This window comes from Aphanothece hegewaldii CCALA 016, from assembly GCF_003007785.1.
Classification (GTDB): Bacteria; Cyanobacteriota; Cyanobacteriia; order Cyanobacteriales; family Microcystaceae; genus Chroococcus; species Chroococcus hegewaldii.
Genome location: NZ_PXOH01000016.1, coordinates 1 through 57449 on the forward strand (window position 1 = coordinate 1; position 57449 = coordinate 57449).

A 57449-nucleotide genomic window follows, 5' to 3' on the forward strand; every position below is an offset into this window, starting at 1 on the left:
ATTCCTTTCATTTTCCACTTCTCTTTCAGACTCGACCGTTCAGTTTGATTGGGAGGTAAGTTAGTCTAAACTCCAGTTAAGCAGGAAAGAGAAATTTCTAGTCATTCAGCTTTCCCAGCCATCAAGTATCCTTTGGAGATCGACCCACCTCGACTGACTCCGCGAGAATTTTGCCGAAAGATGTATGGTTTGTCAGGACTGCCAGAGATTGAAATATTGCGAACTGAGATGGAACCTGGCTACCGTAAGCGATGTATCGGACTTTTGAGTAAAACTTTAGGCGTGAAGCGTCAATCTGTTCTTAACTGGGGGGCGGGTTTAGAGTTTCAAAAAATGCCACTCACTTACCAACGATTCTTAGGAATGTGCTGGGAACGTTATGAACTTTTATCGGAAGTTAAGCGGTTACGTCGTTTTACTGCCTAGCGGCTGTTGCTATCAAGATTTACAACAGACTACAGTTTCTAAAAATAGTTTGACAAATCTTGCACTTACAAAAACGCAGGAACTTCCTGAACTTTCTTTTACTACTTTTACTACACACCATTAGCGGTATGCTTTCGTAGATTTCCAAGAAGTTCCTATCGCTACACTAATAATTTATTGTTATTTCCAGACTATCAAAATCCAAGCGGCTTGTACAGACAAGCAAAAAGAGCGAGGATTTAAGTTGTAGTAAAGTATTCTAGATCGTTCAATAAGTTCCTCCAAAAAGCCAATTAATTAGGAGGAACAACGATGGTTCAGAGTAAAGTCGAACCAGAATCATTGCCCCTAGAGGATTTGCTGTATCCTCTTGTCATTCAAATTATCCCGCTCGATGTGCGAATCATGCCAGAGTTGTCTTGTCGGCTCATTCATCAAGAAAGTGGCTTGCAACTGCCTGGACATTTTACTCAAACAGAAGCGTACCTCATTCAAAAGGTAAGCCAGCACTGGGATTGGAGTATTGATAAAAACAACAAACCAGCTTGTGCGGCTCGACTCCTTCGGTATTTGGAGCAACTTTGCGCTCCCTCTTTGAAAAATAAGGAGGAAGCAGTATGAGTTGGAAACGATTTTATCGGGGTGATTGTCCAGTCTGTAACGGAACCCGAAAAGATTGTCGTCAAAATACAGTAACAGGACTGATTCACTGTCGAGATCTTGAAGCTACTCCCGTTGGCTATATTTTCCGAGGCTACGACAGTATTGGGTTTGGAATGTGGGCAGACCAAGCTGAAGTTTCGGCCTGGTCAGAAGAAAAACGGCAAGAATGGCAAGAAATGCGGAGACGAGTCCACAGAGAGCGAGAACAGACTCAACGAAGACTTCTTCTTTGCGATTCAGAGCGAGATACTACGATCCGTAACATTTTAGGTCAACTAAAACTGTCAGAGGAACACCGTTGCCAACTTCAGCAAAGGGGAATGAACGATGAGCAAATCGATTCAAGAATGTACCGCAGTGTTAAGCAATGGCAAAAACTTCAGTTTCGTGTTAGCGATCGCTTGGCAGGTGTTCAACAAGGTGGAAAATCTCTGTATGTTCCTGCATCGGGAGTTCTCTGTCCTATCACTAATCATTTAGGTCAGTTCGTGGCTTGGCAAATTCGCTTTGATAATCCTGGCGAGTTTCCTAAATATCTCTGGGCATCATCAGAAAGTAAACGCAGGTCTAATGGGCCATCGGCTCACTTAAAAAATGGTGAACTTCCTTTGGCTTTCTTTGAACCTTTGACAGGACGACATGAAGTCGTTAGCCAATGGTTTAAAGATACTGATATCATTCCTGTTGCGCTTACTGAAGGAATTGCTTTTAAGCCAGCGATCGCATCTCAGAGGCTCGGAATTTATACGATTGGGGCATCGGGCGGACATTTTGCCTCTAGCCCAAAAACCCTCAAAACAAACTTAGAACAGATTAAAGCCATTTATGAACGTCAAAGCCAAAAAGCGAGTGTCGTTCAACCAATTCTCTTTGCTGATGCTGGCTGCCTTGTCAATCAAAGCATTCTTCACGTTTACAACCATACCATTCGTCAACTTCAAGAATTAGGTTTTGAGCCTTATATTGCTTGGTGGGGTCAAGAGGAAAAAAGCGTTGGCGATATCGACGAAATCAATGAAACGGCTCTTTCTACCATTCGTTTGCTATCTTGCCAAGAATTCTCCTCGTTGGTTAAAAAAACGCAGCGAGATTCCCACGTCAAAGCCTTGCAGCATCAACTGCAAAGTCTTACGCTCAGACCCAATATCTGTTTAAACAGTCGTTATCTACCTGACATAGCCAACCAGATTCCAATGCAAGGAATTATTGCGCTTAAGTCATTTAAAGGCAGTGGTAAAAGCGTACAGATCAAAAAGATCATTGAGTCTGCTAGAAGTCGAGGGATGAAAGTCATTTCTTTGACTCCACGTCGAGCATTGGGTCGTGAACAAAGTCTTAAATGGAATATCGAATGGGGAGGTGATGCAGAAATTTCAGGCATCCATCCCCTAACTTTACTCGAAAACATCGAAACAGTGGGCATTTGTTGGGACAGTCTTTGGAAACTCAAAGAGCGAGACTGGAGCAACACTTTAGTAATTATTGATGAATCTGAACTGGCGTTAATTCATCTGCTTCTAAGTTCAACTTGTAAAGATAAGCGACCGCTAATTTTACAAACCTTAGAGGTTAAACTTCGTGAATGCCTAACTAACGGTGGAATGCTCCTCATTGCCGATGCCGACTTAACTGACCTATCTATAAATTATTTTCAAGCTCTCGTTCCTCAAATTCCCACTTTTATTGTTATTAATGAATACCAGTCAACAGAAACCCAATGGCAAGTCGATTTCTATACGGGAAAAAAAGATACGGCGATCGCTAAATTAATCGCTGACCTTGCTACGCCTATCACCAAACTAGGCAAAATCGAACGTCAGCAGCGTATTGTCATCCCGACTGATTCCCAAGATCTCGCAGAAGCCTTAGAGCGATATATTCGTGAACGTTTTCCTCAATTGCTAATTGTTCGCATCGACAGTACAACGACAGAAACCGATGAAGGACGAGAATTGGTCGAGCGTCCCAACGAAAAGCTTCAAGAAATCCAGCCTGATGTTCTGATTTATACGCCTTCGATGGGAGCAGGAGTATCAATTGACCTCACTTGGTTTGACCAAATGTATGCTTTTTTCTCAGGCGTGATTGAGCCGAGTCAATGCCGCCAAATGCTGGGGCGTGTCAGAGATCCCATACCTCGAACCATCTGGTGTCGGCGAAGTGGAAAAATCGAAGGGAACACTTCTTTTTTACCAACCCAAATCAAGTCTCACTTATTTACCTTTCACCGAGAGACGAATATTCTCATTGATGTTGCTAAGGCAATTGCTGGAGACGATTCTAGCGATGCTCAAATTCGCCAGGCTTATGACTCAATCTGGAATCCTGCCAAGCAAGCCTGGGATAATCCCCACGTCGATCTTTATTGCAACTTGATGGCGCGGAAAAACTATGGACTATATCACTTAGCCACTGAACTACGTCGTCAGTTAAAACAAGAAGGTCATCGGATTATCGAAGGTGAGAGTATCGAGAATACCGAAGATGGCTTAAGAGTTGCTCAGATCAAAAAACAACTTCCTTTTGAAGAAGCTCAAGCAATTGCTACAGCCGAAGACATTCCCCTCGATGTCGCCCTTTTACTGAAACAAAAATCTAGCACCAGCGAACAACAACGCCATCAGATTACCAAAGCCTTGCTCAAAGCCGAACTACCTGGGGTAGAACTAACTACAGAATTTGTTCATAAAGCGATTACTGCCAGCAAACGCAAATGGCTAAATGCTCACAAACTCTTTTGGTACTTGCAAAATCCAGAAAAGGTCAAAACGCTGGATCGACGCGAATGGCTCGATCATCTGTCAAAGTTTACCGAAGGTACCGTCTATCTCCCTGACATTCGTACCTACTCCTTCCAGGTCAAAGTTTTGCGGGATTTAGGCTTATTTGATGTGATTAACCTGAATTGTCCCGAACAAAATTACTGTACTGACGCTCCAGCTATCCGTCAACTGCTTGGTCGAGCGAGGAAACTTTACAAATCGATTAATACTGCTTTTCACCTGAAAGTGACCAAACAGACCAAACCCATTCAGTTTATCAATCATCTGCTAAGTCGCGTGGGTTTGCGCCTCAAATATCACAAACAGCTTAAAAGTGGGCGGAGGCTTTATCGGATCGATTTAGAGTCGCTTAACGATCCAGATCGCCTAGCCGTCTTGGAATCTCTAACTCAAAAATTGTCTCAAACTGTCTCTGAGTCAACAACTGGGGAATCACAACAGACTCCAATCAATATTAATAACACAGGCATCTGTTGTGATTCACCTTTGTTTGAAGAAATTCAAACCGTTATTACGCAACCAAAAATCACTCAGGGCAAGAATGAACATGGGGTTCAAAGATGTTATCTGGAAGATTTTTTCTGATAGCACTAAGCTCGGTTAGGGCTATCGCCCATTGAAAGCAGAGAAAAACTGCCTGTCATCACACAAGCAGTCGATTTCAACAAATTCAATATTTCCTATAACCATTATGAAACAACTTTTCCCGACAGACCTCACCTGTGAGTCCTGTACGTTCTTTAACGACTATGATGACGAACGCGGTCGAGGCTGGTGTCAAGCTTTTGACCGCCCTGCTCGACGATATCATCCTAAAACCTCAAGCTGTGAGCTAGTCACTCAGAATCAAACGGTTATGGTTGAACTTTATACCAAAGCCGTCGAGGATGACGGTGATGGCTATCCTGTCGTTGTAGATTCACGAGTGATTGAACTAACCGTATCTCAAATGACACGAGAAGAAGTAGAAGCCAAACTTCGACCTTTGTTTGACCTATCGGAATGGGTGATCCACCACTTCTGGAAACCTTGCGACGAATTAGAAATTTAAACGAAATATACTCATTTTTTTATCTCATCAGGAGAATTATTGACCATGAGACTGTATTGCAAGAGTTATCAAGAACTATGTCATTTTCGCTCACACTATCAGCAAATTCTCCCCGATGTAGCTCGTCAAGCGAAACCGCTTATCGTTTGGTACATCGACTGCTTAGAAGATGAAATTACACATCGACAGGGGGCTACCGCCCATTGGAGAAAAGCAGTAAGAGTAGCTGCCAATAGCTAAAGCACTGGTGGGGGTCGCGCATCCATCAACACGCGAAATTAATTAAACATTAATCAACGAAAAGGAAAGTAAAGTCATGAGTAATCTCTCACAATTTAAAGTTTTTGGCTCACGTCCTCAGCATTCAATTTTCTTACCCCAAGTTCCCTATAATCTCCGCAACGATTGTAAGGTCGGACGTTGGAAAGTCGGTGAAGAGGAATATTTAGGAAAAGAAATTGAGATATCGATTATTAAAGTTTCTCAATTCTTTGGCACCCTAGGCAAAACCGCCAATAGTTTCTGGCTACAATTATGGTTTGTGCCTGCTCCAAGATGTGCCGACTTACCCAAGAATACAGTCTGCTTAACTTATCTCAAAAAGCGCAGTATCGCTCAATTCTCCCAGAAAGTGACGGAATTGATGGAGTCGGGAGAACCCGCTTTGGGTCTGTTTAAAGGCTCATTTGTTAAACACAGTGGCGATAAAGGCGATTATTATTCGGTGGCGTGGGACTGGCGTGAACGGGAAACCGATGAAGAAATCTCTCAGCTTGAGCAAGTTGCTGATTTTATGGCAGCTACTCCTAAACTGGTCGATTTATCGGTTAATTTAATTCCAATTGATGGATTATCTCCCGATGAGATTGAACTCATTATGTCTTCCGCCAAAGCCCAAGAGTTAGAAAACTCGGCACTAATTTCAGGACGATAATTTAAATTCAGGGGTGGTCGGTCACTCACCTACTACTCCTGAGTTTTTAGAGGAGGGTAAAATGTTTAACTTTAATACCAATCTCGGTTCAATCTGCCAACGCGCCTTGGAAAATCAATTAATTTCTAGAAAGGTAGAAAAAAATTTCAGGGAAATAACCGCCAAACGACGGCACTGTTGTCGTAATTGTGCGTACTTCGATGACAATCCTTACCTACCTTGTGCCATTGAGCCGATTCAAGCAGCTTTGCCTGATGAGGTTAACACTTGTCGTTTTTTTGAACGCTCGTCAATTTAACAAGTGAGTGACAAAACAGCCTGACTCAAAGTAGGACAGCCTTCGCAACATGAAGACGGCTCGTATCGGACGTAGATTTAATAACAAAGCTTTCCTATTTTGAGTCTGGATTTTTCTTTAGGGACAAGTAATTATAATCCAGTGCCAGCTTAGTTCTAGATATGATAATAGTGATAGGCATAATGAAAGAAAGCATCATAGCAGGTATTTAAGGATGACTTCTTTGGATGAACCAACTCGCTCTCAAATAATTGCTCAGGTGTTAGAGGCCAGAGAAAAACGGTCTGAGTTTCTCGCATCTATGAAGCAACGTCAGCAAAAAGGTTGGGAAGTCGCCCGACAATGTACACAAATTCTTAAAGAGCAATTTGACGTGCAGCGCGTCGTCTTATTCGGTTCAATGCTAACTCCAGAGTACATGACTTGGCATTCGGATCTCGATCTCGCCGTTTGGGGATTGCTTGAAAAAGATTATTTTAGAGCCTGGGCGGCTATTGAGAGGGGACATGAGTTTGCTGTCGATCTCGTTGAAGCTCAAAAAGCTAAACCGCATATTCTAAAAGCAATCGAGAAAGGAATAGAACTTTGATTGACCGCCAATTAATAGAGAGAATCGAGCAAGAGTTACAAGAAATTAGAGAAATCATCACTCAAACTGAGCAATTCATTGAACAAGGACAATCAACGGATGCTTCACTCTATCAGGAAGCCTTGAGTAGCGCGATCGCACTCAACCTTCATAGTTTCTATACAGGAGTAGAGAGAATCTTTGAAGCAATTGCTCGAAGAATTGACTATTGGGAACCAGCATCAGAGCAGTGGCATCGTCAATGGCAAGGAACCGATGAGCCTTGACATTCCTCAAGTCCGACCAACCGTCATTTCCGATGCAACTCGGACACGATTAGATGAATTTCGACGCTTTCGCCATGTTGTCCGTAGTATCTACGCTTATCGATTAGAGACAAGTCGTGTACTTGAACTAGCCAATCAGGTTCAAGAATGTCATCAAGAGTTTGAGCTAGAAATCCGACAATTTCTAGAATCTATTCATAAAGAGCCGTTATAAGCCGATAAATCTTTTACTAACTTGAAATTAATGAAAATTATCCAGTTACCTTCAGGGAATAAATTTTACCAAACTCCCTGTGGACTTTTTCCCAGTGTGACGACGATCCTCAAAGCGACGATGCCAGAGGAGCAGAAAAAACGACTCAGAAATTGGCAGGAACGCCAAAGTTCTCAAGCTGGCACACTTCGTACTGAAGCAGCCCAGCGGGGTAAAATCATCCACAAACTGATTGAAACTCGATTTAGAGGAAAAGATTTAGAATGTCCGCCAGATCTTAGTGATTTCTGGGGAGAAGCACAGAAAATCATTAAAGCAATTGGCGAGGTGGCAGCCATTGAAACACCTGTCTATCACCCCATGCTTCAATATGCTGGAACATTGGATTTACTAGCCCAGTGGCAGGATATTCCAACACTCTTTGATTTTAAGACCAGCCACCGAGAAAAAAGCGCGAAATGGCTCACCGATGCCAAACTTCAAATTGCTGCTTACCGAGCGGCTTATGAGTTTTTGTTCGATGTTGAAATTCCTCAAGGATTGATTGTAGTTATTACTCCCAATACGGTACAGCTTTTCACTTTAGAAAAAGTGGAACTGGAGGCGTATTGGCAGGGATGGTTGCTTCGCTTGGAACAATATCGAAGTCTCGACTTTTACGGGCAGTTATTTTCCTAGTTGAAGTAACGAATGCAGATTTGTTCGAGAATCAGTTCAATTAGCTCAACGACTAATATCTGTAAATATTCGGTCAAATCCTAACCATAACCTTATTGAAAATATCTCCTACAATCAGAATTGCCGCTATCTTTTATTGGTCATGCCTTCTTCAGCCCAAGATTCTAGCCAACCCAACCGCTACCAAGTTCCTGAATCTCTCACTGGAGTCGTCGAGCGGATCACCTATCACTCCGAAGAATCGGGTTATACTGTAGCCCGAATTCAATCCCCCAGAGTGCGAGAACTGGTAACAGTGGTGGGAAATTTTGCTAACATTCAAGCGGGACAGACTCTCCAACTCAAAGGCGTTTGGAAGAATCACCCTCAATACGGCTCTCAGTTCGAGGTGCAGCAGTACACTGAAACTAAACCAGCCACCCTAACTGGACTTGAAAAGTATTTGGGGAGTGGCTTAATTAAAGGAGTTGGCCCTGTAACCGCCAAGCGCATCGTTACTCATTTCGGATTAGAAACTCTTGACATCATCGAAAACCAAATTGAACGGTTAATTGAAGTCCCAGGTATTGCTAAAAAGCGGGTGACGCTGATTCACAGAGCTTGGGCCGAACAGAAGGCGATTAAAGAAGTAATGGTTTTCTTACAGGAACACGGCGTTTCTACAATTTATGCGATCAAGATCTTCAAGCAGTATGGTGCAAAGGCGATTGCTACAGTCAAAGACAATCCTTACCAACTGGCAGACGATATCTACGGCATCGGCTTCCTGACGGCAGACAAGATAGCCCGCAACGTCGGCGTTTCCCCCTGGTCGAAATATCGCTACAGGTCAGGACTGCTGCACATCTTAAGCCAAGCCGCCGAAGACGGTCATTGCTTCCTCCCCCAGCCCGAATTGATGAAACTTACGGCAGAACTTCTGAGTGTTGATGGACACGAAGCCGACTTAGAGGCGGTCAGTACGATCATCGATGAGATGGGACAACGGCAGCAATTGGTAGTGGAGGAAGGCGAAGGAGGGATGCCACTCTGCTATAAACCTTCTTTTGCCATCACTGAAAAACATCTGGCTCAACTCCTCCAACAGCTACTGATTCGACCGATTGCTGTCGATTTACTCCGTGTGAGAAATTGGATCGAACGCTTCACCCAAAGTCGGGGAATTGTCCTTTCATCTCAACAACAGCAAGCCGTAGAAATGGCGGCTCGTTCCAGGATAATGGTTCTCACAGGTGGCCCTGGCACGGGGAAGACGTTCTGTACCCGCACGATTGTAGCCTTGTGGAAAGCGATGGGTAAGAAGATCGGTTTGGCTGCACCCACAGGACGGGCGGCACAGAGGATAGCTGAAGTCACGGGACTGGAAGCTAAAACTTTACATCGGATGCTGGAATTCGATCCTGCCACGATGGGATTCAAACGAGATCGAGATAATCCTCTGCCCTACGATGCGATTGTAGTCGACGAAACCTCAATGTTGGACTTATTTCTAGCGCATTCTCTCCTTAAAGCCATTGCACCCGAAGCCCAGTTATTATTAGTTGGAGACGTAGACCAGTTGCCCAGTGTCGGGCCAGGCAAAGTTTTAGCCGATCTCATCAATTCTGAGAAAATTCCCGTCGTGCGTCTGGAACAAGTGTTCCGCCAAGCTGAGTCGAGTGCAATTATTCGTGCGGCACACTCCATCAATCGGGGTGAATATCCCAAACTCGAACCAATGAGCAATAATCCTCAATCCGACTGTCTCCATCACAACGGCGGAACCGAACCCGAACACGGCGTTCAAGTGGTCTGTGAACTGATTTCCGATCTGATCCCCCGCCTCGGTTTCAATCCGGCTACCGATGTGCAGGTACTTTGTCCGATGATTCGAGGGGTCGTAGGAACTCGCAATTTCAATCAAGTCCTACAGCAGTTAATCAACCCACCCAGTCCCGACAAACCAGAAGTTTCCAGAGGTGGAATGATTTTTCGAGTGGGAGATCGGGTGATTCAACTTAAGAATGATTATAACCGAGAGGTATTTAATGGGGATTTAGGTGTGGTAGCCGCCATTGATGCGGTTGAACAGGAATTGACGATCTGCTTTGACGGGCGGGATGTGGTTTATGATTACGCCGATCTCAATGAAATTACCCTAGCCTGGTCGATTTCAATTCATAAAAGCCAAGGGTCTGAGTATCCTGTAGTTCTACTACCAATTTACATGACTCACTATGTAATGCTGTCCCGAAATCTTATTTATACGGGACTGACTCGTGCTAAGAAATTGGCGATAATCATCGGGTCAAATAAGGCAATTAACATGGCGATCAGACAAGTCAATCAGCAGCAGCGTTATACAAGGCTTAAAGAACGCTTAGGGGTCAAAATGATTTTCAATGGCAATTGCTCCAATTGAGTAACTCTCAATGACGGAAACAATTAACCATATGGTCGTCGCTCATTCCCACTGCTAGCATGAAAGCATAGCCAATGGTCGAACCGATCAATTTAAATTTCCGTTTCTTTAAATCTTTACTCATTGCGTCTGACACATAAGTTTTGCGGGGAATCTCAGTTATTTGACGATAGCCACCCGCGCAAAATCTTTGCCACCAAGATTTTTTCGTGCTATCGCCCGTTTTGGGCGATGAGTTAAAAATTATGTGATTTATGTCAGAGCTGATTGTTTTTGGATTTGAGAACCAAGAAGTTCGTTTTGTTGGCACTCCCGACAAACCTGAATGGATTGCTCAAGATGTCGGAATCGCTTTAGAACTCCAAAATGTTCGCCAGCTTTTAACCAAATTTGATGATGACGAAAAGGGTGTATGTACTATATACACCCCTGGCGGTGAACAGGAAATGCTGACGGTGACTGAGCCTGGGCTTTATCGGCTCATTTTTAAATCTCGGAAAGCCGTAGCCAAGCGGTTTCAGAGATGGCTTTTTCATGAAGTGCTGCCGTCTATCCGACGTACGGGAAGCTATAGCATTCATCAAAGCCAACCATCACCAAAAGCTTTAGTTGCAGCGCGAACGATCAAGGAAATCAACGAATTAGTCGTCGATATTTCCCCTCGTTTGGCTCAGTATCTCATCGATCACACCATCTCGGAAGTTCTCGAACAAGCCGTCTTGCCAGGAACGACAGAGACTTTACGAGGGGTCGTGGAAATCGCTCAAGAGATGGGTTTACCTGTCAACGCTCAAAATCGTTCCCAACTCGGTCGCTTCGTTAAGAATTCCCAAGTCGGTCAATTCGCTGTATCTGAAAAACGTTTAGTTAATGGAACCTTGCGGGAAGTACATTGCTATCCCGATAATGAAGCCGTTCGTCAGAGGATTCGCTCCTTCTTTTCTTAATGTTGTCCCTCCTCGTTTCTCGGTTTAACAAAATCGTTTTTTGTCTTCTTGAAACGGGGAGTGGATTTTTTTGATGAACCCTATTTAAAGCGTTAACACGCCTTTGTTTAACACTTACAGAATCGTCAGGATGCAAAAGTGATCTATACAGCATCGTATTTTGAACCCCATCGGCATCACGGTCAACTGCTGTCGATTTCCCGCGCTGTTCCCCAAGGGTTTCGAGTTGATTGTCGTCTGGAATTTTTCGTTCCCAGTGCCGATTTACTGCGCTCTTGGAAGGAAAAACGTATTGGCGAACAAGAATATACCAACCGTTACCGAGAACAAATTAAAGCCAATTTCAAAACAATTAAAACATGGCTGTCCAATTTAGCTCCCAAAGTAGACATGACATTACTTTGTTGGGAACGCAGTGGCATCGACGAAACTATGAAACGGTCGCTGAAAGCGCGCCTTCGGCGAGGGCAGGAAGGAAAGTGGCACGAAGAACACCCATTTTGCCATAGAAATCTTGCTATTAAACTGGTTGAGAAATTCCGACCCGATTGCTATGGCGGTACAGATGTCCTTAATGTAACTTTGCCAGTCTGCCGTGAGTGCCTGAATGAAGTGATTCCCGCTTTAATCACCTACGGCTATGACGATGCCAATTACTGTCCCAAATGCAAGACTTGGACGAAAGAAGTGCTTTATCCCAATCAACCCCAACGTCAAGCCAGAGAAAGGCTAACGCCCCTTCGGTGATGAAGCTTAATTAACTCTTACGGGGGAAGGAGTAATGATCCTTTTCCCTTTCTTAATTTTTACTATCACTTAAGTGAGGAAAAAACAATGTTAGCTGTCTTAGGAGATTATTTAAAGCATCTCAACTGTGAAATTGAATCTTACGAGCAACTCATTGCCCAAAAACGTGAAGAAGCTCAAAAACTGGCTCAACTTCAAGGACAAGTTGTCGAGGCGTTAGGCATCCTCAAAAATGTTGTCGATGAACTTAAAACGGTCGATCCAGAAGCAATTATTACAATTCAAACAGCCGCCTTTGAAATCTTCAAGAATCAAGATCATAATGGAAAATTGTCCACTCTACTACCAGATGTTGCTTCAACCAATACCATTGAATCAACAACAAATGAGGATTCTTCAGTAGATACCAATTCGTCAGAAGCGAGTCTTGCTGAAGTTGAAAATGAAACGAACCATGAGGAATCCCATTGCATTAGACTATCTGAAAATGTGGTTTACGATCCTCAAAAAGCGATTGTCTATGCGGGGATTAACGCCTACAACAGAGCAAAAGCTTGGGGTGATTGGCTTTGCTTTAATCACACAGTAGGGACTCGTTTTGAAATCACAAATCATAGCCGTTTTCAAGGTTACAATTACGATTTGACCATTTTCGGCATGGAAAGCGAAGATATACAGCGATTAGCTGATAGTGACTTGACTAAGCACCCTGATACGGCAGAAAACGCTTCTTGGCAACCTCCAAAACGGCAACCGCAAGTTTTATCACCCAGACCCAGAGTGTGTCAACCTGGTGATTTAGCAGTAGGGGACATTGCTCGAAAAGACGATGGACGGGAGTATCGTGTCGTTAGTGTGAGTGACGATGGTTCAGTCGTCAATGTGCTTAACGAAGACGAAATGGAGATGGCTTTCTCGGTTGGTACTCTTTATCTTGTCAAAAAACATGAGTCCAAAGTTGATGAAGAAGCAGTATCTACTTTAGAGACGACTAAAAACAGTAAAACTGACACGTCTAATTTAGAGATTGGATCACTTGTGATCATTCATAGTTCTCGCTATCAGGGCAAATACGAAGGGAAAGAAGGCTTTATTGCAACAGAGCCAAGTCTCTTTGGTGTCAAAGTCAATCTTGGAATGGGTGAACCGATTTTCTTCCTTAAAGATGAAGTGTTTTTATCCGAGCCAACATCAGTTTAAGGTGAGTTAGTAAAGTATTGCTCATCTCTAAAAAACAATACTGTCTGATTCCCCTTTTTGTTTATAGTATTTAGGAGAATTTTCTCATGACTAATCAAATTGCTCATCAAAAATTACCATTTATCCTCAAAGATAGTGTTTCCCAACAATCAGTAAGAGGAAAAGTTGCTCACATTAATAACGGACTAGAAATCTACTTTGATGGCTATGGAAATTATAGTTGTGAGCCAACATCAGGAAGTACTATTTTGATTGAAGTGTTCGAGCAAAGCCTAAGAGTTATTATTTGGGGTGACATCCAACAAGAAGATCCGACTCATGTGATTGAACTTGATGGAGCTAGAGAAGCTTTAAGAGTCAAGATTAATGAGTATAACTGAGAAATTTTAGACTTGGGGAGTAGTTATCTAGCAAGATGATTACTCCTTTTTATTTTTCTAACAAATCTAAAAGAGTTACAACCTATTCGGAAAAGTATTAAGCAGTCTTTTATAAGTTAATTTACGTCAGTTATTTTTTAGATAAAAAAAGTTAAAATTCGGTTCATGAATAGATAGCTTAAGTTTAACTCAAGCAATCTCTCTTTAGGGTTCCTAAAGTTGAGGTTGAAATTGACTGTTATTTAACTGATTCTTGTCGCTTCTCCGTCCTCTACTGGCTTAGATTCGCTTATTTTTTGAGAAGAAATATGGAGAGCAAGCAGTGTTAATGTTAAACATGAGAGTTAAAAAAAGTTTTTGGTTCATTCTAAAAAGTCTAAATAGAGACGCATTACATTCTTCATGTGGCAAATCTTGGCATAATACCAGAGTTCATCCATTGAGCAGCGTTTTTGATGCCAACAGTCCCTCAAAGCTTCTAGTGCAATATCGAGTCCGATTTTGTGGCAGAACTTAAAACAATCGACCACTGTTTTAGCAACACTATAAACGGGTACGGTAATTCCTCAATTTGATGTTCTTCGATGCCTGCTGTTCTGGATTCACCTGACAGATAGACGATTCGTAGTGGCATTAACTCTTCTTTGGGATGACGAGCTTTTTGTGCGATCGCCAGCCAGACTTCAAAGGGGAGTTGAGTTGTCAGTTGATGGAAGCTTAGGGCAGAAAGAAGACAGATGACTCGATGAGGAACTCGCACTCTGGCTTCGACTTTTGCTGTGGTGTTCGGTGACTTCTACTTCAGGAGAAGTGTAGATCCCCCGTCCTGAGCGGATCAGGAGTCCTTGTCGCTCCAGACGAAAAGAGAGATTCACGATGGATTCCTTGCTTTTCTAGTTCTTTGGCACGAACGACACCGACTTGTCCAGCAATATCTAGAGTTTGCTGGATCTTGGAGGGATGGCTCATTTTGATAAAATGCTGGTGTTTAGTATTATCTACCAACATTTGATCACAAAACTAAGTTAATTTTGACTTTTAGCCGATCGTCTTGTTGTTTTTTTCTGGTTACTCAAAAGGTTAGCTTGGTAGACTTCTATCGCCCTTTGGTGGGCGATGGGATCGTGACGATTCTGAAGCCAGTCTTGGATTAGGTCAAGGTTATAGCGAATGCAGCGACTGTTAAGCCGAACCCAGTGAATGCCTTCGATTAGTACTCCTTGTAGTCTGTATCGTTTGAGGGTCGTTCCACTGAGCTTTGCGTATCGAGAAACTTCCCGTTTGTCAACAAAATGAGTCATAGTCGTCCACAATCTTAGAAGCCTGTGAAGGTCAGAATGAAAGTTCAGACCTGTTGTGAGACGACAATACCAATCCCACACCCAGATTTTAAGCAGTATGCTAGGTTACGATGGAAAATTCATTAAAACCTAAAACTTCACGAATGAGTAGAAAATTTAATATCGGAAACTATCTAACGTCTGCTAAATCGGCTTTTCTTCTCATTTATTGGGGTAAATTTGGGGTAAAGAATTTTTATAATTGCTGGAATGTTTTCCCTGTCTGAGTTGATCAGGGGACTCATAAGCCCAAGGTCGCAAGTTCAACTCTCGCCTGAGCCATTATTTTAGAAATTAAGTGCAGTAGCAACACTTGCGGAAGACCCTCAATCAGAGTGGGGAAATTTCATCTATACCCTACAAATCAGTCGCGGGACAATCAACATAGTAAGAAATTTAATCAATCATCTTCTTTTCCTCAGCAGGAATGTGATCAGACATGGAAACAAGAAACCCTTCTCAATCAGCTTATAGCCAATTTATTGATCAGGTTAAATCCTCACAGGTTCAAAACGTGATCATTAAGTCAGATCGGATTGAGTATATTTTAAAATCAGAATTTGGTAGTAATCAATATTACACTACACTCTCTGGATCAATAGAGGGTTTAGTTAGTCTATTAAAAACTTATGGCGTAGACTATACAAATCTCACCAACAACTCATCAACTGCTGAAAATATCTTAGGTTTGCTCATTTCTGCTGGGGCGATCGCAGGAACTTTAGCCTGTCTGATGAAATTTAGCAAAGCAGGTAACGGTGTTGGTGTAGACATGGGCATCAGTAAAAGTAAAGCTCGCGTAGTCAACCGCGATGGAACGGGAATAACCTTTGCCGATGTCGCGGGAGTCGATGAAGCCAAACGAGAACTTCAAGAAGTTGTTTATTTTTTGGCGAATGGGGAGAAATATCGCAAAATTGGCGCAAAAATACCAAAAGGAGTTCTTTTAGTTGGGCCTCCAGGAACAGGTAAAACCTTACTCGCTAAAGCGGTAGCGGGCGAAGCGGGCGTACCTTTCTTGAGTATGTCAGGTTCAGAATTTGTAGAACTTTATGTGGGTGTTGGTGCATCACGAGTACGCGACTTGTTTAATCGAGCTAAACGTCAGGCTCCCTGTATTATCTTTATAGATGAACTCGATGCGATCGGAAAAACTCGCGGCAACAATCCCAATTTAGGTAACGATGAGCGCGAGCAAACTTTAAACCAATTGCTGACGGAAATGGACGGCTTTAGCGGCAATGATGGCGTAATTGTTATTGCAGCAACCAACCGTCCTGAAATTCTTGATCCTGCCTTGCGTCGTCCAGGACGCTTTGATCGTCAAGTCTTAGTGGATCGTCCTGATAAAAGTGGTCGAGTGGAAATCTTAAAAGTACACGCACAGCCTGTCGTTCTTGGAGAAGATGTTAATCTTGATGAGATCGCTAATCAAACATTTGGTTTTAGTGGTGCAGATTTAGCGAATCTTGTCAATGAAGCGGCTCTCATGGCGGTACGTCACCAGCGTCAAGCAGTGTTAATGACCGATTTTAACGCAGCCATTGAACGGGTCATTGCAGGGTTAGAAAAGCGATCGCGGGTTTTGACTCCCCCAGAACGGCAAAGAGTTGCTTATCATGAAGTGGGTCATGCTTTAGTCGGTGCATTGATGCCAGGTGGTGGGAAGGTTTCCAAAATCTCTATTGTCCCTCGTGGTATCGGCGCATTGGGTTACACTTTACAAATGCCCACAGAAGATCGCTATTTAATGCTAGAAGATGAATTACGCGGACAGCTAACAACCTTGCTCGGAGGTCGTGGGGCTGAGGAAATCATTTTTGGTAAAGTTTCCACAGGTGCAAGTGATGATATTCAAAAAGCAACAGAATTAGCAGAACGGGCGGTTACTCAGTATGGTATGAGTGACACTTTAGGCCCTATAGCTTTTGAGAAAACGAGCGCCCAATTCTTAGACGGTAGTAGTTCTCGACGCGATATTAGTCAGGAAGTCGCGGTTGAGATCGATCGTCAAGTCAAACAAAACATAGACAAAGCTCACCAAATGGCATTAGACATCTTACAACTGAATCGGCATTTGTTAGAGTCTATGACGCAAATGCTTTTAGAAAAAGAAGTCTTAGAAGGTGATGAGTTACAGACCCTTCTGGCTCAAGTAAAAGCCCCAGCGAGTTTGAATGCTTGGTTGAGCAAAGGTTAAAATCCTCAGAAAATGGGAGTAATTGGCAACCAGAGACGAAAATGAAGTGAAAAAATTAAAAAATAGATTTTGCTGTTTTCTGTTCCGAGGTGCCAATTATTCTATCTTCCTATAGTCATGGGAACTTGAGTTATATTAAGAATTGTCAATCCGACACGGAACAAGAAACCACCTGTGACAACTGAAACCAACTTTCTAAATTTACAAGAGTCATCCCCTTCTATCAATGACTATACTGAGCAATCTTTGTCAGTTAACACCGATGATATTTTTCAGTGGACAAAACAATGGTATCCGATCGCTGTCGTTGATTTTCTTGATCCTAGTCATCCTAATAAAGTGCAACTTTTAGGCCAAGATTTAGTATTGTGGAAAGATGGTACAGGTCAATGGCGATGCTTTGAAGATGCTTGCCCTCATCGACTTGCCCCCCTTTCAGAAGGTCGAGTTGAAGCGGATGGTACCTTGTTATGTGCTTACCATGCTTGGCGTTTTGAAGGTACGGGAAAATGTGTCCGCATCCCCCAAGCCAAAGACGCAGCTACAGAATCACAAATCTGTGCAAATGTCAAGGCTTGCGCTAAAGTTTATCCAACTCAAGAGCAGCAAGGATTATTATGGGTTTGGGGCGAATCAGGTTCAGACGCTTTAATTGAAAGCCAATCTCGTCAGCCTCGAACTATAAGCGAATTAGAAACCAACTCAGATCAGGTCGTAAAATTATTTTGGAACATTCGAGATTTGCCCTATGGGTGGGACTTTTTTATGGAAAATGTTGCCGATCCCGCCCATGTTCCCGTTTCACATCATGGACTGGTCGGAAATCGCTACAGAGATGCCCAGTACTATGATATGCCCCGAATTCGGGAAATCTCAACTCAAGAAGGGTTTGCTTTTGGGGTGACGACGACGAATCCTACAATTATTAATGCTGTCCATGACTTTCAGCCACCCTGCTTAATGAAAATTAGTTCGACCTTTACTGATGGTGGACAACTCATTCTAGCTCTTTATGCAACGCCCACTCGCCCAGGATGGTGTCGTCATATTGGTTGTCAAATCTTAGTGAAAAATAATGAGGGAAGAACACCCAAAGGTTTAGCATTTTTTGCGTTACCGATGCCAACTTGGCTCGGTCATGTCTTGGCTTCTCTATTCTTACATCAAGACTTAGTATTCTTACATTATCAAGAAAAAACACTGCTGATGCAACAACCCGAAAAATGGCTAGATGCAGTTTATACCCCCAATCCTCAAGATAAAATGGTCATTACCCTACGTCAATGGTTGCTAAAACGAGCCGGTGGCGGTGTTCCTTGGTTTGGTGGGTCTAATTTGATGTATCCTCCTCCACAACAAGATAAACGCCAGCTTTTTGATGTCTGGACGACTCATACTCAACACTGTACCGTTTGTCAGAAGGCAGTATCGCGTATTGAACGTCTGAAAGTATTATCTTATGTGGGTGCAATGCTTTTGTTGCTCGTTGCGCTGATGGTCGATGCGCGAGCGCTTTCGGTTCAAGCTGTTTTAATGAGGGCGGGAGAATCTTTTTTAGGAATTTGGCCCCCTGTTTTGTTTTGGGTGTTTTTAGGTTTGGCTGCTACCTTTGGAACGACGGGTTATTTATTACAAAGGTTTAGTCGCTTGTTTTATGTCTATGAGTTTGATCATGCTCAAAATCATTAAAGCAACTATAAGTCAAAAATCTTTAGACAGATTATAGTTAAAAGTGCGGAATTTTCCCACGACTGGGCATAGTCCTTGAGCGTTGGATACTTCTATCAAGGAATATGGCGGATTTGGGTTTATTCCTGCAAAAAACAAATAGGATGGCTTTTGACCACCCTATTATTCTTAAATTTTAATTTGTTTCTTCTTCATACTCAGGAATTCTATTTTTTTGTCGTTCAGGAATGTTGACTCGTTGGGGTTGATAAGTGTCAGCATCATCCCAGACATCATTCTGTATATCTTCTTCATCATCATAGTCGTCTTCTTTTTGAATGGGAGGACGATAACGCTCTACTTCTCGCTCTTGACGTGCTTCACCCCAGTTATCTTCTTCTAGTTCGGCTTCGTATTCATCCTCATAACGCATCGCTAAAGTTTGTTGGGGTGCTTGCATAGTCGATCGAACAGGTTCATAATCATCATCCTCATCCCAACGCTGTTCTAATGCGGGTGCGCTTCTAGCTGCTTCTACTGGTGTCCGAATGGGAATCCCGGTTGGTAGTTGGTTTTCAGGTTTGGCGGTTGGAGGGTAGTAAATTTCTTCTTCTTCTTTTTCCCAAGGGGGTCTACCGATCCCCATCCGTTCGAGTACGCCGACGCTTAACTGGGTTAGACGTTCTTCCGCCCCTTCAAAAACAATTAAACGGTTGGGCCCGCTACTAATAACTTCTTCGATGGAAAATTCGTAAGTACTGATTAATTGTTCGGGAATTTGTGGCAAACCCAAGGAAGCAATAATAATAGAAATTACTTTGCCACTGAGGGGATCAAATTGAAAGTCTCTGACTCGTCCTAGGGGTTCTCCTGTTTCGGTAATGACTTCGCTACTTATCAAAGTGGTATAAATGTCAATATCAACCGGTTCGATCACGTTTTCGTCGTCAACTAAAATGACATCACCTGTTTGACGAATACTGGAAAGATACATATACTGAGGCATTCCGGTCATTGATAAAAAGTTGTCTCTTAGCCCAAAAGATACAACTTCTCGCCGATCGATATCCACTAGGATTTCTTTGACTACTCCTAACTTTTTCCCATTATCACGAGTAATCACTTGTGTATTGAGAAATTCCGAACGTAAACGAGTATTTTCTGTTGTCATTTTTTCCTGTTATTGAAACCGTAGTTTCTTCTAAAACGATTAAATATAGTGTGAGTGCAATGGCAAACAGTTTTTATAATTTACTGATAATATCCTAATTTTAAAAGTTTGCTCGTAACACTTTCTTGTTTTAACTCCCATGAGCTATAAACAGATTTCTCCGTATTCTCACGGGAAGCTTTATAGGTGACTTTTCCACCATTCTAACGAATCGTTTTACTTTTGCCGAAGCTAATCTTTAAATGAATCGATGTTACATGGTTAGAGACTGTACATCGGTTTCAATCAATTTAGCTAAATCTTGTAAAAACGCGGCTGCTTGTGCGCCATAAATCACTCGATGATCACAGGTGATATTGACACTCATACGACGTTGTACACCGATCAGTCCTTCGGGAGTGGCGGCAACTTGGGGTAATGATGCACCAATGGCTAAAATCGCGCCTTGGGAGGGGGGTAAAATAGCATCAAAACGATCGACACCAAACATTCCTAAGTTAGATAGGGTAAAAGTACCACTGTTGTACTCTTCGGGTTGAAGTTGTTTAGCACGAGAGCGATCAACTAAATCTTTCCAAGTGCGAGAGAGGCTGTAAATATCGGTCTGATCAGCATTGCGGAGAACGGGAGTAATTAAACCGCCATCGGGCATGGCAACCGCGATCGCTACATTAATTGCCGAACGATATTGGATACCTTGTTCGGTATAACTAGCAGTCATGATCGGGTGTTTTGAGAGGGTATTGGCCACAGCTTTAGCGAGTAAAGCGGTCATCGTTACGCCTTTTGACTTAATTTGTCCATAGAGTTTGTCTAGCGCATCGGTGGTCATGGTGTAACCCACATGGAATACGGGGACTTCTAGACTCACCAACATATTTTGTACAACTGCTTTTTGGAGAGTCGTCAGAGGAACCGTTTGACCTGGAGCAACGGGGGCGGCAGTAACGGGAGGGGTGACGGGTTTGGAGGGAGCGGAAGTGACAGGGGGGGTTACAGGGGGAGTTACTTTACCGACGGCGCGTTCTACGTCTTCGGCGACAATACGTCCATGTGGCCCGCTACCGTTTAGGGTTTGGATATCTACGCCAAGATCTTTGGCTAGTTTTTTGGCTCTGGGAGATGCGACAATTCTGCCGTTTTGACGACTCTTCGGAGCCGATGGGACTGTTGCTGTTATTTCTTGAGGTGCGGCGGCGGCTACTGGAGTTGGTTCGGGTGTGGGGGTCGATTTTGGGGCGCTGGTGGAGGGTTGGTCGGAAGTGGCTTTAGCTTTGGCTTCTTGAATTTCGGCTTCTGTTTCGGCAATAAAGGCAATGGGTGCGCCGACGGTTGCTTCTTCTCCTGCATTAACGAGGATGACTGCTAAATAGCCTTCATAGAAGGATTCAACGTCCATATCGGCTTTATCTGATTCGACCACAACCACGGTTTCACCTTTTGCCACTTTTTCCCCTGGCGATTTTACCCAGGAGACTATTTTACCTTCGGTCATGGTGGAACTGAGAGCGGGCATGAAAATATCGTGAATCATGGTGTGGTCTGATCTAAATGTAATGACTACAGGAATTAATGCTTGATGCGTCCTTCTTTTAGGACATTGTATCAAAGATTGGGGTATCAAAGATTGGGAGCAAAGTTAAGAGCGCTCTTAACGTGTCTAAGCTTTAAAAAAAGAGGCAGTTAAATTTCACCGCGAATCTCTTCAACGATACCATCTTTAACGACAATTTCAACGTTCATTTTACTAACGATATTGTCGCCTTTTTCGAGACGGAAAAAACTTTCTAACTGAACGGATTGTACAACTTCTTGATCGAGTTCTAAAAGTTGTACTTGTTGTAATTGTTGTAAAAATTGGTTTTTACGATCGAGGATTTCGGCTTTTTTTTGATTAACTTGTCCTTGAATATTTTCAATTTGTTGTGAGGCTTGAGGTGATAGGGGTATAATACTCTGTTTTTGAATTTCTGCGATCGCTCTTTGACCCTGCATTTCTAATTGTTGTAATTGAGCGTCTAATTGTTGTAATTGAGCTTGTAATTGTTGTTGTGCTTCTTCTTTCCAACGGGTTGTTACAATAACTCTAACTGTGATCGGGCGTTTGATCAATAAACTCATATTAGGGTCTTCCATGAAAAATTATCCTTAAACATTGTCTTCTTCATCATAGGATATGTGTTTCCTCTTATTCTTATAAATTTGCTGAACCGGGCCCTTGAAAGAGAACCCAAGATAAAATAACGTTAGCGATAAATATACCCAACAAAGATGTTACAACGGCGGCTGTGGTTGATTGTCCGACTCCTTTAGCTCCTCCTGTAGTGGTTAAACCCCAGTTACAACCGATCACGGCGATCACAACTCCAAAAAATACGGCTTTAATGATGGAACAGATGATATCCCAAGGCTGAAGAAAACCGCGAATGGAATTAATAAAAACATAATATGAAATTCCATAAAAACTTTCTCCGATGAGCAGACCGCCGAGTGCACCTGTAATTAGAGATAATAAAGTCAGGATTGGTAGCATTGAACTACAGGCTAAAACCCTTGGAATGACTAAATAATCGATCGGATCGGTTTTCAACATATAAAGAGCGTCTATTTGCTCCGTGACGCGCATTGTTCCAATTTCTGCGGCAAATGCTGATCCCACTCGTCCGGCGACAACAACCGCCGTTAGGACTGGAGCAAGTTCACGGGCCAGCGCAAGGCCTAAAACGCCTCCTACATAAGATCCAGCCCCAAAGTTTAGAAATTCTCTAGCGACTTGAATTGTAAAGACCATGCCGACAAATGTCGCGGTGAGCAGTGCGATAATTGCTGATTTTGGTCCAACAAGTATCATTTGCTCGATCGTATTACGGCGATGAATTTTTGCTTGCAAGAGGTGTACAAACACTTGACCCGTTAAAAACATTGCCGCAATGAGACGCTGTAACCATTTTTGTAGCCCGCCTTTAGGAAGGCCTGAATTAGCCATATTGAGCCATCATTTGTTACTAATCTTCGTGATCCACTCTAAAGCGTTCCACTGAGGTTAGCAAGTCACGAGAAATTGATACGAGTTTTTGGAGAGATCCCCCGACTCGTTGCGATTCTTGAGAGGTTTCTTGGGCGGTAAGTTCCACCGATTGCATGACTTGAGCCACTTCATGAGAGTTTTCTCGTTGTTTGACCGTATCAGCCGTAATGGAACGTACTAAACTATCAATGCGGTTAGAAACTTGGATGATATCTTCTAGGGATTTTTTCGCTTGTTCGGAACGTTCGGTTACATCGATGACTTGTTGTATTCCTTCTTCCATTGCTGTCATTACAGAACCGGTTTCACTTTGGATTTGTAATACGATTTGTTCGATTTCTTTGAGAGATTTCGCCGAACGATCGGCTAACTGACGTACTTCATCAGCAACGATCGCAAATCCTTTACCCGCTTCTCCTGCTCTTGCTGCTTGAATTGAAGCATTCAGAGCTAGTAAATTTGTACGAGATGCAATTTGAGAAATCAAGGCGACAATTTTCGAGATTTCTTGAGAAGCTTCGGCTAAACGCTTGACTTTTCGCGCTGTTTCTGATACGGTTTCTCGAATCTGTAAAATTCCCGCGACGGTTCGTTCGACGGATTCACCACCTTTAAGAGCAGAAATAGAGGAAATACGGGCGACTTCCTCTGCTTCTCTGGCATTTTCGGCGACTCGTTGAATCGATTCGGTCATCATTTGTACCGAGTTGAGAGTAACGGCTAATTCTTCGGCCATTCGTAGCGCATCACTCGATTGATTTCGGGCAAAAGATTCACTATCGATCGAACCCTGATTTACTTGTACTGCTGCTTTTTTCACCTGACGGACGATTTCGCGGAGGTTTTGAATGGTTAGGTTAAAGGCATCAGCCACCGCGCCGAGAACGTCTGCTGTCACTTCGGCTTCTACCATGAGATCGCCTCTCGCGGCTCCTTCAACATCATCTAATAGACGTATCACCTGACGATGTAAATCTTCTTTCGCTTGTTCCGTTTCGGCTGCCCGACGTTGAGCATCAGTGGTTGTGGTTAAAACAACTCGTGCAATGTGGTTAAAACGGTTAGCCAGTTGTCCAAATTCATCTTCAGAATAAATTGTGGCTTTAACGTTAAAATTTCCTTCGCTGATGGCATCAAACTGCTTTTGTAACTCATCAAGAGTGCGGTTAACCTGAAGAATAGCGATTTGTCCTAAAAGCCAAGTTACACCAAATCCACTTAAACCCGAAAATAGCATCATCCATAAAATCGGCGGACTAAAAGGAGAAATGGCGGCTGTTTTGCTAGTCGGTTTTTGGGCGGGGACAACTTTTTCTGTTTTCGTTTTAGATTTAGTTGGGGGCGTTACTTTTTCTTTGGGTGCCGAAAGCCAAGCGATACTACTCACCAGAAAAATGACTAACACGGGAGCTACACCAGCCGCAGTTGATATAATTAGTTGTTTCGTGGCTATTTTGGCGTTTTTGAGGGGAGCAAATAAACCTAAAGAGACTTCCGCTTTCGGTCTAAATAAACGCTGTTCGGACATTACTATTGGGGGTGATTCTCGCGGCCCATGAAACTCACTCCAAGTCAGTTGACTAACCGTCTGACTACTGGGAATACCTTCAGATGAGGCTCGAAGTTGCTCACCAGAGTCTTGTTCTCCTGTATGTGTATAAAAAGCGGATTCGGGAATCGCTTTAGCAATATCGGTAATATCAAGTTGGGATATATCAGAATCATCGCCAAAATCTGTATATTCATCGAATGAGTGAGCATCATTCGACAGATTGCTTGATGGTGTATCAGCATCAAATTCATGAGAATGGAGTAAAGTACTACCTACACCCATTGAAGAAGATCCTTGAGCAGAGGAGCGTAAATCGGAGGAAACGACAAATGTTGATTCTCCAGTTTGAGCCATTCCATTGAGATGAGGATGACTATTTTCATCGGTTTCATCTTCAAAGAAAGGAAACTCATCATCTGGAGCATCGGGTAAATCTTGCCAAGAAACTCCACTTTTTGAGGATGCGTGATTCGTTTCAAAGGGATGATTCTGAAATTGACTGGCGGAAGATGAGCCTACTTTAAAAGTTTTACTTGAGTCGTTTTGAAAAGGATTAGTATAGGGTTGCGGTTGTCCAACTGTTGGCTCACCTAAATCTTCCTCACTAAATTCGTTAAATACGCCACTATCCCAAGCGAGAGAATCATTTTGAGAGTGACTAGCCCAGTTAAAATTATCATCATCATCATCATTAAATTCTTGAGTGGGATCGAATGCGGGTTCACTGATAGCGAGGCCTTCGGTTTCAGCGTTTGCATACTCAGCATCCATTGCTTGATATTGTGCTAGTTTGATTTGCTCTAGTCCTTGATAAGCATAATTTACTAATTCGGGTTGCTCATTGTAGCGTAGAACGGTTTCATATTGTTCTTGTGCTTGTGTGTATTGAGCTTGTTTTAAGTAAATATGTCCGCGTAGTAATAATGTATTACCATCGTCTGGATATTCTGAGATGATTTGAGTCGTCATTTCTAAAGCTTCATCTAACCGACCTTGACAATAGGCGGCGTTGGCTTTTCCATAGAGTTTTATATAATCTGTCCCTGCTGCCATTTGCCTCTCTCCCGTGAAAGTAAAATTAAAATGTATTACTTAAAAATATTTCTTAAGCCGCCCAACGGGCCGATCGCAAAATAGCGACATGATCCAGCAGTCGTAATGCTGTCCCTGATTCATCGGTACTAATCCATTCACCTTGAACAAATGGAGCAATTTGATCAGGAATCGTGGTTGAGATTTGTAAATTTTCTAAATCTAACCATTCCATTTCACCCAGACGATCAATGGCTAATCCTAAAATTGTTTCTTGATCTTCAATGGCAATAACTGGAATTTCGGGTCGATCGGTGTTTAAGAGGGTCGAATCTCCCAAAAACTGCCCCAGATCAGCAACCCAGATCACTTGTCCTCTTAGATTAATGGTTCCTAATAATAAAGGAGACGCATTCGGAATCGCTGTAATGCGATCGGGTGGTTGCTGCATCACTTCTCGAATTCCTGCTGCTCTTAAGACAAATTCATCTTGACACGGCAGAAAAAAGCGCAGATAAAGATCACCTTCTGGGGTTTGTAATCCTTGAAGATCGCTTGATATTTCTTGATTATTTCCTCTGAAAAAATCTCGTTGATTAACCATGACTATAATCCATGTCTATTGATCCATTGTGAGTTTACTTACGGAGGAGTTGCTTAATTGTCCCCAGTAGTTCGATCGGTTCAAATGGCTTGGCTATATAAGCATCAGCACCTTGTTTCATGCCCCAAAATCGGTCAAATTCTTCCCCTTTAGAAGAACACATGACAACAGGAACATTTTTTGTTTTTGGGTCAGATTTTAGGCGACGACAAACCTCATAACCATTCATGCGGGGCATGACAATATCTAATACCACCAGATCAGGACTTGATCTTTTAATATGTTCTATTGCTTCTAATCCATCACAGGCGATGATTACGGTCAGACCATTTTTTTTAAGGATGTCCGAGATCATTTCCCTTTGCGATCGATTATCTTCTACCAGCAAAACTTCGCTCATAACTCCCTACCTAACAAGGTTTTTTCGGGCAATCATACCCTATATTTGACTCTAACCGAATAAGAGTAAACATCATCGACTTTTTTTGATTGGTCAAGTGCCGTGTGTTATTTATGCTCATTTTGTTTTGGGCTACGGGAAACCTCGTGACGATCGTTACATATTTAATTTGCCCAAATGATCTCTATAAATCGACGTGAAGTCAGAAATTTTTAGGTTAATATAAAGCCGTTATGGGTGAGTGGGTATATTTTTCTAGCAATAAGACCAATTCGCTTGCCCCAAATGGCTTGGTTAAATAGTCGGTTGCTCCAGCCATACGTGCTTTGACGCGATCAATTAATCCTTCTTTTCCCGTTAGCATAATAATGGGAGTTTGTCGAAATGCGCTAGACTGACGCAACATCCCACAGATTTCATAGCCTTCTAGTTTGGGCATGGCAATATCACACAAAATTAAGTCGGGCTGTATTTGGAATATTTGACTCAAAGACTGTAGCGGATCAGTAATCAGGGTAAATTTATAGGGATATTGGGCTAAAATTAACTCAATACTTTTGCCAATGGTCAGATCATCATCAATACAAACAATATGTAACGATTTGTCTGTTTTTTTCGGTTTTACTTGTGATGTTTGATGTTGAGGCTCCTTATTGACAAATTGTATCCAACCTCGTTCCGCATATGGATAAAGTACCAAAGCGATCGCTAATAAGTCTCGATTCAAGTAGCGAAAAAGTTGTCTGAGTGTAATCTTTTGTTCCGACCAACGGGCTAGAGTAAGGTAAGCTTTAGGAGGAACACGACCGCGTAGTTGTTTTTCATTGGCAATGATGAAATATTGGTCTGGATGCTGAATCACTGGATAAAGTTGTTTTATTTGTTGAACTTGTCTGATGGTTTTTGTTACAAGAGGGGCTATTTCTATGGCGGTTAATTGAGGCGCTAGAGGTGAAGCCATTTCAAAGATAAAAGAGCCGTATAGTAGACTAAATAAGTCAAATAAGCTTTCTTCTACCATTTTTTGTAGTATTTTACGTCCTTGTTCGGGTGTCAGGATATTTTTCTCTAGCAGACACCACAAATAACTATACTCTGGAGTATTGAGGGTCGTCGTCGCGTTCCAAGATAATTGATCTAATTCGGCTTGCTTTTGCTCTCGATAAGGCTGTAGATAATCTCGTAAACGCAATAGGCTATTATTGCTCTGATCCGCCGCATAGACAATTTGTCCCCCGACAAAAAAAAGATACCAAAATTTTTCGTTAAAGTCCTTTAAAGGCGACAAAGACGGTAAATTCGTTTTCTGAATATACAGTTCTCCTGTGCGTTGCCCTAGCTCAATTAGTTGTAAAATACTGCGAATATCAATCTCGTTTAAGTTACCTTGCATATCCTAGCCATGATTTGCCTCTCTCAATTTTAAGTGTATCCTCTTGGCAATGACTTCACTCGCTAGTTATTCTGGATAATAGATTGGCTTGCTCACAGGACTTCTCAACTACGAGGATAATGGATAAAAGCTGATGTCATGTCACAAATGACCCGACAAAAGTGTATGTAAATTTTTGTAACGATTGTCTTCAATGCGCTAAACCTGCATGAATTCTGAAGGAACGTTATGAGGAGAGCGAAAAGTGTTTCATGAAAAAACTGTTTTTTTCAGCCCCATTGATTCATTTAATCACTCCTGACTTAAAGGCTCACAAATTAAAAAAGTAAAAGAGGATGGCGACTTGTGCTTTATCTTGCGGAAGTCAAAAAGCAAACTAGAGGATTTATTAGCGGCATCAAAACCGAACTCAAACTCCTAGCTTGTCAACATAATGATCAAAGTTGGAGTGCAGTTCCGGGTGATGAGATGATTGTCTGCGAAGAAACCAACACTTGGGGCGAAGGCTCTCTGGTATTGATTACGCTTGGTCATAACCGTCAGCTTCAAGGTGCACCCGAACAAGCAACACCAGAATTAATTCGTCAATTACAAAAAATTTCTCGTTTGATGGAGAAGGTAAAAGACGAACAAGAAAAAATCGAACAATGGAAACAGTCTCTTACTTACCAAAGTCAAGAACTGACTCGTCGAGAAATGGAAATAGAAGCGAGACTCGAACAAGTTGAGCAGATGGAATCGGAATTTGAGTATCTCGAACGTCAGCGCAAGGAATTAGATGAATCTTGGGATCGTCTGCGAAATGCTCAACAACGTCTCGAAGAAAATCAGTTACAACTCGGTCCTTTAGGGAATCTTCCACCAGAACAAAGCCAGTCTATTCAAGCTTTTATACAACGTTTGACTGATGACCCAAATCGAATTTCTTCTTTAGAAAATTCAGTCCATTTAGCGATCGATTCATTCAAACATCAACAAGCAACTCTAGACGGCTATTGGCAACGTTTAGAGCAACAGAAAAAAAGTTTGCAACAACAACAACAAGAGGCTAAACGTCTTCAAGAAACTGTAGAGTTACGGCAACAAGAACTACAATCAACAAGAGCCTCTATTGAGCAAGCTAAAAATCAAGTTCAAATACAAGAAACGATTTTAAATAGTAAACGGGAATTCCTCGGAAGGTTAAATCTTAATCTTCAAACAATACAAGAAATCAGAGAAACTTTATTAAGTCTAGCAAGAGGTTCCGATGATCCAGAAATTGAGCAGAAAATTGATAGAGATTCTTTAGAAAATATGCCCATTCCTGAACTTGAAGATCTTATTAATAAGCAACAAAAGGATTTAGAAAAATTTGTTCTTTTTGTGAATGATCAAGAAGAAGAATTATCATTTCAATGTCAAACCGTAGACGAACTGTTAGCCAGATTACAAAATGTACATGAATCTGAGCGATGGTCTATTGAAGCTGAATTAGCCGAAGAACAAGAACGAAAAAGAATGCTTGATGAAACCCTATTCGGTCAACGAAGAAATCTTAAGGAACGTCAAGGCATTTTATTACAATATGTTCGGGTTTTGCGACGGCGACGCGGTATGTTTGATACTGAACAAGAAGCGAATAAAATTAATTTAGAACCCGTTGTTATGCAATTGATTGAACAGCAACAAGAAAGACAAGAGGAAAAACAGTCTTTAGAAAGGGAAATTGAACATATACAAAATAATTTACAGCAACTTAAGGAAATGCTTGAACATCAGTGGTCAGAATTTGAGCAAAAATCTCTAGCAGTTGAACAACAACAACAACAATATCAACAAGTCTTATTTGACTTGGCTAAATTTCAATCTCAAGTTGAGTTAGAGCAAGAGGTTTTACAACCTATTCAAGATCAATTAAGTGCGACTCGTCAGTATATAGAATCTTTATCTCATTTGATACATTAGTCTGACGTTTTAAGGATGATCCAGTCGCCTTCAACAGTTGCTTGTGTATTTTTTGGTAATGATGATGTTCTACTTTTTTGGGGGGCTTCGATTAAATTAATAATGGCTTCAATTTGAGAAAAATTTGGCGATTTTAGCATATTTTTTTCTAAAAAAAGCTTGACAATTCTCCTTTTTAGTGCTACATGAATATTTTTGAGTTTGATTCGATTTAACCTTTTCTGTTCAAGCTCAATAATTTCGCTGGCTAAATTTTGAGTTAAAGTCTCTAAAAAATCCGACTCAGCTTGCAAGATTTCGGCCGTTTGCGCTAAAGTTGTTTCGACTTGGGGGTTAAAATGAGTTTTTAGATACGGTAGAACTTCGGTTCTGATGCGATTACGGGCGTATTTCAAATTATGATTAGCTTGATCATCCCATACGGGGAGTTGTAATTGTTGACAGAATTCCTCGGTTTCAGTACGAGAAACATTGAGTAATGGACGAACTAAACTCACAGTTGGACTTAGTTCACGTTTCGCGTTTAAAGCACTTAAACCCTCGACACCCGCACCCCGAATGAGATTATAGAATAATGTTTCGGCGCGATCGCTTTTCGTGTGTCCAGTAGTAATTATATTAAAATCCTGTTCTTGTGCGATTTCTTGTAATGCTTCATATCGCCATTTTCTCGCGGCGGCTTCGGTTTCTTTCAGGTTATTAGCTATTTTTAAATAAAATGGTATTTCCCAGTTTTGGGCAATTTTTCCCACAAAATCAGCAATACCTAAATCCGTTGACCATTGATGGTTGCAATGTCCAACAGCAATTTTAAAATTATATTTTGGCTGTAAATCTACTAATAATTTCAGTAAACAAATCGAATCTTGTCCACCAGAAACAGCAATTAAAATCTTATCTGTTTTGGTAATTAATTTAGTTTGTCTTAAAGTCGTGTGTAATCTAGCGTGCAGATTTGTCCACATTTAAAGAGTAAAGAACATTTTCAACAGATGGAACAATATCACCATCGGGTAAGATCTATCTAGCTTCTAGGATTCTATTTATATTTTACTCTTAGCAACGAATTATGATGAATTTGATCTCGCTTCCTGAAATTCCCGTTTGTGCTTGGAAACGTTTGATCGGCAAAGGATGGGACAAACCCTATAGAGTTCGCTATGCTAGTAATTTAGATGATGGGCCTTGGCATGGTGTACCATTAGGTGGCTTTGGTGCAGGATGTATCGGACGATCGCCTAAAGGTGATTTTAACCTATGGCATCTTGATGGGGGTGAACATATTTTCCAAAGTTTACCCGCGTGTCAGTTTAGTATTTTTGAACAACCAGAAGACGGGGAAGCACAAGCATACGCACTCTGTACCGAACCTCCAGAAGATGGTACATTATCTCGTTGGTCGTGGTACGAAAAAGAAAAAGGGACATACTCCGCACTTTATCCCCGCAGTTGGTACGCATACGAAGGAATTTTTCAAACTCAGTTAATTTGTGAGCAATATTCCCCGATTTGGGCAGGAAATTACCAAGAAAGTAGCTATCCTGTGGCAGTTTTTGAATGGACAGCCCATAACCCCACCGATAAACCAATTACACTGAGTATCATGCTAACTTGGCAAAATATAGTAGGTTGGTTTACAAATGCCGTGAAATCTCCCAAAGTCAAAGTTAGAGACGATGGTAGTCCCGTTTATGAATACCAAGCGCGTTGGGGTGATAGTAAAGGAAATTTTAATCAGTGGATAGAAGATAATTTTCGCGTCGGATGTTTGATGAACCGTCTACAACCCAATGATACCCCGACTGAAGGAGACGGACAAATCTGCATTGCTAGTTTAAGTAATCCTACTCTAGATGTGTTTCATCTGGGTAAATGGAATCCTAATAGCGATGGTTCCGAAATTTGGGACTATTTCGCCATGAATGGTTCATTACCCGATAAGCAAGATGAAACCCCCGCAAAAGAAGGCGAACAAATTGCAACAGCGATCGCAATTCGGTTTACTATTAGACCAGGAAAAACTCGCAAGATTCCGTTTATTTTGGCTTGGGATTTACCCGTTACTGAATTTGCTCAAGGAATTAACTATTATCGTCGTTATACTGATTTTTTTGGCAGAAATGGACAGAATGCGTGGTCAATTGTCAGAACAGCCTTAAAACATAGTGACACATGGCGAGAGATGATTCAACAATGGCAGTTACCGATACTGAAACGTTCTGATTTACCCGACTGGTTTAAGATGGCGTTGTTCAATGAATTGTATTTACTTACCGATGGGGGTACACTTTGGACAGCCGCAACCGAAGATGATCCCGTCGGACAGTTTGGTGTTCTAGAATGTATCGATTACCGTTGGTATGAAAGTCTAGACGTAAGATTATACGGTTCATTTGGTTTATTAATGTTATGGCCGAGATTAGATAAAAGTATTTTGACTGCTTTTGCTCGTGCGATCCCAACAAGTGATGATACACCGAGAATTATTGGCTATAATCAAGCTGCAGCCATCCGTAAAGCTAAAGGTGCAACCCCACACGATTTAGGCGCACCTAATGAGCATCCTTGGGTACAAACGAACTATACCAGTTACCAAGATTGTAATTTATGGAAAGATTTAGGTAGCGATTTTGTTTTACAAGTGTATAGAGATTTTGTTTTAACTGGTGCAAAAGATCAAGATTTCTTATGGGAATGTTGGCCGGCAATTGTTGAAACAATGGCTTATTTAAAAACTTTTGATTTAAATAATGATGGAATTCCTGAAAATTCGGGCGCACCGGATCAAACTTTTGATGATTGGCAGTTAAAAGGAATTAGTGCATATTGTGGAGGTCTTTGGATAGCCGCATTAGAAGCAGCGCTCAAAATCGGTAATATTTTGTTATTACGTCCGCCAATGAATCCACAATTACAAGTAGCAGATTATCCGAAAAGTATTGAATCAACCATTAATATTTATCGTACTTGGTTAGAACAATCTCGCGCTATTTATCATCAAACACTTTGGAATGGTGAATATTATCGTTTAGATAGTGAAAGTGGTTCAGATGTGGTAATGACGGATCAACTTTGTGGTCAATTTTATGCAAGATTATTAGACTTACCCGATGTTGTAGAATTTCAGTATGCTGAGTCGGCTTTAAAGAAAGTGTATGAGGCTTGTTTTTTAAAGTTTTTTGATGGTAAATTTGGGGCAGCAAATGGCTTAAAACCCGATGGGACTCCAGAAAATCCTAATGCTACGCACCCGTTGGAAGTTTGGACAGGAATTAATTACGGTTTAGCTGCTTTTTTATTACAAATGGGGATGAAGAAAGAAGCTTTTAGATTAACTGAAGCGGTGGTTAATCAAGTGTATGAAAATGGCTTACAGTTTCGTACTCCTGAAGCAATTACCGCAGTTGGAACCTTTCGCGCAAGTCATTATTTAAGAGCGATGGCAATTTGGGGAATATATGGTGTTTTAACGGGGTTTAAAGAGCTACAATAATAAATTAGGAGGGATAAAAGTATGATTGCTGTTACTCGTAGACTGTTCACGTTAGAAGAATATGAGCATTTAGGTGAAATTGGATTTTTTCATCCTGAAGAACGGATTGAGTTAATTCGAGGAGAATTGGTTAAAATGGCATCAAAAGGCAGGATACATTCGGTTTGTAATACATTGTTGGTTGAGAAATTTTATAAATTAATTTCTGGTCAAGCTATTATTAGAGTACAAGACCCAATTATTATTCTTCCTAATAGCGCACCTGAACCAGATATCGTCATTGCTCGTCTAAAAGAAGATAAATATTTATCGTCTCATCCTTTGCCTGAAGATATTTTATTATTGATTGAAGTCTCTGACTCTACATTAAAATCTGATCAAACTTTTAAATTAGATTTATATGCTGAAGCTGGAATATCTAATTACTGGATTTTTAATTTAGTCGATAATCATTTAGAGGTTTATACAGAACCTTATCAAGAAAATAAAAATAAGTTTAATTATCGTTCAAAGCGTATTTATTTACCGAATGAACAAATAGAAATACCTGAATTTAATAATCTATTTTTAGATTTATCATCTGTTTTCTCTGCTTTAATATGACTACTATTACTCTCACACTTAAACCACTTATTCAACTGACAGAACATCAATTTTATCAACTTTGTTTAGCGAATCCTGAGACAAAATTAGAATTAAATTCAAAGGGAGAATTAGTAATAATGCCACCAACTGGAGGAACATCAGGAAATCGAAATATAAAATTATCTACACGCTTAGAAAATTGGACAGAAACAAATCAAAATGGTATTGCTTTTGATTCAAGTACGATGTTTCGACTGCTTAATGGTGCGTTACGTTCTCCTGATGCAGCATGGATATCTCTAGAAAGATGGAATAGTTTATCGACTGAAGAACAAGAAGAATTTCCGCCAATTTGTCCTGATTTTGTGGTTGAATTACGTTCCGCTTCCGATAGTCTAAAATCATTACAAGAAAAGATGCAAGAATACATAGAAAATGGAACTCGTTTAGGGTGGTTAATTAACCTCTTCCCCGTCCCCTCTCCACCTCACCCTAGCCCTCTCCTGTGAGGAGAGGGAACTATAAGGAAGACTTTTTATATGTTAGAGGGGTGCCGAAGGCGGGGTGAGGTAGAAATTTATCGGCAAGGGAAAGAAAAAGAAGTTTTACATCAACCTAGTCAATTATCGGGTGAAGATGTTTTACTAGGATTTATTTTAGAATTAAAAGGAATATTTTAGAAAATTAGTTATAAATTGGCTAAAAAAACTTATAATAAAATTTGTTATAAAAGCTAGAGATGAATTATAAAATAGATGACTCTTACAATTACTATTGAACCAAATCATCTGTATAATCTTGATTTATCACCCGTGACGACGGTTATTAATAAGTTAACTCAAGAAAAGGCTATATTATCTGCTGAACAAAAAATACAGTTTAATATTATTTATCCGCGTGAGGAGACAGATATTAGAGAATTATCGGAAATTCCAGAGGTTAGATTGTGGTTTATTCGTTTAGATTCGGTTTATCCTTGGCTACCATTTTTTTTAGACTGGAAGGAAGGAGAATTAGGACGTTATACGGCTATGTTAGTACCTCATCAATTTCATCGGACTGAAGGAATACGCTACAATCCTGAATCGTTAGAAATTTTTGTTATGCAAAAAATATTTGTGTTAAATGATTGGTTAAAAACAGAAGGAATATCTAGCCAATTTCGCTTAAAATCAATGGCGCAAATGTTGGGTTATGAGATAGAAGATGAGTTTTTTGAGATGTTTAATTAGTTAATAATAATGCAAAAAAAAGAAATTTTAGCTAAACCTTTTCTTAAGTGGGCTGGTGGAAAAGGTCAAATTTTATCTCAAATTATTCACTTTTTACCGCAAGAAATAGAAGAAAAAAAAATTAATAAATATGTTGAACCTTTTGTCGGAAGTGGTGCTTGTTTTATTTATTTAGCTCAAGTTTATCAATTTGAAGAAATTATTATTTGTGATATTAATGAAGAACTAATATTAGCTTATTTAACTATCCAAAAAGCAGTAGAAACATTAATTGAGTATTTATCAGAAATGCAAGTTAAATATTTAGCTTTATCTCTAGAAAAGAGACAAAAGTTTTTTTTTGATGTTAGAGATAGTTATAATTTACAAAAAAAACACACTAATTTTCTTGTTTTTAGTGAGGAATGGATTGAAAGAACTGCTCAACTTATTTTTTTAAATAAAACTTGTTTTAATGGTTTATTTCGGGTTAATTCAAAAGGACATTTTAATGTACCTGTCGGGAAATATAAAAACCCTTTAATTTGTCATGGCGAAAATTTAAAAGCTATTTCTCAACTTTTACAAAATACAAAAATTTATCAAGGTAACTATTCTCAGTGTGAAAAATGGGTTGATTCTCAAACATTTGTTTACTTCGATCCTCCCTATCGTCCTATTAGCAAAACGTCTAATTTTAACTCTTATTCCCAAGATAATTTTAGTGATACAGAACAATTAAAATTAAGAGATTTTTATCATTTATTAAATAGACAAAAAGCTAAATTAATGTTAAGTAATTCCGATCCAAAAAATAAAAATCCTGATGATCATTTTTTTGAAAATGCTTATCAGGGTTATCGAATAGAACGGGTTAAAGCGAATCGAATGATTAATAGTAACGCACAAAAACGCGGTCAGATTAACGAATTATTGATTATGAATTATTGAAGATTACACTTTAATAAACGTGTAAAACAAAAACAGACCATTTTTAGTCCATAGGGAGATTTCCACCAAATAGCAGGAAATAAGCCAACAGGTGCATTTAAGCTAAAATCTAATTGGTCGTAATTTGTATCATTAATCCATTCTCCATCGTTTCGCCAGCCAACTTGTTCGCCAAATTCTCGAAGAACATTAACATCTTGTGCCATCAAAGTTTCAATTGTTCCGCCAATACTTTGATAAATAGCCAATTGTTGACTAAAACCAAATTTATCTTTACTGTAAGTTTTCCAAAGACGATCGATTACAGTCAAAACATTGCAGGGAAAATCTATCATATCATTTGGTGTAAAAGTTTCCCGATCTTTATTAGCGACCGTCAGAATAATATTAGAAGTTTCCGTATCAGCTTCTTGAAAATTTCCCTCTTTGAGAAATTCCTGTAATTGATTATAGCGATCGATATCCGTAACCAACATCAATTTATCTTCAATATATCCCAGACGCGCTGAAATAGAGCGAAGTTGTTCAGAAATTTCTAACAGTTGATTTTGTGCATCCATAATTTTTTTTAGTGTAAAAAGTGACGAATACCAGTCAAAACCATCACCAAACCTAACTCATTAGCAGCTTTAATAGAATCTTTATCTTTTAAAGAGCCTCCTGGCTGAATAATAGCACCAATTCCGGCTGCTGCTGCGGTCTTTACGGAATCATCGAAAGGAAAAAAGCCATCACTCGCTAAATAACCGCCATTTGCCGCATCTTTAGCCTGTAAGAGCGCAATTTTAACCGATCCGACTCGATTCATTTGACCTGCACCCACACCTAATGTGGTTTTATTTTTAGTAATGACAATAGCATTAGATTTAACGTGTTTAGCAATTTTCCAAGCAAAAGTTAATTCTTCTAATTCTTCAGAAGTCGGCTGTTTTTCCGTAACAATTTGCCATGTATTAGGATCATCGCTAAAATCATCGGATGCTTGAACTAAAAAACCTCCTGCAATGACTTTAACCGTTTGTTTTGGCCCACTAATGAGATCGCTTAAAACTAAAACTCGTAGGTTAGACTTAGCTTTAAAAATAGTTTCAGCATCAGGATCACAACTTGGGGCGACAATACATTCTAGAAAAGTTTTGCTTAAAGCGATCGCGGTGGCTGCATCAATGGGCTGATTAAGAGCTACAATACCTCCAAATGCAGAAATCGGATCAGCATTAAAAGCGCGTTCGTAAGCTTCGGCTAAAGTCGTTCCTAACGCTGCACCACAAGGGTTAGTATGCTTTAAAATCGCTGCTGCCGGTTCTTTGGGGTCAAATTCGGCAATAATGCGACGGGCTGCTTCTAAGTCTACTAAATTATTGTAGCTGAGTTCCTTGCCCTGTAGTTTAGTCGCGCCAGCCCAGCCACTCGCACTTGTTCCCGTTTGATACCAAGTCGCCTGTTGATGAGGGTTTTCACCATAACGCAAAGATTGTACCTCGGTTCCGGCAAGACTAAAACGAGTGGGTAGAACATCATCTGAGTTGGGGGAAAGACTGGCAAAATAGGAGGCTATAGCTTGATCATAAGCATTGGTTAAAGCAAAGGTTTCGCCCGCCATTTTTTGACGAAAAGTTAGTGACGCTTCTCCGTTATTTTGCCGTAATTCTTCTAAGTAGGTATTGTAGTATTTTGGGTTACAAAGGACGGTGAGATGTGCGAAATTTTTAGCCGATGCGCGTAACATTGCCGGACCACCAATGTCGATTTGTTCAATGGCTTGGGCTACAGTGATATTAGGATCAGCGATCGTTTCTTCAAAGGGATAAAGATTAACAACAACGAGATCAAAAGGTCGGATCTGATTATTTTCGAGATCGGTAATATCTTGGGGAACATCAGGGCGTGCTAAAATTCCGCCATGAATACGAGGATGGAGGGTTTTCACGCGTCCTCCTAAAATTTCTGGTGAACCTGTATAGTCACTAACTTTAATGACGGGAATGTTTGCAGCTTGTAGGGTTTTGACCGTTCCACCACTACTGATGATCTCGAAGTTGAATTCTTTAACCAACGAATAAGCAAATTCAATTAATCCTGTTTTGTCTGTAACGCTCAGTAGTGCTAACCGTGCCATGTTTTAACCTTAATATACTAAAATAATTCGATTTTTCTCTCTCAATTATTTTATTGTACAGAAACCTGCCATCATGACTTTTCTCGACTTCCGATTCCGAGCGAATACCTCTACAATGAAAGTGAGGCAACAGAGGTGAAGAGATGTCCAATAAAAGTAATGGCGGTTTATTATTTGCAGGACTGGTTGTTGGCGGAGTCTTGGGGACAGTTACAGGACTTCTCATTGCCCCAAGGTCTGGACAGGAAACAAGACGCATTTTAAAAAAATCGGCCGAAGCTTTGCCAGAATTAGCCGAAGATTTATCGAGTACTATACAATTACAGGCTGATCGTTTGTCAGACACAGCCAAGCGAAATTGGGATGACACTTTAGAAAGATTGAAAGAGGCGATCGCTGCTGGCATCGAAGCGAGTCAAGTCAGTCATTCCATGCAACAAACCCGTGATCCCAATGCCGAATTAACCCCAGTAGATCAACACCTTCCAAGATAATTAGCGTGACTGAACCGATTTTTTGGCTTTCTCTTTCTTTACTTTTAGTCGCCGTTAGTTTAACGGCAGTTCTGATCGCGGCGATCCCTGCCCTGCAAGAACTCGCAAGGGCTGCTAGAAGTGCTGAAAAACTCTTTGATACCTTACGTCGAGAATTTCCCCCTACTTTAGAAGCAATTCGTCTAACAGGGCTAGAAATTAGTGAATTAACCGATGATCTTAATGAAGGGATCAAAAGTGCTTCGGGTGTCGTTAGACAAGTTGATCAAAGTATGGGAAGTGCAAAAGATGGGTTAGGAAAAGTTCAGCGCGGGACTCAAGGCGTTGTTTCTGGAGTCAAAGCTGCTTGGGCTACTTGGCAGCGTTATCCCTCACAACGTCTTAATTCTAATTCATACAATCATTCCAAGCCACCAGATTATTAGAAGCGACGGTTGATAGAAAACGAGAAGTGAGGGTTTAGTTATGAAACCCTCGATCAGCATCAAATTATCTATAAATTTTTCTGATGTATTAGCCAAGACTGTCGTGTAACCTTAAAATAAAGTAAATAAGTGTAAAGATACTTATACCGTTTTAATAATTCTTAGTTTTATAGAGCAGAGTACCATGCAGCATCGTTGGAATCAGCGAATTTTTCTCCCTTTTATTATATGTCTGCTTACCCTATCGACTTGGATGTTTAGCCCAAGAGAAGCTATGGCGGTGAATAATCCTGAGTTACTGCCCACAGAAGCCACTCCAGTCGTTGATTTAGCTAATTATCTTCCAAAACAGCAAGAAGAAGCTTTAATCAAAGATATTGAAAACTTTGAAACCGAAACGGGTTGGAAATTAAGAGTTTTAACCCAATACGATCGCAGCCCTGGACGCGCTGTAATTAATTTTTGGGGTTTGGATGACAAAAGTATTCTTTTAGTCGCAGATGGCAGAGGGGGCAACCTACTCGCTTTTAGTATTGGCGATGCTGTTTATGAGTTACTCCCCCGCACATTTTGGATCGAAATGCAAGCCCGTTTCGGAAATATGTACTTTATTCGAGATAATGGTGAAAATAAAGCAATTTCTCAAGCATTAGATACGGTAAAAACTTGTTTAGTTCAAGGTGGTTGTAGCGTCGTTCCAGGTTTACCTCAAGAACAGTGGATTTTAACTCTAGTGACTTCGATCGCTGGTGGTTTAGTCTTCGGTTTTGCGGGTATTCCTCGCAAAGAGGGTCAAGTTTTCGCTTGGCAATGGGCTTTAATTATGTCGCCTTTGTGGTTTATTTTGTTTGTAGCCTTCGGTATTGGCCCAGTTATTACCCGGACCTCAGAATGGTTGCCACTGGTGCGTAATATCGGAGGTTTTGGCCTCGGTGCGCTAGTTGCTTTTCTAACGCCATATTTTAATCAACCGACTCCCTCTAAAACTTAAAACAAGTTGTTTGGTGAATGTTAAGAAAACTAGAGCCGAATCACCGTTGGATTTGACTAGACAGTGATTAGGCTTCTAGAATCGAGGTAATAAAGGACAAAGATTTAAGTTGCGCGAATCATGCTGAGTGGCTAGTCTTGCGCTTTCTGATTAGTAATAATGAACTACCCGCTAAGGCCAATCCCATCAGGTTTCCAGGTTCGGGGACGGCTGTAATCTGACCGCGAATCTCACCACTAGGAATTGCTGCAGTATGAATGTTAAAATAGAGTTTACCTTGTTGTAACTGTTGGGCTAAAGCATCGGTTAGAGGAGCGCTCGGATCATCGAATCGCCAATCTCCGATAATCGTTCCTGAAGTACTACCCGCAATTGGCGCAGTATCAGCACCATCGAGATGATGAACAACAGGGCCATTAGAGCCGAAGGGAGCGTTATGAATGTGGGCATACGGTGAGGCTATAGGACTGGATAAACCAGAGTATGTTAATTCATAGTCGAGAACCCAACTTCCAGGACTTCCAGTAAGCTCAAGTGTTGCAAAACCCGATCCTGGCGACATCACTGGTGGGACTTCTTGCGAACCCGTTAAGTTAGACTGAAAAGTAGCAGCAGTTGCAGGCAAAGGCGCGATCGCAACCACTGAGGTTAAAGCCGCACCTAAAATAGGTATTGTCCAAAGTTGTCTCATATAATTTTTTTTGTTGGTATAAACTTATAACGCCAACATTACCTTTACGGAAGTCTTAGCATAATGGATTTATTTAACTAGATACTTTTCATATTTCTTTACAATATGGGGTAGGGGTTTGGCTTCCTTCGATAAAAACGAAATCAGCTTTAAACGTAATAGTATATAAACAAATTAAAACAAAACTTTTTAACAATTTATGGAATGGCATATTACCGATGTTCAAAATCTAGCCGTGATTGATCAAGAAATTGAAAATAATGAGCTATCACCTGCTATGACTGAAATTGTGCGCCGTATTATCTTAGAAACGGCTGACTTTGAATATCAAAATTTAATGCAATTTTCGGAACGCGCTTTAAATGATGGGGCAGCAGCTTTAGCCGCACGAAGTACAATTATTGTGGATACTCTTATGGTACACGTTGGCATCGCCTCTAACTTACAACAGACTTTTGCAAATCCCGTTTATTGCGCCACCGAAACCATTACCCGGCCTCAAAAAGATAAAACAAAAGCCGAATGGGGTATCCAAACCTTAGCGAGACGCTATCCTGAAGCGATTTTTGTTATTGGACAATCTTTAAGCACTCTCACCGCATTAGTCGAATTAATCGAAGAACAAGAAGTTAAACCCGCTTTAGTTATCAGTACACCTACCGCATTTATCGAGGCTGATATCGCTAAAGAACGTCTTAAAGATGCTGATGTTCCCTATATTGCTATTAGTGGACGCAAAGGGGGCGCAATGGTCGCCGTTGCTATAGTAAATGCTTTAGTCGATTTAACTTGGCAAGCTTACGGACAAAATCCAAATGCTCAAGGGTAAAAAACCTGAGTCCATCGTGAAATGAATTTCACGGCTCACAGCCAAAGTCGGTTAAAACCGTCTACTTTTAAGAAGTATAGTCCGTTTTAACGGACTTTAGCTATGAGACAGGGATTAAAATCCCTGACTGACTGTTTAAACCTGTGCGGTTTCTTTCTCTTTTGATGCGAGGAATTTTTCTAACTCCGTCAACGCATCTGCATCTACTTTCGTTTGCATTGGACAGAATTTTGGCCCACACATGGAACAGAATTCCGCAGTTTTATAGATATCTGCGGGTAAGGTTTCATCATGATATTCTTTAGCGCGTTCGGGGTCTAAAGATAACTCAAATTGACGATTCCAATCGAAATTATAACGAGCGTGGGACAGTTCATCATCTCTGTCTCTTGCATTTGGACGATGACGGGCGATATCAGCCGCATGAGCCGCAATTTTATAGGCAATTAAGCCATTACGGACATCTTCAGCATTCGGTAAGCCTAGATGTTCTTTGGGTGTTACATAACATAACATTGCTGCACCACTCCAACCCGCGATCGCTGCCCCAATTGCTGAGGTAATATGATCGTATCCTGGTGCAATATCCGTCACCAAGGGGCCAAGCACATAGAAAGGAGCCTCGTCACATTCTTCCATTTGTTTCTTGACATTAAAGTCAATTTGATCCATAGGAACATGACCAGGGCCTTCAACCATTACTTGTACATCGTGTTCCCAAGCGCGGCGTGTCAGTTGGCCAAGGGTTTTCAGTTCGGCGAGTTGCGCTTCATCGGTAGCATCATGGGTACAACCGGGGCGCAATGAATCACCTAAACTAAAAGAAACGTCATATTTCTTAAAGATTTCGATAATTTGGTCAAAGTGTGTATAGAGGGGATTTTGTTTGTGGTGATGCAACATCCATTTAGCCAAAATCCCACCACCGCGAGAGACAATACCTGTAATCCGATTTCTGACTAGGGGTAAATGTTCGATTAATATTCCTGCATGAATCGTCATATAGTCTACGCCCTGTTGAGCGTGTTTTTCGATAACATGAAGAAAATCATCGGGGGTAAGTTTTTCTACATTACCATGCACACTTTCTAACGCTTGGTAAATGGGAACCGTACCGATAGGCACACTAGACGCATTAATAATCGCTGTGCGAATTTCATCTAAGTTACCCCCACCTGTCGATAAATCCATCACGGTATCTGCACCGTATTTAATCGATAGATGAAGTTTATCGATTTCTTCTTGCATATTAGAAGAATTGGGCGATGCTCCCAGATTAGCATTAACCTTACACTTAGATGCAATCCCAATACACATCGGTTCTAGATTAACATGATTGATATTTGCAGGAATAATCAGTCTTCCCCGCGCAATTTCTGCTTTAATCAAATCTACTGGAAGATTTTCGCGTTTGGCGACGTATTCCATTTCCTCGGTGATGATTCCTTGTCGTGCGTAGTGCATTTGCGATACATTGTCTTGACCACGCCGTTGAGCAATCCATTGAGATCTCATATTTGTTATCCTCTATAAACAGCTTCCCTACGCTGGTATTAGCCAGTCTCAGGTTCTAAGGGTATTTCTCAGCCCGTCTGTTTAGGCACCCCTAGCTATGTCTGGATTGTAACATCAATAAGAGGGTAGTTTGATTTTGCACAGAATGTCATTAGATTTAGTCTGTAGCGTGAAGTTGGTGAACAAGACTAGGAGTAAATGACTTACTAAAAAATTGTTTGATTTTTCGGTAAGCTTTTTCAAGGATCAGAAAAAATTTCAAAATGGTAGCATACATCTTTTTTAGAGATTTGTCAGTATTTTTAGAGATTTCACTATAGATGTCTTATGATTTAGTGCTACATTTTGACGAATATATTTGTCGCTATCGTCAGCCAAAATTTCTAAGATGTGAGGTGGTGTACTAGGATTACGTGCTACATCTGTGCGAATCTGTACCTTAGTATCATAAGCCAAAATTTCTAAGATGTTAGCTGGTGTATCAGGATTACGTGCTACATTTTGACGGACATAGGCATGAGTATCTTGAGCCAAAAGTTCTAGAATACTAGGTGGTGTATTAATATTCCAGACTACACCAGTACGAATATCATTACTGGGGTCTTGCGCCAGTCTAAAAAGCAAATTAATAGGGATCTTGGGATTTAGTGCGACATTTTGACGAATATTTTTATTAATATCACGAGCTAAGATTTCCAGAATGCTGGATGGTGTATTGGGATTTATCGCTACTTGTGATCGAACATAATCATCACGCTCTTGCGCTAGAATTTGTAACCAATTGATTGGTGTATTAGGATTGCTTGCTACTTGTGAACGAACATCTTGCATAGAATCTTGAGCTAAAATTTGTAACCAATTAATTGGTGTATTAAAATTGCTTGCTACTTGTGAACGAACATCTTGCTCAGAATCTTGAGCTAAAATTTGTAACCAATTAATTGGTGTATTAGAATTGCTTGCTATACCTCGACGAATATCTTTATTTGCATCTTGAGCTAAGATTGCTATACTTCTTTTTGGTGTATTAGAATTCCATGCTGCACTTTGACGGACATTATCAAAATTATCTTGTGCCAATATTTCTAAAATACTGGCTGATGTATTAGGATTCCATGCTACACCTTGACGAACATAATCATTAGGATCTTGTGCCAATATTTCTAAAATACTGGCTGATGTATTAGAATTCCATGCTACACGTTGACGAACATAATCATTAGGATCTTGCGCCAACTTAAAGAGCGAATTTATAGGGGTATTTATATTTTCAGCTACACCTTGACGAACACTATCATCAGGATCTTGTGCCAAAATTTCTAGAACACTGGCTATTGTTTTGCTATTCCATATTAAAACCGCAGGATTAAAGTCTTTAGGATCTTGCACCTGAGTTTCAACTTGGCTGATCAGAGCTTTATTGATAGAAATCCATGAGATTTTAATACGAATACTTCTGCTAAAATTCTGAAATATAACTTTTAGGATAGAGAAGGGAGTATCATTAAACCCAAGTAAGCTAATTTTTGTTTCTTCAGGAATTGCCTTCACTAAATTTGCAGGATCTTCTAACAGCAATAAATTAAAGATTGGATGTTCTAATAATTCTTGTGGATAGTCTGCACCTAATTTTAATAACATCTCTGGGGGTGTATTTGGATTATTCATGATTGCTCGAAGAATTGCATCACGCTCATCGTACTGTTTTGCTATCTTTAACAAGTATTGCAATCTTTCAGGTGATTCTGTAGTTAATGCTTCTTCTAGTAAACTGTTTAAATCGTCGTGTTTAGGAATATCCATCATATTTATACTAGGTTTTATTGTGTCCAATCTTCTATAACTAAAAAAATTCATCTTTTACGATTGAGATTTATTTTCGCCTCATGGCGTACATTTACATTAGAATCTTGCGCTAAGATTTCTAAAATACTGGCTGGTGTATTAAGATTCCGTACTACAAATATACGAATATATATCTCAGTATCGTGAGCCAAGATTTCTAAAATGCTGGCTGGTGTATTGGGACACCGTGCCACCTCTGCACGAATACGTGTCCTAGTATCGTGAGCTAAGATTTCTAAAATGCTGGCTGGTGTATTAGGATTTCGGACTAAAGTCGTACGAACATCATCATTAGGATCTTGATATTGCGCCAAGAGAAAGAGCAAATTTATAGGTGTCTTGGTATTCCATGCTACACCAGTAAGAACATATTTATGAGTATCGTGAGCTAAGATTTCTAAAAGGCTAACTGGTGTATTAGGATTTACTGCCACACCATTACGAACATTTTTAGAATGATCTTGTGCTAAAATCTTCAGCAAATTGAGTGGTGTATTGGGACTGCGTGCTACACCTTTACGAATATCTTTATGAGTATCGTGAGCCAAGATTTCTAGAATGCTGGCTGGTGTGTTGGGATTACGTGTTACACCATAACGAACATTTCTAGTATTTTGTGCCAAGATTTCTAGAATGCTGGCTGGTGTGTTGGGATTACGTGCTACACCATAACGAACATTTTTCTTAATATCCTGAGCCAAAATTTCTAGAATACTGACTGGTGTGTTGGGATTACGTGCTACATTTCTACGAACATTTTTATCGAGGTCTTGTGCCAGAATAAAGAGCGCATTTTTAGGTGTATTGCTATTTTTAGCTACATTTTGACGAACATCGTTATTAGTATCCTGAGCTAGAATTTCCAGAATACTGACAGATGTATTAAAATTGCGTGCCATTTCAAGGCGAATAACTATACTAAAATTGAAACTATGAACTATAATTTTTAGAATCGAGAAAGGAGTATCATGAAACTCAAGTAAGCTAACTTTTATTTCATAAGGCATTGTCTTCACTAATTCTATAGAATTTTCTAATAGCAATAAATTAAAAATTGGATGCTCTAATAATTCTTGTGGGAAATCGGAACCTAATTTTAATAACATCTCTGGGTGTGTATTTGGATTAGTCATGATTGCTCGAAGAATTGCCTTACCCTCTTTGTACTGTTTTGCCAATTTCAAAAAGTTTTGTAATCTTTCAGGTGATTCTGTAGTTAAAGCTTCTTCTATTAAATAGTTACAATCGTCTTGTCTCAACCTATCCATCGTATTTATTGTGTCCAATCTTCTATAATTAAATCTGGAACTTGAGAAAAATCTCGTTGATTTCGAGTAACCATAATTCCATTCACTGACAGAGCGATCGCTGCAATCCTTAAATCTTTCTGTAATCTTTTTTTATTCAACTGCTGATTTTCATTCAGTAAACGTTGATAGTAAGCATTAGCATTATCATCAAAATTAAGTATTCTCTCCCCCTTAAAATATTCTGTTGCTGTCCATAAATTAGTGTAAAGTCTAACTAAATTAGTAGTTTGAGTAGGGTTATTAATCCGAATGATCCAACCATTAAAAATTTCTTGAACTGTGACAATTGTAATTGCTACATTAGGATAATGTCTAATTACTCTTGATAAAACTGCTTGATTTCCTTGTAACAAAAGCGAGACGTGATCTGTATCCAGTACCCAAATCATTTAGTAAATTTACCTTATTTACTCATCATCCATTAAATTACGTTCTGCTCTTAATTCTTCCACAATCTCATCAAAATCTGGATCATCTTTAAATACTCCTGCAAACTTCATCCAGGGTTTTTCGGTTTGTTGAGATTGAGGAATTTCGATTTTTAAGGGGATGACTTCTATCTTTTCTAAATGAGAAGCAACCATTTTTTTTAGGCTTTCTATTGCCTGTTCATCAGTTGGCTCTTCTACACTACAATTTGGTAATTCTAAAATAGATGCGATCGTTTTTCCGACCTCAGTTCGTTCTAGTAAGATATGTAATGTAAGTGTTGTCGATTGTGGTGGTGTTGCGGTAGAAGGATTAGGATTCATCGTTTTTATTTTTAATCATTTTTTCTTATGATAACTTTGACATTCACTTTTTAAGTATAAATTGGGTTTGGCGACCAAACCCCTACAAATTTATTTTTAAATCCTAAATTTTGCATTAATTTTATTAACTAAAAATGGTTCAGTAACCGTACTGCTTCACCAAAGGGAAATTGTTCTAAATCTAATCCTCCTGGTGTAACAACCCATAAGACAGGTAAATTAGGTATATCTGTCGGAAATTCTCCATAACCATCAGTAAGATAGACGCATACGCCCTGTGTATCGATATCTCTAATTGATTCAACTTTATTAAAAAACGGAACGAAGGAAGTTCCACCACCCCCGACAGGTTGCGGGATGGATGAATCTGAAGTCAAAGAATATGGGCCGTAAGCCTCAGCATCGGTATAAAATAGACTACATTTGAGATGCGGATAAGCCCCTAAGATTCCTTGTACTTCACTCAAAAAGAGTTTTAATTCTTGTTCACCGACGGAACCACTGGTATCAACCGCTACAAACACTTGTACTGATTCTCCTGCGATCGTATCTAAGTATAACCCTCTTCCAACAAAACGGCGATCAAATCCTTGAAAGTCTGTTGGTGTCTGTACCAAATACCGCCAGAGATAGGTGCGCCAATCGAGTTGAGCTTGCGATAATTCTTTTAGTTGCCGTTCTAAACCTGCGGGTAAATTCCCTTGATTTGTTGAACGAGCGATAAGGGTTGCTTGTTGTAGGGCATTTTTCCAGTGCGTGTTCAAAGCTTCTTGTTTGGCTTGGGAAAGACTGCTATTGTCATCTGATAAAGAATTAGAATTTCCTTGAGCATCTGATGAATGATTAGAATTTTTATCATCTTTTCCTTGACTATCTTGAGAAGAGGAACTTCTATTGTCATCTGATGAAGACTTAGAACTCTTATCACCATTTCCTTGAGCATCTTCAGGAGGATAACTCAGTAAATCGAAGTTGGGTAAGTTAGGATGATTTTTTTGCTGCATTAGAAGTGTATAAATTTCTTCTACGCTCAATTTTTCCCATTTTGGTTCGCGTAGCGCATCTGAGGGTAAAGTAAAAACATTTTGCTCGGCAATTAATCCATTAACGATAATATCTGCGGCAATATTCCATAAAATAGGCTCTCTTTGTCCGCGACGGGTCACATGAAGTAAGGCAGCGTGTAACAATTCATGAAGCAATACCCCTTCTTGTTCAACTGGGGTTAAAGATGCAAAAAAATCAGGATTAAAAAAGATATCTTTTCCATCTGTGGCCGCCGTTGAATGATGGTAAGTAGGTTTAAAATGAGCAAATAAGGATAAAGTAGCGAAAAAAGGTGACTTCATCCGTATCCGCAACCGAAAGGAACTAATCAGCTTATCGATATCTAAAGTCATAATAAGTCTTGATAATCCTTGAAAAACTTCTGTAATTTGGCATCTTGTTTGATTAACACTGCTAAGGCTCCGATTTGCCCTTTGGAGCGCATCTGACGCATCATATCAACCGCGTATAACTGTACCCATTCAGCCGTTGCTTTTTTCACTAACCACGTAAAAGCATGATAGAACTCTTTCACATCATTAGCTCTCATTGCGAGTCCAATCGTCGTCGCATAACGGATAGAAGGTTCATCAGGAAAAGCGATCGCCGTTCCTTTCTCTTGTAAAATAGCCTCTAAATTGGGCAAATTGCGATATAAACTCACAAAAGCATTAAATTCAGCCGCCGCACCTTCTCCAACTGCGGGTGCAATATCGATTTTAGCGCGATGTAGATGATTTGCCATTTCCCAAGAACGAGGAGAAGGCCAAGAACTTTGTTGCGGATCGAATTTGTGTAATAATGGAGTTCGATAAGCCAAAAAAGAAACGATTTGCTCATCAATATTTCCATCAAACGCATATAGTTTAAAACTATCGAAGTCAGGTTCTACAGATAGATGCAAGAAACGGTTTGCCAAAGGTGCAGGCATTTCAAACACCGATGCACGGTCTTCTTTACGGTTTCCCGCAGCCCAGATGAACCAATCTTCAGGCACTTGATAACTCCCCACACGTCTATCTAAGATTAACTGTTGGGCGACTCCTTGCATGACTGGAGGTGCCATATTTAACTCATCTAGAAATAATATACCTTTTCCTTTGCGCGGGAGAAATTCGGGAGGATACCAAGTAGAAATACCTTTTTGGGTATCGTCTTCATCGGGAACCGCAACAGGTAAACCGCGTAAGTCTGTGGGTGCAAGTTGACTCAGACGCAAATCAATAAAATCTAGGTTATTTGCTTTGGCAACTTGGGAAACAATGCTAGATTTTCCAATTCCAGGCGCACCCCAAATCATCGTACTAAGATAGAGTTGATGGGTAATTAGGCTGTTTAGATAGGTTTTGAGTGCAGAGGGAGTCATTTAGGATAATAGAATAAAAAATAAGTCAAGTATAAAAATTCCTGATTTCTAGCTCAAGGTGGCTTTACCCAAGATAACCCAGAACAATTAAAACTCGCCATCCGATATTTAGCTGATAATAACAGAGCGATTGCATTTCTTAAATTAAGAAGATACACTTTTTGGGTTTGGTTTTTAAACTCCTACAAATTATCTGTATTTTATTTAATAGAGAAAGGCTATATATAAAATATGACTTGACTAATGAGATTACACTTAAACCGAAAAAGGAGAAGAAAATAAATGCTTGATTTATATCAAAAAGTCTCGTTAAATCGGGATTTTCCTGAATATAACTTAGTTAAAGGAGATATAGCCACTATAAACGCTCTCGTTCCTCACCCCGAACAAGGCGAAGATGGATATGTTTTGGAGATATTTAACGCGGTTGGAGAATCGATTAACGTTATTATTGTCCCCATATCTGCCGTTGAATCTTTAAAAGAGAATGAAATTTTATCGGTTTGCTCTTTAATAAAAAGTTAGAATGCTTGTGCTTGATGTTAGAAAAATTATTTATCTCCTTCTAGCTGCTATATCACGAACCCAATCATCAGAATCATGAACGAGGTTTTTCAGAACACTAATGGGTAATTTATAAATTCCTTGCTACTGCAATACGCTCGTTTGAATCCGCATCTTCAGCGAGGATTTCTAGAACGGTATAGATCCATAGAAAGGCGAATCGAAACGTTCTGCTACTACACGACGAACCATTTCGCTATCATCTTGAGCGAGGATTTCTAGAATTCTAACAGGTGTATGCAAATGATGTGCCACGTCATAGCGAACATATTCATTAGCATCATAAGCGAGGATTTCTAGAACACTGACAGGTGTATTAAAACGATTTGCTACTGCACGACGAACATTTTCAGCAGCATCATAAGCGAAGATTTTTAGAATCCTAACAGGTGTATTGGGATGCTCTGCCACGTTCCAACGAACGCCTCCATTAATATCATGAGCAAGAATTTCTAGCAAATTGCTCGGTGTATATCGATTCTTCGCTACTTCACTACGAACTGTTACATCAGCATCTTGAGCGAGGATTTCTAGAATACTGATAGGTGTATCGGGATTCTTCGCCACTTCACAACGAACTTGTAAACATTTATGCTGAATCAGAACTTCTAAAATAAAAAGCGGTAGATTTGGTTGTTTGGCGATGTTGATTATTTGACAGTTCTCTTTGTGATTTAATATCGCCTGCTTCACAAATGAGGGTACTATTTCTAATGTCCATAGGCTTTGAAGTGTGTGGTAAGGAATTATATTAATCAAAGCTGAATTCTCCAACAACGATAAGTTAAATACTGGATTATCTAACATTTCTTGTGGAAAGTCCGAACCTAATAATAGTAATCTTCTAAAAGAAGTATTTGGATGATTAGTAATCACCCGTAGGATATCAAGATTAAATTTAGGATTAGGTATAAAGCGTCTTTCTACGTAAAGCTCCTTACTATACAGACAAGCTAATTTTTCGATAAGATTTGCTGGTGTCTGAAGATTTTGTGCTACTAAAAGAGCTAAATCATCACTTTCATAGGCTAATTCCTCTAATCGTTTATAAGATGTATTCGGTGATGCTGCTTCTTGTTCAGGTGTTAAAAAACTATCCATTGAGCATTACTAAATCTATACTTATTTTGACTGATTAGTACTCAGTGCGAGACTAGCTCAATTATACTGATAGAATTTATAATTTCAAATCAGTGATAATACGCAACTCGATGTCTAACTTTGGCATCGGTATCTTGAGCAAGTTGTTTGATGATTCTTTTAGGAGTTTTGGGATGAGATGCAACCCGACATCGTACTTGTACATCATGATCGCTTGCTAGACATTCTAGAATACTCTCAGATGTATTGCGATGGGATGCCACATTAGATCGTACTTGTGTATCTGGATCTTTGGCGAGTATTTCTAGAAGCTCAAGGGGGGTATTTTTATTAACTGCCACATTTGATCGTACCTGTGTATCTGAATCTTTAGCTAGAATTTCTAAAAAGATTATAGGTGTATTGTGATCATTGGCTAATTTTATTCTATCCTTATGTCTGGCGGCTCCTTCTAAAATAAATTCTGGTATTGGTTTAAGTTTGAGTAGTTTTTTGAGAATAACGATATTCAGTTCTGAGATTAAATTAGGATTTTCTAAAAGTAAAAGATCAAACATGGGATTATCTAACAAGACTTGCGGAAATTTTGCCCCCAACTTGAGTAATAATTTTGGTGGTGTGTTAGGATTAGTTGCTATAGCTTTTAAAATCTCTTGATCTTGAGCATACAAAATTGCTAATTTCTGTAAACGTTCAGAACTGGTTTTTATAGACACCGCTTCTTGTTGAGGGGTTAATGATAATTTCATCGATCTTGTCGTCTTAATAATTTTTGTCGTGCTGGTTATAATAAAATCGAGCTAATTCGATTCAAAGCCAAATTATAGATAAATTAAGGGAATGAGACAATTAGTTAGGGTGGTTATAGCTATATTCTACTCAATGGAAAACAAAGATTGATATTTTAGGTGTGTCTGCAATCCAAAATCGAAAAAAAAAGATAAGATTGTTTTTGCGTATCGAATGCGGATAGATAAAGTTATGAGAAGTTCAAACAGTATATTAATTTTATTTGCTCACCCGGCTCTTGAAAAGTCACGGATTAATCGACATTTGATTCGCGCTGTTCAAGGTTTAGAGGGTGTTACTGTACATGATCTTTATGAAACTTATCCCGATTTTCAGATTAATGTAAAGATTGAACAAGATTTGTTATTAGCTCATGACATTATTATTTTTCATCATCCGTTTTATTGGTATAGTAGTCCAGCTATTCTAAAAGAATGGCAAGATTTAGTATTAGAACATGGTTTTGCTTATGGACATCGGGGAACTGCTTTAAAAGGGAAAAAGTTTTTAAGTGCTATTACAACTGGTGGGGGTGAACCTGCTTATTGTCGCAAAGGATATAACTATTTTACAATTCGAGAACTCCTTGCACCTTTTGAACAAACTGCACATCTATGTGGGATGGAATATATACCGCCTTTTGTGGTGTATGGAACCCATCAACTACAGGAAAACAACGAATTTGATAAATATGCAACAGACTATCGTAATGTGTTGATGGCACTGCGAGATAATAATATTGATTGGGAAAGTCTTAAAGCTTTTTATTATTTTAATCAAAACTTAGAACAAGTTATTCAAATACCAGCACATCAAGCACAATGAGTAAAGTTACTTATTACTGTAATTCAAGGATTTGGGAAAAATACGACTTTTCCGATAATTCCCAATAAACCTGTAACTAAAATCCCGATGATGCTAAAAAAGCCAAGTGTGATAGTATTTAGACGTGCGTTAACTCCATCAATACGTTTATTAGTATCATCAAAGCGTTTGTTAGTATCATCAAAGCGTTTGTTAGTATCATCAATACGTTTGTTAATATCATCAAAGCGTTGCTCGGTTTTTTTATCCATTTGTGCGATCGTATTATTAATCGCTTTTAGCTGTTCATCAGTACGAACGATATGTATGTCTAGTTTTTTGTCTATTCCATCTATTTTGCGGTCTAACTCACTAAACCGACTATTGATTAAGTCTTTAAGTTCTCTTAAATCGTTTTCTGTTACTGTAGACATTTTTGATAAACTCCATGATAGTTAAAGATTTTTCCAGTCTAAAGGGAGTTTGCATCTTTAAGGGATTACTACCTATATTATGTATCTAAAACCTACTTATTTACTATTCATAACTCTTGTAGAGTGACCCATTTATGCAAAGTGAAGATTTCTTTTTTCAAGCGTTTATTTATCTCGTTGCTGCTGTTGTCTCGGTTCCACTAGCTCAAAAATTAGGACTCGGTTCGGTTTTAGGATATCTCATTGCTGGTGTAATTATCGGCCCATTTGGGTTCGGTTTTGTTGGACAAGAAAAAAGTGATGATGTAATGCACTTCGCTGAATTTGGTGTCGTGATGATGCTATTTTTGGTCGGTTTGGAACTGCAACCCTCTTTATTATGGCGCTTACGGATGCCGATATTGGGTTTAGGGGGTTTACAGGTTAGTGTAACAACAATCTTGGTGGCTATTTTAGGAATGATTTTTGGACTGTCTTGGCAAATGGCAATAGCCGTCGGTATGATTTTATCAATGTCCTCAACTGCGATCGCACTTTCAACCCTCAAAGAAAAAGGACTGATGAAAACCGAAGCGGGACAATCTGCCTTTTCTGTCCTATTATTCCAAGATATCGCCGTTATTCCGATTTTAGCACTGATGCCCTTGTTGGCGATGAAAAATCCTGTTTCTCACGCCGCTAATGGTCTGATTTTTGTTGCAGCGACCGAAAATAGTACAAGCTTACCACCATTATTACAAGCATTACTGGTTATTGGTGTAGTCGGTGGAATTATTGTGGCGGGTCGTTTTCTGATGCGTCCAGTATTTCGTATCATTGCAACAACACGTTTACAAGAAATTTTCACCGCAACTGCTTTATTACTCGTCATTGGTATTGCTTTAGCGATGCAACAGGTGGGACTATCACCCGCTTTAGGAACCTTTGTCGCAGGTGTGGTATTAGCCGATAATGAATACCGTCACGAATTAGAAGGCGATATCGAACCGTTTAAAGGTTTATTATTAGGTCTATTCTTCATTTCTGTAGGGGCTAGTATCAACTTTAATTTGTTCTTCAGTCAGCCTTTATTGATTCTAGGACTGGTGATTGGGCTGGCTTTGGTCAAATTTGTCATTTTATTTGGTTTAGGGCGATTCTTCAAAATAGAGCTAAGTCAGAATCTAATTTTTGCCTTTTTTCTCGCTCAAGGGGGTGAGTTTGCTTTTGTTCTGTTTTCCTTTGCGACACAGAATAAAGTTCTAACCTCGGATGTTGCAGGGCCGTTAGTTGCAGTCGTCGCGTTTTCGATGATTGTTACACCGCTACTGGCTCTAATTAATGATAAATTTGTACAGCCACTTTTGACTCGTGCGACTCCAGAACGAGAAGCCGATGAAATTGATGAGACGGAAAATCCAGTGATTATCGTTGGTTTTGGACGTTTTGGGCAGATTGTAGGGCGTTTATTGATTGCTAATGGCTTTAAGATTACCGTTCTAGAACATAATGCGACTCAGATCGAATTATTGCGGCGTTTTGGTTGGAAAGTTTTTTATGGTGATGCGTCTCGTCTAGATTTACTTCGTGCGGCGGGTTCCGAACAAGCTAAATTAATTGTAATTGCGATCGACGATCGTGAGAAAATCCTCCAGACGATCGAACTTGTCCATAAACATTTTCCCCATCTTAAAATATTATCTCGCGCTTTAGACCGTCGTCACGCCTACGAACTGATCCGACATGGAGTCGATGTCATCGAACGCGAAACCTTTGCATCATCTTTAGATATGGGAGTAGAAGCCCTAAAATTATTAGGAGTTCGTTCTTATAAAGCTTATCGTACTGCTCGTATGTTTAAAGAACACGATATCCAAGCGATGTACGAAGTGGCGCAATTAGAAGGAGATGAAGCGCAAATAATCGCCCGTTCTCGACAATTATCCCAAGATTTAGAACAATTATTGCGTACCGATGACCGAGAATTAAAACAAGATATCGATCGCGCTTGGGATATTACAGAACTAAAGAGAGAAATCAATGAGCAGAATAACATTAAACAGGCCACGTAAAATGTATTGTTGTTCCGCTTCCCTCTTGAGAGTCTACCTTAATGTTTCCTTTTTCGCCATCAACAATTTTTTTGACTAAAGCTAGACCAATTCCTGTATTGTGACTACTATGGGGTTCAAGAGTTTGGAATAAGCCAAAGATTTTTTCATGAAATTGGGGATCAATACCAGGCCCATCATCAACAACGGAAAATTTATAAAAATTCCCTTCTTGTTGAGCCATGATTCTAATAATTCCCGTTACGCCGTCATGATGTTTAATTGAATTACTGATCAAATTAGTAAACACTTGTTGTAATAAAAGTTTTACCGTAGAAAAAGTCGGCATTGGTGAGGTTATTTCGATAGTGAAATGGTCTTGAGGAGCTAAGTTATCAATGACTTCTTTAAGTAACTGTTCTACGTCTACCGTTTCTGTACTCATTTGCGATCGTCCAACGCGATAATATTGCAAAAGACCATCGATTAAATTTTCCATACGGTAAACTCGTCCTTGGAGTAGTTCGAGATGGGTTCGCGTTTCTGCTGTTATTTGTCCTTCTAGATCATCTATAATCCATTGTGCAATATTTGCGATCGCTCTTAGTGGAGATTTTAGATCATGAGAAGCTGCATAAACAAATTGATCGAGTTCTTTATTGCGTTTTTCTAGTAAAATATTGCTTTGGGTGAGAGCCGTCGTTAAATAAGTCAATTCATCCGCATGAGTTCTTAATGCGGTTTCTGCTTCTTTAGCATCGGTAATATCCAGCAAAAGACCGCGTATTTTTAAGATAGTTCCGTCCTCATCTCGGACTAAATAAGCTTTATCACGGAGCCAAACGATCTGATCATTAGCACTAATACATCTGTACTGAATTTCATGATCAAGCCCTTGTGTAATTTGTTGCAGACGATACTTTAATATTTCTTCCCGTTCATCAGGATGGATCAAATTAACCCAAAAATCGGGTTTTTGTAACCAGTTATTAGAAGGATAACCTAACAACATTTGAGAACTTTGACTAACAAACGAAAATTGTAGCGTATTGGCGTTTGCTTCCCAAAAAATCGCATGATCTAAACCATTTACTAAATCTTTAAATCTTTGTTCTGCTGCTTCTGCTACTTCCCGCGCTGACTGTTCTCGCTCCAGTAAATCATCTTTTTGCAGGTTTGCTGCTTCTAGTTCAGCCGTCCGTTTTTTGACCCTAAGTTCTAATTGTGCATTGAGTTGGGCAATTTGAGCCGCTTGTTGTTTAATTTGGTCGGTTTTCTTGAATAATTCGACAAAAACAGCTACTTTTGAGAGTAATATTTCTGGATCTAGCGGTTTTACTAAATAGTCTACAGCACCAAGGGCGTATCCTTGAAAAGCTTGTTGCTCATTGCGACTGTAAGCGGTGAGAAATATAATCGGAACATCACGCGATCGCTCTCTTTCTCGAATGAGGGTCGCTGTCTCAAAACCATCCATTTCCGGCATCTTCACGTCTAGCAGAATTACAGCAAAATCCTGTCGCAGCAAACATCTTAGTGCATCTTTTCCCGAAGTCGCCCTGACCAGATTTTGTTCAAGACGATTTAAAATCGCTTCTAGTGCTAATAAATTGTTGGGGTTGTCGTCAACTAAAAGAATGTTAACTTTAGATTCTGGTTGCATAGGATTTTAGATCATAAAGTTTTGTTTTTTAAGACAGAGGCTATATGCTCCGTGTTTACTAATGAATACCCACAAAAATTATATAAGTCATCAAAACAAAAGATATCTTTAACAACTTAGCATGAATAGAATTCCATCTATAGGTTACTAATAACTACACCCTTTAGATATAAATTTAATATTAGATAACTATACATTTAGACATAAAATTTTTTAAATTTTATTTTTATAGAAGTTAAGTTAATCAAAATAATACTTAATGAGGGCAATAGTTCTAGGTTTAAAGTCAAAATTACCTCTTACCTTTGTCCTAATATAAAAAGGATGTTAATCTAGTTAAAAATTTTATGTTTTTAATGTAATTAATATAGGTATTCTCAAAATTTAAAATATAAAATCAACATTGTATTAAATTTAAAACTATGTAATTAGACTGAATCAAGACTTAAAAGAAATAACCTTAAATGGTTGACTGAGATACATCCAGAGAAAGACCCAGTGACAGTACAGACTCTTTTAGGATGGTAA

At 39.9% G+C, this 57449-nt stretch carries 57 protein-coding genes, 1 pseudogene and 1 riboswitch; of the genes and pseudogenes, 31 read left to right on the forward strand and 27 right to left on the reverse strand.

Annotated features, from left to right (window positions below; translation table 11 throughout):
* Positions 1-180 precede the first annotated feature (180 nt).
* From C7H19_RS14530 to recD2, 12 genes are all read left to right on the forward strand, one after another.
* Positions 181-426 carry a hypothetical protein gene (locus C7H19_RS14530; protein WP_245927536.1) on the forward strand — a complete coding sequence of 82 codons (246 nt, stop codon included), beginning with the start codon at positions 181-183 and terminating at the stop codon, positions 424-426.
* A 312-nt stretch (positions 427-738) separates the two neighbouring features.
* On the forward strand, positions 739-1047 hold the full coding sequence (locus C7H19_RS14535) for a hypothetical protein (RefSeq protein WP_106457611.1): 309 nt from the start codon (positions 739-741) through the stop codon (positions 1045-1047).
* Positions 1044-4457 carry a plasmid replication protein, CyRepA1 family gene (locus C7H19_RS14540; protein WP_106457612.1) on the forward strand — a complete coding sequence of 1138 codons (3414 nt, stop codon included), beginning with the start codon at positions 1044-1046 and terminating at the stop codon, positions 4455-4457. Before C7H19_RS14535 ends, C7H19_RS14540 begins: the two co-directional genes overlap by 4 nt.
* 106 nt (positions 4458-4563) lie before the next feature.
* A complete protein-coding gene (locus tag C7H19_RS14545; RefSeq protein WP_106457613.1) occupies positions 4564-4923 on the forward strand; it encodes a hypothetical protein in 360 nt (119 codons plus the stop codon).
* Positions 4924-4968: 45 nt separating this feature from the next.
* The gene (locus C7H19_RS14550; RefSeq protein WP_106457614.1) at positions 4969-5163 is read left to right on the forward strand and encodes a hypothetical protein; all 195 of its coding nucleotides are present in this window, start codon (positions 4969-4971) and stop codon (positions 5161-5163) included.
* A 76-nt stretch (positions 5164-5239) separates the two neighbouring features.
* Positions 5240-5857 carry a hypothetical protein gene (locus C7H19_RS14555; RefSeq protein ID WP_106457615.1) on the forward strand — a complete coding sequence of 206 codons (618 nt, stop codon included), beginning with the start codon at positions 5240-5242 and terminating at the stop codon, positions 5855-5857.
* Positions 5858-5918: 61 nt separating this feature from the next.
* Positions 5919-6155: a hypothetical protein gene (locus tag C7H19_RS14560; protein WP_106457616.1), complete on the forward strand. Its 237-nt coding sequence runs from the start codon at positions 5919-5921 to the stop codon at positions 6153-6155.
* 214 nt (positions 6156-6369) lie between these two features.
* Positions 6370-6744 carry a nucleotidyltransferase family protein gene (locus C7H19_RS14565; protein WP_106457617.1) on the forward strand — a complete coding sequence of 125 codons (375 nt, stop codon included), beginning with the start codon at positions 6370-6372 and terminating at the stop codon, positions 6742-6744.
* Positions 6741-7010, forward strand: coding sequence for a ribonuclease toxin HepT-like protein (locus tag C7H19_RS26795; RefSeq protein WP_245927537.1), 270 nt, complete (start codon positions 6741-6743; stop codon positions 7008-7010). Before C7H19_RS14565 ends, C7H19_RS26795 begins: the two co-directional genes overlap by 4 nt.
* Positions 7000-7224, forward strand: coding sequence for a ribonuclease toxin HepT-like protein (locus C7H19_RS26800; protein ID WP_245927539.1), 225 nt, complete (start codon positions 7000-7002; stop codon positions 7222-7224). The genes C7H19_RS26795 and C7H19_RS26800 overlap by 11 nt, the downstream gene beginning before the upstream one ends.
* A gap of 30 nt (positions 7225-7254) precedes the next feature.
* Positions 7255-7902 carry a hypothetical protein gene (locus C7H19_RS14575; protein ID WP_106457618.1) on the forward strand — a complete coding sequence of 216 codons (648 nt, stop codon included), beginning with the start codon at positions 7255-7257 and terminating at the stop codon, positions 7900-7902.
* 142 nt (positions 7903-8044) lie between these two features.
* Positions 8045-10303, forward strand: coding sequence for an SF1B family DNA helicase RecD2 (recD2, locus tag C7H19_RS14580; RefSeq protein ID WP_106457619.1), 2259 nt, complete (start codon positions 8045-8047; stop codon positions 10301-10303).
* A gap of 7 nt (positions 10304-10310) precedes the next feature.
* Here recD2 and C7H19_RS27215 read toward each other — a convergent pair whose 3' ends face one another.
* Positions 10311-10613: a DNA-3-methyladenine glycosylase I gene (locus C7H19_RS27215; RefSeq protein ID WP_425428911.1), complete on the reverse strand. Its 303-nt coding sequence runs from the start codon at positions 10611-10613 to the stop codon at positions 10311-10313.
* Here C7H19_RS27215 and C7H19_RS14590 point away from each other — a divergent pair.
* The 4 genes from C7H19_RS14590 to C7H19_RS14605 all read left to right on the forward strand — a co-directional run bounded on the left by C7H19_RS14590 (position 10558) and on the right by C7H19_RS14605 (position 13577).
* Complete coding sequence (locus C7H19_RS14590) at positions 10558-11250, forward strand: BRO-N domain-containing protein (protein ID WP_106457621.1); 693 nt, start codon at positions 10558-10560, stop codon at positions 11248-11250. The genes C7H19_RS27215 and C7H19_RS14590 overlap by 56 nt on opposite strands.
* A 138-nt stretch (positions 11251-11388) precedes the next feature.
* Positions 11389-11997 carry a DUF488 family protein, N3 subclade gene (locus tag C7H19_RS14595; RefSeq protein WP_106457622.1) on the forward strand — a complete coding sequence of 203 codons (609 nt, stop codon included), beginning with the start codon at positions 11389-11391 and terminating at the stop codon, positions 11995-11997.
* Between the two features lie 87 nt (positions 11998-12084).
* On the forward strand, positions 12085-13197 hold the full coding sequence (locus C7H19_RS14600; RefSeq protein ID WP_106457623.1) for a hypothetical protein: 1113 nt from the start codon (positions 12085-12087) through the stop codon (positions 13195-13197).
* Between the two features lie 86 nt (positions 13198-13283).
* Positions 13284-13577 (forward strand): hypothetical protein, encoded by a 294-nt coding sequence (locus tag C7H19_RS14605; protein WP_106457624.1) that lies wholly within the window; start codon positions 13284-13286, stop codon positions 13575-13577.
* Between the two features lie 478 nt (positions 13578-14055).
* Here the strand turns inward: C7H19_RS14605 and C7H19_RS26805 are convergent, their stop codons facing one another.
* The 3 genes from C7H19_RS26805 to C7H19_RS14620 are packed head-to-tail and all read right to left on the reverse strand — an operon-like array spanning position 14056 to position 14878.
* On the reverse strand, positions 14056-14337 hold the full coding sequence (locus C7H19_RS26805; RefSeq protein WP_245927541.1) for a type IV toxin-antitoxin system AbiEi family antitoxin domain-containing protein: 282 nt from the start codon (positions 14335-14337) through the stop codon (positions 14056-14058).
* Positions 14338-14378: 41 nt separating this feature from the next.
* Positions 14379-14546, reverse strand: a complete 168-nt coding sequence (locus C7H19_RS26810) for a hypothetical protein (protein ID WP_245927543.1) — start codon at positions 14544-14546, stop codon at positions 14379-14381.
* 56 nt (positions 14547-14602) lie between these two features.
* On the reverse strand, positions 14603-14878 hold the full coding sequence (locus tag C7H19_RS14620; protein ID WP_106457625.1) for a helix-turn-helix transcriptional regulator: 276 nt from the start codon (positions 14876-14878) through the stop codon (positions 14603-14605).
* 478 nt (positions 14879-15356) lie between these two features.
* Between C7H19_RS14620 and ftsH the strand changes: the two genes are divergently transcribed.
* Both ftsH and C7H19_RS14630 read left to right on the forward strand, forming a co-directional pair.
* Positions 15357-17117 (forward strand): ATP-dependent zinc metalloprotease FtsH, encoded by a 1761-nt coding sequence (gene ftsH, locus C7H19_RS14625; protein WP_106457626.1) that lies wholly within the window; start codon positions 15357-15359, stop codon positions 17115-17117.
* Positions 17118-17291: 174 nt separating this feature from the next.
* A complete protein-coding gene (locus tag C7H19_RS14630; RefSeq protein WP_245927545.1) occupies positions 17292-18806 on the forward strand; it encodes an aromatic ring-hydroxylating dioxygenase subunit alpha in 1515 nt (504 codons plus the stop codon).
* 175 nt (positions 18807-18981) lie between these two features.
* Here the strand turns inward: C7H19_RS14630 and C7H19_RS14635 are convergent, their stop codons facing one another.
* From C7H19_RS14635 to C7H19_RS14670, 8 genes are all read right to left on the reverse strand, one after another.
* The gene (locus C7H19_RS14635; RefSeq protein WP_106457627.1) at positions 18982-19956 is read right to left on the reverse strand and encodes a PRC-barrel domain-containing protein; all 975 of its coding nucleotides are present in this window, start codon (positions 19954-19956) and stop codon (positions 18982-18984) included.
* A 253-nt stretch (positions 19957-20209) separates the two neighbouring features.
* Complete coding sequence (locus C7H19_RS14640) at positions 20210-21490, reverse strand: dihydrolipoamide acetyltransferase family protein (RefSeq protein WP_106457628.1); 1281 nt, start codon at positions 21488-21490, stop codon at positions 20210-20212.
* Positions 21491-21639: 149 nt separating this feature from the next.
* Positions 21640-22092, reverse strand: a complete 453-nt coding sequence (locus C7H19_RS14645) for a YlqD family protein (protein WP_106457629.1) — start codon at positions 22090-22092, stop codon at positions 21640-21642.
* 58 nt (positions 22093-22150) lie between these two features.
* Positions 22151-22942: an MlaE family lipid ABC transporter permease subunit gene (locus C7H19_RS14650; RefSeq protein WP_106457630.1), complete on the reverse strand. Its 792-nt coding sequence runs from the start codon at positions 22940-22942 to the stop codon at positions 22151-22153.
* Between the two features lie 19 nt (positions 22943-22961).
* A complete protein-coding gene (locus tag C7H19_RS14655; RefSeq protein ID WP_106457631.1) occupies positions 22962-25589 on the reverse strand; it encodes a methyl-accepting chemotaxis protein in 2628 nt (875 codons plus the stop codon).
* A gap of 52 nt (positions 25590-25641) precedes the next feature.
* A complete protein-coding gene (locus tag C7H19_RS14660; RefSeq protein ID WP_106457632.1) occupies positions 25642-26172 on the reverse strand; it encodes a chemotaxis protein CheW in 531 nt (176 codons plus the stop codon).
* A 34-nt stretch (positions 26173-26206) separates the two neighbouring features.
* The gene (locus C7H19_RS14665) at positions 26207-26572 is read right to left on the reverse strand and encodes a response regulator transcription factor (protein ID WP_106457633.1); all 366 of its coding nucleotides are present in this window, start codon (positions 26570-26572) and stop codon (positions 26207-26209) included.
* Between the two features lie 217 nt (positions 26573-26789).
* Positions 26790-27965, reverse strand: a complete 1176-nt coding sequence (locus C7H19_RS14670; protein ID WP_106457634.1) for a response regulator — start codon at positions 27963-27965, stop codon at positions 26790-26792.
* Between the two features lie 345 nt (positions 27966-28310).
* Between C7H19_RS14670 and hmpF the strand changes: the two genes are divergently transcribed.
* Positions 28311-29912 (forward strand): pilus motility taxis protein HmpF, encoded by a 1602-nt coding sequence (gene hmpF, locus C7H19_RS14675; protein ID WP_106457635.1) that lies wholly within the window; start codon positions 28311-28313, stop codon positions 29910-29912.
* Here hmpF and tilS read toward each other — a convergent pair.
* Complete coding sequence (gene tilS, locus C7H19_RS14680; protein ID WP_106457636.1) at positions 29909-30877, reverse strand: tRNA lysidine(34) synthetase TilS; 969 nt, start codon at positions 30875-30877, stop codon at positions 29909-29911. The genes hmpF and tilS overlap by 4 nt on opposite strands.
* Positions 30878-30981: 104 nt before the next feature.
* Here tilS and C7H19_RS14685 point away from each other — a divergent pair, with 104 nt between their 5' ends.
* From C7H19_RS14685 to C7H19_RS14705, 5 genes and pseudogenes are all read left to right on the forward strand, one after another.
* Complete coding sequence (locus C7H19_RS14685; protein WP_106457637.1) at positions 30982-33405, forward strand: GH116 family glycosyl hydrolase; 2424 nt, start codon at positions 30982-30984, stop codon at positions 33403-33405.
* Positions 33406-33426: 21 nt separating this feature from the next.
* A complete protein-coding gene (locus C7H19_RS14690; protein ID WP_106457638.1) occupies positions 33427-34008 on the forward strand; it encodes a Uma2 family endonuclease in 582 nt (193 codons plus the stop codon).
* Positions 34005-34670: pseudogene (locus C7H19_RS14695) on the forward strand (Uma2 family endonuclease). The gene C7H19_RS14690 and the pseudogene C7H19_RS14695 overlap by 4 nt, the downstream one beginning before the upstream one ends.
* A gap of 75 nt (positions 34671-34745) precedes the next feature.
* Positions 34746-35222, forward strand: a complete 477-nt coding sequence (locus C7H19_RS14700) for a CRR6 family NdhI maturation factor (RefSeq protein ID WP_106457640.1) — start codon at positions 34746-34748, stop codon at positions 35220-35222.
* A 9-nt stretch (positions 35223-35231) separates the two neighbouring features.
* The gene (locus C7H19_RS14705) at positions 35232-36152 is read left to right on the forward strand and encodes a DNA adenine methylase (RefSeq protein ID WP_106457641.1); all 921 of its coding nucleotides are present in this window, start codon (positions 35232-35234) and stop codon (positions 36150-36152) included.
* On the opposite strand, the gene C7H19_RS14710 is transcribed toward C7H19_RS14705, so the two are convergent.
* Positions 36146-36712 (reverse strand): GUN4 domain-containing protein, encoded by a 567-nt coding sequence (locus C7H19_RS14710; protein WP_106457642.1) that lies wholly within the window; start codon positions 36710-36712, stop codon positions 36146-36148. The genes C7H19_RS14705 and C7H19_RS14710 overlap by 7 nt on opposite strands.
* A gap of 8 nt (positions 36713-36720) precedes the next feature.
* Positions 36721-38271 (reverse strand): bifunctional phosphoribosylaminoimidazolecarboxamide formyltransferase/IMP cyclohydrolase, encoded by a 1551-nt coding sequence (gene purH, locus C7H19_RS14715; protein ID WP_106457643.1) that lies wholly within the window; start codon positions 38269-38271, stop codon positions 36721-36723.
* A 143-nt stretch (positions 38272-38414) separates the two neighbouring features.
* Between purH and C7H19_RS14720 the strand changes: the two genes are divergently transcribed.
* The 3 genes from C7H19_RS14720 (at position 38415) to C7H19_RS14730 (ending at position 40181) form a co-directional block, all read left to right on the forward strand.
* Positions 38415-38765, forward strand: a complete 351-nt coding sequence (locus C7H19_RS14720; protein WP_106457644.1) for a YtxH domain-containing protein — start codon at positions 38415-38417, stop codon at positions 38763-38765.
* A 5-nt stretch (positions 38766-38770) separates the two neighbouring features.
* A complete protein-coding gene (locus C7H19_RS14725; RefSeq protein WP_106457645.1) occupies positions 38771-39190 on the forward strand; it encodes a hypothetical protein in 420 nt (139 codons plus the stop codon).
* Positions 39191-39374: 184 nt separating this feature from the next.
* A complete protein-coding gene (locus C7H19_RS14730) occupies positions 39375-40181 on the forward strand; it encodes a TPM domain-containing protein (RefSeq protein WP_106457646.1) in 807 nt (268 codons plus the stop codon).
* A gap of 118 nt (positions 40182-40299) precedes the next feature.
* Here C7H19_RS14730 and C7H19_RS14735 read toward each other — a convergent pair whose 3' ends face one another.
* Positions 40300-40872 (reverse strand): CHRD domain-containing protein, encoded by a 573-nt coding sequence (locus C7H19_RS14735; protein WP_106457647.1) that lies wholly within the window; start codon positions 40870-40872, stop codon positions 40300-40302.
* Positions 40873-41071: 199 nt separating this feature from the next.
* Here C7H19_RS14735 and C7H19_RS14740 point away from each other — a divergent pair, with 199 nt between their 5' ends.
* Positions 41072-41701 (forward strand): precorrin-8X methylmutase, encoded by a 630-nt coding sequence (locus C7H19_RS14740; RefSeq protein ID WP_106457648.1) that lies wholly within the window; start codon positions 41072-41074, stop codon positions 41699-41701.
* Positions 41702-41836: 135 nt separating this feature from the next.
* Here C7H19_RS14740 and thiC read toward each other — a convergent pair whose 3' ends face one another.
* The 7 genes from thiC to C7H19_RS14775 form a co-directional block, all read right to left on the reverse strand.
* Positions 41837-43216 carry a phosphomethylpyrimidine synthase gene (thiC, locus tag C7H19_RS14745; protein ID WP_106457649.1) on the reverse strand — a complete coding sequence of 460 codons (1380 nt, stop codon included), beginning with the start codon at positions 43214-43216 and terminating at the stop codon, positions 41837-41839.
* A 7-nt stretch (positions 43217-43223) separates the two neighbouring features.
* A riboswitch (TPP riboswitch) is annotated at positions 43224-43319 on the reverse strand.
* 179 nt (positions 43320-43498) lie between these two features.
* Positions 43499-45022: a HEAT repeat domain-containing protein gene (locus tag C7H19_RS14750; RefSeq protein ID WP_146136521.1), complete on the reverse strand. Its 1524-nt coding sequence runs from the start codon at positions 45020-45022 to the stop codon at positions 43499-43501.
* A gap of 47 nt (positions 45023-45069) precedes the next feature.
* Entirely contained in the window at positions 45070-46329 is a 1260-nt protein-coding gene (locus tag C7H19_RS14755; RefSeq protein ID WP_106457651.1) for a HEAT repeat domain-containing protein, read from the reverse strand.
* Positions 46330-46334: 5 nt separating this feature from the next.
* Positions 46335-46760 (reverse strand): type II toxin-antitoxin system VapC family toxin, encoded by a 426-nt coding sequence (locus C7H19_RS14760; RefSeq protein WP_106457652.1) that lies wholly within the window; start codon positions 46758-46760, stop codon positions 46335-46337.
* 18 nt (positions 46761-46778) lie between these two features.
* The gene (locus tag C7H19_RS14765) at positions 46779-47123 is read right to left on the reverse strand and encodes a type II toxin-antitoxin system HicB family antitoxin (protein WP_106457653.1); all 345 of its coding nucleotides are present in this window, start codon (positions 47121-47123) and stop codon (positions 46779-46781) included.
* A 128-nt stretch (positions 47124-47251) separates the two neighbouring features.
* Complete coding sequence (locus C7H19_RS14770; protein ID WP_106457654.1) at positions 47252-48523, reverse strand: vWA domain-containing protein; 1272 nt, start codon at positions 48521-48523, stop codon at positions 47252-47254.
* A complete protein-coding gene (locus C7H19_RS14775; RefSeq protein ID WP_106457655.1) occupies positions 48520-49536 on the reverse strand; it encodes an AAA family ATPase in 1017 nt (338 codons plus the stop codon). Before C7H19_RS14775 ends, C7H19_RS14770 begins: the two co-directional genes overlap by 4 nt.
* Positions 49537-49818: 282 nt before the next feature.
* Here C7H19_RS14775 and C7H19_RS14780 point away from each other — a divergent pair, with 282 nt between their 5' ends.
* On the forward strand, positions 49819-50061 hold the full coding sequence (locus C7H19_RS14780) for a DUF4926 domain-containing protein (RefSeq protein WP_106457656.1): 243 nt from the start codon (positions 49819-49821) through the stop codon (positions 50059-50061).
* Positions 50062-50229: 168 nt separating this feature from the next.
* On the opposite strand, the gene C7H19_RS14785 is transcribed toward C7H19_RS14780, so the two are convergent.
* Together C7H19_RS14785 and C7H19_RS14790 are read right to left on the reverse strand one after the other, a co-directional pair.
* Positions 50230-51201, reverse strand: a complete 972-nt coding sequence (locus C7H19_RS14785) for a hypothetical protein (protein WP_106457657.1) — start codon at positions 51199-51201, stop codon at positions 50230-50232.
* Between the two features lie 89 nt (positions 51202-51290).
* Positions 51291-51950, reverse strand: coding sequence for a hypothetical protein (locus C7H19_RS14790; protein WP_106457658.1), 660 nt, complete (start codon positions 51948-51950; stop codon positions 51291-51293).
* A gap of 232 nt (positions 51951-52182) precedes the next feature.
* Between C7H19_RS14790 and kefF the strand changes: the two genes are divergently transcribed.
* Positions 52183-52815 (forward strand): glutathione-regulated potassium-efflux system oxidoreductase KefF, encoded by a 633-nt coding sequence (kefF, locus tag C7H19_RS14795; protein ID WP_106457710.1) that lies wholly within the window; start codon positions 52183-52185, stop codon positions 52813-52815.
* 23 nt (positions 52816-52838) lie between these two features.
* Here kefF and C7H19_RS14800 read toward each other — a convergent pair whose 3' ends face one another.
* Complete coding sequence (locus tag C7H19_RS14800) at positions 52839-53228, reverse strand: coiled-coil domain-containing protein (RefSeq protein WP_106457659.1); 390 nt, start codon at positions 53226-53228, stop codon at positions 52839-52841.
* Positions 53229-53362: 134 nt separating this feature from the next.
* Between C7H19_RS14800 and kefC the strand changes: the two genes are divergently transcribed.
* On the forward strand, positions 53363-55279 hold the full coding sequence (gene kefC / locus C7H19_RS14805) for a glutathione-regulated potassium-efflux system protein KefC (protein WP_106457660.1): 1917 nt from the start codon (positions 53363-53365) through the stop codon (positions 55277-55279).
* On the opposite strand, the gene C7H19_RS14810 is transcribed toward kefC, so the two are convergent.
* A complete protein-coding gene (locus C7H19_RS14810) occupies positions 55263-56921 on the reverse strand; it encodes a response regulator (protein ID WP_106457661.1) in 1659 nt (552 codons plus the stop codon). The genes kefC and C7H19_RS14810 overlap by 17 nt on opposite strands.
* Positions 56922-57449 lie beyond the last annotated feature (528 nt).

Excerpts from the sequence above, each read along its gene's own strand:
- thiC (WP_106457649.1), bottom strand. The coding sequence starts at position 43,216 with ATGAGATCTCAATGGATTGCTCAACGGCGTGGTCAAGACAATGTATCG.
- C7H19_RS14665 (WP_106457633.1), bottom strand. The coding sequence starts at position 26,572 with ATGAGCGAAGTTTTGCTGGTAGAAGATAATCGATCGCAAAGGGAAATG.
- C7H19_RS14635 (WP_106457627.1), bottom strand. The coding sequence starts at position 19,956 with ATGACAACAGAAAATACTCGTTTACGTTCGGAATTTCTCAATACACAA.
- C7H19_RS14720 (WP_106457644.1), top strand. The coding sequence starts at position 38,415 with ATGTCCAATAAAAGTAATGGCGGTTTATTATTTGCAGGACTGGTTGTT.
- C7H19_RS14800 (WP_106457659.1), bottom strand. The coding sequence starts at position 53,228 with ATGTCTACAGTAACAGAAAACGATTTAAGAGAACTTAAAGACTTAATC.
- C7H19_RS14645 (WP_106457629.1), bottom strand. The coding sequence starts at position 22,092 with ATGGAAGACCCTAATATGAGTTTATTGATCAAACGCCCGATCACAGTT.
- C7H19_RS14555 (WP_106457615.1), top strand. The coding sequence starts at position 5,240 with ATGAGTAATCTCTCACAATTTAAAGTTTTTGGCTCACGTCCTCAGCAT.
- C7H19_RS14740 (WP_106457648.1), top strand. The coding sequence starts at position 41,072 with ATGGAATGGCATATTACCGATGTTCAAAATCTAGCCGTGATTGATCAA.
- C7H19_RS14710 (WP_106457642.1), bottom strand. The coding sequence starts at position 36,712 with ATGGATGCACAAAATCAACTGTTAGAAATTTCTGAACAACTTCGCTCT.
- ftsH (WP_106457626.1), top strand. The coding sequence starts at position 15,357 with ATGGAAACAAGAAACCCTTCTCAATCAGCTTATAGCCAATTTATTGAT.
- C7H19_RS14700 (WP_106457640.1), top strand. The coding sequence starts at position 34,746 with ATGACTCTTACAATTACTATTGAACCAAATCATCTGTATAATCTTGAT.
- C7H19_RS14670 (WP_106457634.1), bottom strand. The coding sequence starts at position 27,965 with ATGCAAGGTAACTTAAACGAGATTGATATTCGCAGTATTTTACAACTA.
- C7H19_RS14535 (WP_106457611.1), top strand. The coding sequence starts at position 739 with ATGGTTCAGAGTAAAGTCGAACCAGAATCATTGCCCCTAGAGGATTTG.
- C7H19_RS14605 (WP_106457624.1), top strand. The coding sequence starts at position 13,284 with ATGACTAATCAAATTGCTCATCAAAAATTACCATTTATCCTCAAAGAT.
- C7H19_RS14550 (WP_106457614.1), top strand. The coding sequence starts at position 4,969 with ATGAGACTGTATTGCAAGAGTTATCAAGAACTATGTCATTTTCGCTCA.
- C7H19_RS14575 (WP_106457618.1), top strand. The coding sequence starts at position 7,255 with ATGAAAATTATCCAGTTACCTTCAGGGAATAAATTTTACCAAACTCCC.
- C7H19_RS14640 (WP_106457628.1), bottom strand. The coding sequence starts at position 21,490 with ATGATTCACGATATTTTCATGCCCGCTCTCAGTTCCACCATGACCGAA.
- C7H19_RS14730 (WP_106457646.1), top strand. The coding sequence starts at position 39,375 with ATGCAGCATCGTTGGAATCAGCGAATTTTTCTCCCTTTTATTATATGT.
- C7H19_RS14560 (WP_106457616.1), top strand. The coding sequence starts at position 5,919 with ATGTTTAACTTTAATACCAATCTCGGTTCAATCTGCCAACGCGCCTTG.
- C7H19_RS14760 (WP_106457652.1), bottom strand. The coding sequence starts at position 46,760 with ATGATTTGGGTACTGGATACAGATCACGTCTCGCTTTTGTTACAAGGA.
- kefC (WP_106457660.1), top strand. The coding sequence starts at position 53,363 with ATGCAAAGTGAAGATTTCTTTTTTCAAGCGTTTATTTATCTCGTTGCT.
- purH (WP_106457643.1), bottom strand. The coding sequence starts at position 38,271 with ATGGCACGGTTAGCACTACTGAGCGTTACAGACAAAACAGGATTAATT.
- C7H19_RS14540 (WP_106457612.1), top strand. The coding sequence starts at position 1,044 with ATGAGTTGGAAACGATTTTATCGGGGTGATTGTCCAGTCTGTAACGGA.
- C7H19_RS14655 (WP_106457631.1), bottom strand. The coding sequence starts at position 25,589 with ATGGCAGCAGGGACAGATTATATAAAACTCTATGGAAAAGCCAACGCC.
- C7H19_RS14705 (WP_106457641.1), top strand. The coding sequence starts at position 35,232 with ATGCAAAAAAAAGAAATTTTAGCTAAACCTTTTCTTAAGTGGGCTGGT.
- C7H19_RS14660 (WP_106457632.1), bottom strand. The coding sequence starts at position 26,172 with ATGGTTAATCAACGAGATTTTTTCAGAGGAAATAATCAAGAAATATCA.
- C7H19_RS26810 (WP_245927543.1), bottom strand. The coding sequence starts at position 14,546 with ATGAGCCATCCCTCCAAGATCCAGCAAACTCTAGATATTGCTGGACAA.
- C7H19_RS14650 (WP_106457630.1), bottom strand. The coding sequence starts at position 22,942 with ATGGCTAATTCAGGCCTTCCTAAAGGCGGGCTACAAAAATGGTTACAG.
- tilS (WP_106457636.1), bottom strand. The coding sequence starts at position 30,877 with ATGTGGACAAATCTGCACGCTAGATTACACACGACTTTAAGACAAACT.
- C7H19_RS26800 (WP_245927539.1), top strand. The coding sequence starts at position 7,000 with ATGAGCCTTGACATTCCTCAAGTCCGACCAACCGTCATTTCCGATGCA.
- C7H19_RS14790 (WP_106457658.1), bottom strand. The coding sequence starts at position 51,950 with ATGAAATTATCATTAACCCCTCAACAAGAAGCGGTGTCTATAAAAACC.
- C7H19_RS14775 (WP_106457655.1), bottom strand. The coding sequence starts at position 49,536 with ATGACTCCCTCTGCACTCAAAACCTATCTAAACAGCCTAATTACCCAT.
- C7H19_RS14770 (WP_106457654.1), bottom strand. The coding sequence starts at position 48,523 with ATGACTTTAGATATCGATAAGCTGATTAGTTCCTTTCGGTTGCGGATA.
- kefF (WP_106457710.1), top strand. The coding sequence starts at position 52,183 with ATGAGAAGTTCAAACAGTATATTAATTTTATTTGCTCACCCGGCTCTT.
- C7H19_RS14780 (WP_106457656.1), top strand. The coding sequence starts at position 49,819 with ATGCTTGATTTATATCAAAAAGTCTCGTTAAATCGGGATTTTCCTGAA.
- C7H19_RS14735 (WP_106457647.1), bottom strand. The coding sequence starts at position 40,872 with ATGAGACAACTTTGGACAATACCTATTTTAGGTGCGGCTTTAACCTCA.
- C7H19_RS14545 (WP_106457613.1), top strand. The coding sequence starts at position 4,564 with ATGAAACAACTTTTCCCGACAGACCTCACCTGTGAGTCCTGTACGTTC.
- recD2 (WP_106457619.1), top strand. The coding sequence starts at position 8,045 with ATGCCTTCTTCAGCCCAAGATTCTAGCCAACCCAACCGCTACCAAGTT.
- C7H19_RS14620 (WP_106457625.1), bottom strand. The coding sequence starts at position 14,878 with ATGACTCATTTTGTTGACAAACGGGAAGTTTCTCGATACGCAAAGCTC.
- C7H19_RS14600 (WP_106457623.1), top strand. The coding sequence starts at position 12,085 with ATGTTAGCTGTCTTAGGAGATTATTTAAAGCATCTCAACTGTGAAATT.
- C7H19_RS14565 (WP_106457617.1), top strand. The coding sequence starts at position 6,370 with ATGACTTCTTTGGATGAACCAACTCGCTCTCAAATAATTGCTCAGGTG.
- C7H19_RS14690 (WP_106457638.1), top strand. The coding sequence starts at position 33,427 with ATGATTGCTGTTACTCGTAGACTGTTCACGTTAGAAGAATATGAGCAT.
- C7H19_RS14530 (WP_245927536.1), top strand. The coding sequence starts at position 181 with ATGTATGGTTTGTCAGGACTGCCAGAGATTGAAATATTGCGAACTGAG.
- C7H19_RS14750 (WP_146136521.1), bottom strand. The coding sequence starts at position 45,022 with ATGATGGATATTCCTAAACACGACGATTTAAACAGTTTACTAGAAGAA.
- C7H19_RS14755 (WP_106457651.1), bottom strand. The coding sequence starts at position 46,329 with ATGGATAGGTTGAGACAAGACGATTGTAACTATTTAATAGAAGAAGCT.
- C7H19_RS14590 (WP_106457621.1), top strand. The coding sequence starts at position 10,558 with ATGTCAGAGCTGATTGTTTTTGGATTTGAGAACCAAGAAGTTCGTTTT.
- C7H19_RS14785 (WP_106457657.1), bottom strand. The coding sequence starts at position 51,201 with ATGGATAGTTTTTTAACACCTGAACAAGAAGCAGCATCACCGAATACA.
- C7H19_RS14810 (WP_106457661.1), bottom strand. The coding sequence starts at position 56,921 with ATGCAACCAGAATCTAAAGTTAACATTCTTTTAGTTGACGACAACCCC.
- C7H19_RS14685 (WP_106457637.1), top strand. The coding sequence starts at position 30,982 with ATGATGAATTTGATCTCGCTTCCTGAAATTCCCGTTTGTGCTTGGAAA.
- C7H19_RS14765 (WP_106457653.1), bottom strand. The coding sequence starts at position 47,123 with ATGAATCCTAATCCTTCTACCGCAACACCACCACAATCGACAACACTT.